Genomic DNA, 40866 nt, shown 5'->3' on the forward strand with positions numbered 1-40866 from the left:
CGGTCTCGGGCACCGGCCGGGCGTCGAGGATGTTGCGGTACGCAGCGCGTTCGGCGGTGAACACCCGCCCCGCCGGCAGGGCCGCGAGCCAGGCCTCGGCGACATCATCGGTCGTCAGCGCGGAGCCGTGCCGCTCGAGCAGGTCGAGGGCGAGGAGCGGGAAGTTCAGGTCATCGTCCTCGGGCATCCCGGCGATGTTCTCGACGAGCGAGGTCGGGGCGGAGCGGCGGTTCCAGGGCCAGCGCTCCGCGACATCGGCGGGCAGGCCGCGCGCGGTGAAGTAGCCGCTGATCGGCCAGTTCCCCGTGGCACGTGCGATCTGCTCGATGCCTTCGCGCGGGATCTTCTCGACCGGCTTGCCGAGCAGGCACCCCGCCGACCGGCCCAGCCACGCGCCGTGTACGCGATCGAACGCGGCGCCGCGGTCAGCGCTCGGCTCGGGTTGCGCGGGAAGCAGTGCTTCGATCGCTTCCCACTCATCGGGTTCGTCAGCACTCGGGCGCTGCAGTCCCTGCAACTCATCGAGCACGCGACGGGCCGTCGCGCGCAGTTCGGCGGATGCCGGTGTCGCGCTGGCTCCGGAGGGAGCGAGGACCGTCGCTCCGCCGGCATCCGCCCAGCGCCGTTCGATCGCCGACAGCTCGTCGTCGGGCACCCCCTGCTCGCGCAGCGCCGCGAGTTCCGCCGGCACCAGGTCTTCGGGCTGAGCCCACGTCAGTCTCACGCCTCTGCCCCCACCGACAGCAAAGACGTCAGCGACTCTGCACGCGCGGCAGCCCGCTCGGCATCGGCACGGGCGACGTCGCGCACGACCTCGACCATCGTGGTGACGACGCCATCGAGGTCGAGGCGGCTCGCGGTCACGACCTCGCGCACCCACTCCTCGGGAACGGCGGCGCTGCCGTGGAGCCCACCGCAGATCGCGCCCGCCATCGTGGCGATCGAGTCGGCGTCGCGGCCGTAGTTCACCGCGTCCAGCACGGCAGCACGCAGGTCGCCGTCGTGGGCGACGACGAAGCCGAGCGCGACGGGAAGCTCTTCGATCGCCTTCGTCCGCGAGGGAAGACGCGCGTCCATGGCCGGTGACCGGTAGGCCTCGCCCACGGTGTCGAAGGGCCGCACCGCGTCGCGGACGATGCGACCGAGCTCGCGCGGATCGTCGGATCCGCCGGCGGCGCGGAAGGCGTCGACGGCCTCGAACACGGCGCGGATGGCGGCGGCGGTGCCGTCGTGCGCGACATCCATCACCGCCCGTCGAACATCGTCGACCGTTGCTCCCGGAGTGGCGGATGCGGCGACGGCGGCCGCGAACACGCCAGCGGCCTCGCGACCGTACGACCATTGGTGCGCGCCGGTGATGTCGATGGCCTCGGCATACGCGCCGCGCGGGTCGCCGATGTGCACGAGGCCGACGGGGGCCATGTACATCGTCGCGCCGCAGTTGACGACGTTGCCGACGCCCGCCTCACGGGGGTCGGCGTGGCCGTAGTGCAGCTTCATGACGAGCCACTTCTCGGCGAGGAACACGCGTTGCAGGATGAGCGCTTCGTCTTCGAGCTCGGGGATCCAGCGCCGCTCGCCCATCATGAGGGGCACGAGATCGCTCGCCACGTCGTACGCGTCGAGGTGCCGGCGCTGCTTGGCGTACACCTCGATGAGCGCGTGGGTCATGAGGGTGTCGTCTGTGACGTGTCCGTCGCCCTTGTGGTACGGCGCGATGGGGCGAGCCGTGCGCCAGTCGGGCAGGAAGGGACCGACGATCCCCTCGACACGTCCGCCGTGCCGCTCCTCGATCTGCTCCGGGGTCCAGCCCTCCGTCGCACCGCCGAGCGCATCGCCCACGGCGGCTCCCGCCAGTACTGCTGCCACCCGATCGTGCAACACGTCCATTACGTCCCTCTCTTCGTTCGAGCGTGTGAGGCGGGGGCGGATCGGATCGACCCGCCCCCGCGGATCGTCATCCGGCGACGTCGGCCCAGCCGTCGCTGAGCTGCGCGGCGAGCTGGTCGCGGTCGATCTGGTCCGCCAGGTACTGCTGGAACGCCGGAGTCGCGATCGTGTCCTTCCACTCGGTGTACTTCGACACCTTCAGGAACGGCGGACCTTCCAGGCCCTCGCCCGACGCGAGCACCTGCTTCCAGGCAGCGTCGTCGCCGGCGAGCTCGGCGACCTGCGTGCGGGCGGCACCCGACGAGGGGATCAGCGCGTCGGCGTAGGCGATCTTCGCGAGGTTCTCGCCGTCCATGAAGAAGTTCAGGAACTCCGCCGACTCCTCCACGTGCTCCGAGTCGATGTTCACCGAGTACGTCTGCGGGTTCGCGGCCTGGATGGCACCGGCCGATCCTTCGAGCGGGGGAAGCGCGACCCAGTTGAGGCCCTCGGGAGCGTCCGCTGCGATGTTCGTCGCCTGGAACGAGCCCTGCACCGTCAACGCGACCTTGCCGCCGTAGAACGACGGGAGCACGTCCGAGCCCGACTGCGTGAGCGAGGTCGGGTCGATCGACCGGTCGGTGTAGGCCATCTCGTGGATGCGCTCGGGCACGGCGAGCTCGTCGTCGCCGACCTCGATCGTCACGTCGTCGCCCTCGCCGTCGAAGTAGCCGCCGTCAAAGCCCATCGACAGGCTCATCATCGTCGCGGTGGGCGAACCGAGACCCCAGCCGAGGCCGTAGTGGTCTGCCGTCGTCGTCGCCCTCGCGATCTCCCGGAGCTGATCCCAGGTCATCGTGGCGCCCGTGGGCACCTCGACCCCGGCCTCGGCCAGCAGGTCGGCGTTCGCGAACGCCATGTACGACTGGAGCGTCGAGGGGTACGCGACGATCTGACCGTCGTGGGTCACCGACTCCCAGATGCCGTCGGAGATGTCCGACTTCAGCTCGGGGTCGATGAGGTCGGTCAGGTCGGCGAGGTAGCCGTCGGCCGCGAACGACACGATCGAGCTCGCCTCGAAGTGGATGATGTCGGGCGCGGTGCCGCCCGAGAACTGGGTGATCAGCTTGTCGTAGGTGCCGTCCCAGCCGGCTTGGATGATCTTGACCTGGACGTCGTCGTGCTCGGCGTTCCAGGCGTCGACGATCTCGCTGATGGCCGCCTGGGTCGCGGGCTGGTCCGAGAGCGACTGGAACTGGAGGGTGACGACGTCGCCGTCTCCCCCGCTGTCGTTCGCGCTGCCCTGCTGGCATCCTGCGAGCGCGACGGCTGCGATGCCCACGAATGCGACGGCGCCGATGCCGCGGATTCTTCTCATGGTGTGGCCTTTCTGGTTTTCGGGTTTCGTCGTCACGGGGAGGTCAGCCCTTGACGGCACCGGCGAGCATGCCGCCGGTGAGCTTCTTCTGCAGGATCCCGAAGATGATGAGCGACGGGATCGTGGCGAGGATGGCGCCGGCGGCCAGCGGCCCCAGCTGGGTCTGCCCCTCGGCGCCGAGGAACGAGCGCAGCGCGATGGGCAGCGTGTACAGCTCCGGGCTCTGGATGAGCACGAGCGCGAGGAAGAACTCGTTCCAGGCCGAGACGAAGGTGAACATCGCCGTGGCGACCAGGCCCGGCATCAGCAGAGGCAGGATCACGGTGCGAAGGATCGTGAACCGGCCGGCGCCGTCCATCTCGGCCGCTTCCTCGAGCTCCGGTGGGATCGCCGCGACGTACCCCTGCAGCATCCAGAGCGTGAACGGCATCGTGAAGGTGACGTAGACGAGGATGAGGCCGAAGAGGGTGTCGTTCAGCTGCAGGCTCCGCAGCACGAGGAACAGCGGGATGATGATGAGGATCGTCGGGAACACCTGGCTCACGAGGATCCACACCGTGCCGGCCGCGCGCAGCCGGCCCTTCAGCCGGGCGAGGGCGTACGCCATCGGCATCGACAGGAGCACCGCGACGATCATCGTGACGATCGAGACGAGCACCGAGTTGCCGGCCGCGGTGATCAGGTTCTGCCGCTCGAGCGCGGCGATGTAGTTGCCGAAATCCCACTGCTGCGGGATGAGGTTCACCGCGAGCGAGTTCAGCTCGCGTGTCGACTTGAACGACGCCGACAGCAGCCACAGCAGCGGAAAGCCCAGGAAGATCAGGTAGCCCGCGAGCGCCAGGTACATCAGGACGGTCGCGTACAGGGGGCGCTTGGTGGTCACTTGCGGGCCCCCTTGTTCTGCCGGAACTGGTTGATCAGGTACAGCGAGAGGATCACCAGGATCGCGACGACGAGGACGTTGCCCATCGCCGACGCGTACCCGATCTCGCGGTTGCGGAACGCCTCGAGGTAGGTGAACAGCGGCGGGATCATCGTGCGGCCGCCCGGGCCGCCCTCGGTCAGCACGTAGATCAGCCCGAACGAGTTGAACTGCCAGATGAAGTCGAGCGCGGTGACCGCGATGATGACGGGCCGCAAGGCGGGCAGCGTGACGTGCCAGAACCGGCGGACGGCTCCCGCGCCGTCGACGGCCGCAGCCTCGTGCTGCTCGGGGGCGATCGACTGCATGCCCGCGAGGAGCAGCACGGTCGTCTGCGGGATGCCGGCCCAGACGCCGACGACGATCACGGCCGGGAGAGCGGTCGAGAAGTCGCCGAGCCAGTTCACTCCCGGGATGCCGAGCCAGCCGAGCACGCCGTTGAGCGGGCCAGAGTTGGGGTTGTAGATCATCCGCCAGACGATCGCGATGACCACCGGCGGCATCGCCCAGGGGATGAGTGCGAGAACGCGGGTCAGGCCCTTCAGCCGCAGGTTGCTGTTGAGCAGCAGAGCAAGGCCCATCGCGCTCACCAGGGTGAGGAGGGCGACCGACCCCGCCCACACGATGCCGATGCCGAACGACTGCCAGAACCGACGGTCGCCGGCGAGCTCGATGAAGTTGTCGAGCCCGATGAACGAGATCTCGGCGTTGCGCGCGAGCGTGGCATCCGTGAATCCGAGGAGCACTCCGCTGACGAGCGGGATGACCGAGAAGATGATGATCGGCAGGAGCGCGGGGGCGACGAGGGCGATCGCCTCTTTGCGCTGCGCGCGGGCGCGCGGTCCGATCTGCCGGACGCGGGGTGGGCGCGAGGACGTCTTCGTCTCTGCGAGCGTGGTCATCCGTGTGCCCTCTCCTCATCGATGGGCTCGGGGCGCTGGAGCGCCGCGGGGACGGACGCCGACGTCGACCCGCGCACGACCAGTGCGGGCGGAACCGTGACGGTGCGGGCCGGCCGGGTGTCGTCGGCGATCCGGGCGAGGAGCATCTCGGCAGCGGCGCGACCGCGCTCCTTGGCGCCGAGGTCGACGCTCGTGAGCCCGGGGCGGACGACCTCGGCGAGCTCGGTGTTGTCGAGGCCGGTGACGGCGAGATCGGCCGGGACCCGCAGGCCGAGGTCTTCGGCGGCACGAAGGACTCCGACGCCGATCAGGTCGTTCGCCGCGACCACCGCTGTCGGCCGGTCGGGCCGGTCGAGAAGCGGGAGCGCCGCGTCGTAGCCCGCGGCGATCGTGAAGTCGGCGGCGTCGACGTGCCGCGTCCGCAGGTCGTCGTACCGGTCCACCGCCGCGATGAAACCGTCGCGGCGCATGACGCCCGGGGTGGTGTCGGTCGGGCCGTTGATGAACGCGATGTCGCGACGCCCGTGGGCGACGAGGTGGTCGACGACGAGCCGCATCGCCGTCGGAGAGTCGGCGCGCACGGTGTCGAAGTCGGCCGAGGCGGGCAGCCGGCCGAGGACGACGAACGGGATCGGAGCGGCGGCGAGTGCGGTGAGCAGCTCATCGGTGACGCGCAGGGGCGACAGGATCAGCCCGTCGACATAGCCGCGACCGAGGTCGCGGACGACATCCACCGAAGACGACGACGTGCCGGTCGACGACAGCAGCAGGCGGTATCCGGATGCGGAGACCACCTGTTCAACCGCGGCCATCATCTCGACGTAGACCGGGTTGCCGATGTCGGCGACGGCGAAGCCCAGCTGCAACGTGCGGCCCCGCTTGAGCGATTGCGCCGTGGCATCGGCGACGTAGCCGAGTTCACGCGCAGCATCCCGGACCTTCGCCGCGGTCTCGGGACTCGCGACGAGTCCGTTCAGCGCTCGCGACGCACTCGCGACGGAGACGCCGGCGCGGGCGGCGACCTGCGTGATCGTGACGCGGACCATGGCTCTCCCTCGAGCGGTTGTAAACGTTTCCAACGCTGGACGTTGTAAACGTTCTCACCCCCGCCCGCCCGGTGTCAACCCCTGCTCTCCGCTTCACCCCCTCGTCTCGCGGCCGCGAGAGCGCGCATTTGCACGGTCGGAGGTGATCCGCACCGTGCGGATGCGCCTCCTCGCGACCGGCGGGGGGGTCACCCGGACCATCAGACCCCCGGGATCCGAGCCTGAGGTCGCGGCGGGCTCGGATCGCGGGGCAGAACGGGGGCACGGGAATGCGAACAGCCCGGAGACCTATACCCCTGGGGGGTATATGGTGACCTTGACGACACGTCCTCCGTAACTCGAGGGGCACGCGACGCCCGGTCGCACTGACCGCGGCCCGAGTGACGCGAACGCTGGGGCGCATCCGGCCAGGAGGTTCCGATGGGACAGCACGACGAACACAGCCCTCACGCCGCGCACGAGAACCACGGCGATGCGCCCACGACGACACATGACCACACGGCGATGAGCCACGATCACGGCGCCTCGCCGGAACACGGCGGACACGGCGATCATGTGGGCCAGTTCCGGCGGTTGTTCTGGATCATGCTGATCCTCGCGGTGCCTGTCGTGGGGTTCTCGATGATGTTCTCGATGCTGCTCGGGTACCCGTTGCCGGATGCCGCGTGGGTCGGGTGGGTATCCCCGGTTCTCGGAACCGTCATGTACGTGTGGGGAGGTGCGCCGTTCCTCACCGGTGCAGTGAGCGAGATCCGAGCTCGCAGGCCCGGGATGATGCTGCTGATCGCCCTGGCGATCACGGTCGCGTTCGTCGCGTCCTGGGGCGCCGGCCTGGGCCTGCTGCACCATGAGCTGGACTTCTGGTGGGAGCTGGCGCTGCTGATCGTGATCATGCTGCTGGGCCATTGGATCGAGATGCGCTCCCTCGCTCAGACGACCTCGGCGCTGGATTCCCTGGCCGCATTGCTGCCCGACGAGGCGGAGAAGGTGGAGGGCGACACGACCGTCACCGTCGCGCCTGCCGACCTGCAGGTGGGCGATGTCGTGGTGGTGCGCCCCGGCGGACGCGTTCCCGCGGATGGGCGCATCGTGCAGGGCTCGGCCAGCATGGACGAGTCGATGATCACCGGGGAGTCCCGACCGGTACGTCGCAGCGACGGCGACCCGGTGATCGCCGGCACCGTCGCGACCGATTCCGGGGTCCGGGTGGAGATCGCCGCGATCGGCGAGGACACTGCTCTCGCCGGCATCCGGAGACTCGTCACCGAGGCGCAGAGCTCTTCGTCTCGGGCGCAACGACTCGCCGACAAAGCTGCGGGGTGGTTGTTCTGGTTCGCACTTGGCGCGGCGGCGATCACCGCGATCGTGTGGACGGCTGTCGGTATGCCGGATGCCGCGGTCGTCCGCACCATCACCGTGCTGGTGATCGCCTGCCCGCATGCTCTCGGCCTGGCCATTCCGCTGGTCGTGTCGATCGCGACGGAACGGGCCGCCCGTGGCGGCGTACTGGTCAAGGATCGCCTCGCGCTGGAGAGGATGCGCTCTGTCGACACCGTTCTGTTCGACAAGACCGGCACGCTCACCAAGGGCATGCCCGCCGTGACCGCGATCGCTCCGGTCTCGGGAATGGATGCTGAGCAGCTGTTGGCGTTGGCGGCGGCAGCGGAGACGGACTCCGAACATCCGTTGGCGCGGGCGATCGTGAACGCGGCGGACGAGAAGACTCGCCCGGTTCCGTCTTCGACCGACTTCGAGTCCTCTCCGGCGGTCGGGGTACGCGCGCGTGTCGACGGCCACATCGTGCAGGTCGGCGGACCGTACATGCTCGAGCAGGAAGACGCCCACGAGCTACCGGTCGCCGACGACTGGCGCAACGAGGGTGCGATCATCCTGCACGTGCTCATCGACGGGCAGGTCGCGGGCGCGATTCGCCTGGCAGATGAGATCCGCGCGGAGTCGCGTCGTGCGGTCGCCGCTCTCCATGAGCGTGGCGTGCAGGTCGTCATGATCACCGGCGACGCCGACGCGGTCGCCGCCTCCGTCGCGCGCGAGCTCGACATCGACAGGTACTTCGCCGGGGTGCGCCCCGAGGACAAGGCCTCGAAGGTCAGGGAGCTGCAGAGCGAGGGCCGTAAGGTCGCGATGGTCGGAGACGGAGTGAACGATGCGCCTGCACTCGCGCAGGCCGACGTCGGCATCGCGATCGGCGCGGGCACCGATGTGGCGATCGCGTCGGCAGGTGTCATCCTCGCCAGCGATGACCCGCGGTCGGTGCTGGCGGTGATCGCACTGTCGCGGGCGAGCTACCGGAAGATGAAGCAGAACCTCTGGTGGGCCGCCGGTTACAACCTGCTCTCCGTCCCGCTCGCGGCCGGCGTGCTCGCCCCTCTCGGGTTCGTGCTGCCGATGTCCGTCGGGGCCGTGCTGATGTCTCTCTCCACGGTCGTCGTCGCGCTCAACGCGCAGCTGCTGCGCAGGCTGGACCTCCGACCGGACGCTGCGACAACGAGCTAGGCGGCGAAGACAGACCGGCGATGTCGCGCCCCATCATCATCCTGGGAGGACACTCATGACGATTCGACCCGCGGCCATCGCCGCACTCGCACTCACTGCACTGCTCGCCCTGTCGGGCTGCGCCGGCGACACCGGTACCGACAACGGGATGGTAGGCATGGACCACGACCGCTCGTCCGCACCTGCAATGACAGCGGATGCGAACGACGCCGACATCATGTTCGCACGCATGATGAAGGAGCATCACGCGCAGGCCGTCGAGATGTCCGACGTCCTCCTCAGCAAGGACGGTGTCGACGACCGCGTCGTGTCGCTCGCTGAGGACATCAAGGCTGCACAGGAGCCCGAGATGCGGACGATGGATCAATGGCTCCGACGATGGGGGACCGATCCGCACAGCATGGACGGCATGGATCACGGCAGCGGGATGATGTCCGACGAGGACATGCGGGCCCTCGACGAGGCCAGCGGTGCGGACGCCGGACGCCTGTTCCTCCAGCAGATGATCCGGCATCACGAGGGCGCCGTCGACATGGCCCAGGACGAGGTAGACAACGGCCAGAACCGCGACGCCGTCGCACTCGCTGAGACGATCATCGAGGCGCAGACGGAAGAGATCGCCACGATGAAGGAGATCCTCGCGACCCTGTGATCCGCCGACACCCCACGGTCCCGAGGGGCGCTCATGCGCGAGCGGGCCGCACCCCGTCAGATGAGTTCGCTGACGAGCTGCCGGATCCGTGCGTGGATGTCGTCGCGGATCGGCCGGACGGAGTCGATGCCCTGACCCGCGGGGTCGTCGAGCTTCCAGTCCTCGTAGCGCTTGCCGGGGAAGAACGGGCAAGCGTCACCGCATCCCATCGTGATGACGACGTCGGATGCCTGCACGGCCTCGGTCGTGAGCACCTTCGGCTGCTCGGCGGTGATGTCGATGCCGAGCTCGGCCATCGCCTCGACCGCGACCGGGTTGATCCGATCGGCGGGCATGGACCCGGCGGAGCGGACCTCGATGCGGTCGCCGGCGATGTCGCGGAGGAACCCCGCGGCCATCTGCGAGCGACCGGCGTTGTGCACGCAGACGAAGAGGACGGAAGGCTTGGTGTCGGTCATGGTGGCTCCGGTCAGCGGGTGGGGGTGAGTGTGGCGAGAAGAGCGTCGACGCGTCGGGCGATGTCGTCGCAGATCGCGGCGACGCCTTCTGCGGAGGCGAGGGCGGGGTCGCCCACGGTCCAGTCCTCGTAGCGGACGCCGGGGATGATGGGGCAGACGTCGCCGCAGCCCATGGTGACGACGACGTCAGCTGCGCGGACGGCGTCATCGGTCAGCGGTTTGGGGAACCGCGCTTCGTCGTCGGCCGGGGTCAGCTCGTCGATGAGGGGTTGCACGTGAGGGTGGATCTCGGCAGCCGGGGTCGATCCGGCCGAGCGTGCCACGACGGCGCCGGCCGAGCGTTGATTCACCAGTGCGGCGGCGAGCTGCGATCTCCCTGCGTTCGCGACGCAGACGAACAGCACCTGCGGCTTTCCTTGCGTACGGTCACGGGTGATGTCGGTGAGGCGTTGGCGCGCGAACCGGTCGGTGAGCGACAGCAGGTGGTTCTTCACCCGAGCGCTCTTGGCCAAGGCCGTGTACGACTCGCGGACGATCGTCGCCACCAGGCCGCCGTCGAGCTGGCGGTAGTCCTGATGGAGCGCTTCCGCCAGGCGGGTGAGGGCGTCGTCGACGTTCTCGAGCCCCGCATGCTCGGGGCGGACAGGGGCGATGGCGGCGGGCGCGAACGAGTCGAGCAGCGTCGTCACCGCCGGACGGAGCGCCGGGTCGATCCGATACCAGACCCAGGTGCCGCGCCGCTCGGAGGTGAGCACTCCGGTGTCGCGGAGCACCTTCAGGTGGTGCGACACCGTGGGCTGCGACACCTCGGCCAGTTCCGCGAGGTCGCACACGCACGATTCTCCCCGTGCGTCGGTCGCGATCGCCGACAGCATCCGCAACCGCAGCGGATCGGACAGCGCCTTCAGTGTGGTGGCGATCGCCGCGGCCGCCTCGTCTCCGATCGCGTGCGTGGGCGACGGGGCGCAGGTGTCGGCTTCGGTGGCTGTGGGGGCGCTCATCATCGAGTCCTTTCGAGGGCGGGTTCGGGCATCGCGTAAGGGTCGACGCGGAACCATGCTCGCGCAGCCCACAGCGAGACGTAGACCAGGCCGACCAGCACGGGAACCTCGATCAAGGGCCCGACGACACCGGCGAGCGCCTGCCCGGAAGTGGCGCCGAAGGTGCCGATCGCGACGGCGATGGCGAGTTCGAAGTTGTTGCCCGCCGCGGTGAATGCGAGCGTCGACGAGCGCGCATAGCCCAGCCCGAGGCTCTTCCCGGTGACGAAGCCGGCGAACCACATGACGGCGAAATAGACCAGCAGCGGCAGCGCGATCCGGACGACGTCCAACGGCCGGGAGGTGACCTGTTCCCCCTGGAGCGCGAACAGCAGCACGATCGTGAACAGCAGCCCGTAGAGCGCCCATGGTCCGATCTGGGGGAGGAACGAGTCCTCGTACCAGACGCGGCCCTTGCGACCTTCCCCGATGAGACGGGAGGCGAACCCGGCGACGAGGGGCACGCCGAGGAAGATGAGCACATTGAGCGCGATCTGCCAGACCGAGACGTCCAGGCCGTGACTGTCGAGGCCGAGCCAGCCGGGAAGAACGGTGAGGTAGAACCAGCCGAGGACCGAGAACGCGATGACCTGGAACACCGAGTTGATCGCGACGAGCACCGCCGCCGCTTCCCGGTCCCCGCAGGCGAGGTCGTTCCAGATCACGACCATGGCGATGCATCGCGCGAGGCCGACGATGATCAGCCCCGTACGGTACTCGGGCAGGTCCGGCAGGAACACCCACGCGAGGGCGAACATCAACGCCGGCCCAGCGATCCAGTTCAGGGCCAGCGACGAGACGAGGAGCTTCGTGTCGCCGGTGACGGCGGCGACCTTGTCGTAGCGGACCTTCGCGAGCACCGGGTACATCATGATCAGCAGCCCGAGCGCGATCGGAAGAGAGATCCCGCCGACCTCGAGGCGGGCGAGCATGTCGGACAGCCCCGGGACGAATCGGCCGAGAAGGATGCCGCCGGCCATCGCCACGCCGATCCACAACGGCAGCCACCGGTCGAGGGTCGAGAGGCGGCGCGTGACGGGAGCTGCGTCGGTCACGCGAGAGCCTCCGACAGTTCGGGGACCTCGAGCGCAGCGATGTAGTGCTGCGCGTCCTGTGCTGCCGCGCATCCCGTGCCGGCGGCCGTGATCGCCTGCCGGTAGGTGTGGTCGACGAGGTCGCCGGCCGCGAACACCCCGGTGAGTGAGGTGCGCGTGGAAGGGTGCTCGACCAGCACGTATCCATCGGCGTCCGTCGCGACCTGTCCGGTGACCAACTCGGAGCGGGGGTCGTGGCCGATCGCGACGAACACGCCCGTCACCGGAAGGTCACGCTCGGCCCCGGTGACGGTGTCGCGGAGGCGAACGCCCTGCACCTTTTCGTCGCCCTGCAGGGCTGCGACCTCGTTGTTCCACGCGACGTCGATCTTCGGGTGCTCGAGCACACGCTTCGCCATGATCTTGGATGCCCGGAACGAGCTGCGGCGGTGGACGACGGTCACCTTCCGCGCGAACCGCGTGAGGAACAGGGCTTCCTCCATGGCCGAGTCCCCGCCACCGACCACGACGATGTCCTGGTCCCGGAAGAAGAACCCATCGCACGTCGCACACCACGAGACGCCGTGACCCGACAGGCGCTCCTCTCCGGGAAGCCCCAGCTTCCGGTACGCGGAGCCCATGGCGAGGATGACCGCGCGGGCGTGGAAGGTCAGTCCGGCGCCCGTCTGGATGATCTTCGTGTCGGATTCGAGATCGACGCGCACAGCGTCGTCGAGGAGGACGCGCGCGCCGAAGCGTTCGGCCTGCCGACGCATCGTGTCCATCAGTTCCGGCCCCTGGATGCCATCGACGAAACCGGGGAAGTTCTCCACCTCCGTCGTTGTCATGAGGGCACCGCCCGCGGTGACCGAACCCGCGATGACGGCGGGGGCGAGCCCGGCCCGGGCCGCGTACACCGCCGCCGTGTAGCCCGAGGGGCCTGACCCGACGATGACCAGCTCAACCTCTTGAATCGACATGTGTCTATATTGACAGAAACCAATACAACCCGCAAAACCGACCTGGACAGCTCTCCTCCGCCGCTGAGCCGGCCGTGAGGGCGCCGGCTACCGCCCGATCTGCAGCACCGGAGGCGCGCAGCACGCCCCACCCAGCGACGCGCCGGATGCGTCGAACAGCCCTGCGCCGCCGCAGACACCGGTGTCCGGGAGGACGAGCTCGACGCGGCGGGCGGCTTCGCGATCGCCCGCGATCTCGGCTGCAACGCTGCGCACCTGCTCGTACCCGGTGAGCGCGAGGAATGTCGGCGCACGGCCGTAGGACTTCGCCCCGACGAGGTAGAAGTCCGGTTCGGGCTGCGCGAGGTCAGCGGCGCCGGTCGCGGCGACGGAACCGCAGGAGTGTACGTTCGGATCGACCTCCGCGGCGATCCGAACCGGCGCCTGGAGCGTCGGGTCCAGCTCCAACCGCAGCTCGGAGAGGAGAGACAGATCGGGACGGAAGCCGGTGAGGACCACCACCCGGTCAGCGGTGAGAGTGCGGCCGTCCTCCGCGACCAGAATGGGGCGCGTACGGTCACGGGTCACGCGTTCGACCCGGAATCCCGTGACGAGGGACACCAGACCGGCGTCGACATACTCCTTGGCTTTGATCCCCAACGCACCGCGCGCGGGAAGCTCGTCCGCCTCGCCCCCGCCGAAGGCGTTCCCGGCGGTCGCTCGGCGCAGCGCCCAAGTCACCGTCGTCGCGGGGTCACGGCGAGCCATTCGCGCGAGGGCCAGCACAGCCGTCACTGCGGAGTGCCCCGAACCGATGACGACGGTGTGCTTGCCGGCGAAACCAGCACGGTCACGAAAGTCGGGGATGCGGTACGAGAGCAGGTCCGCGGATGCCGCCTCACCGATGGCGGGGAGCCCGTCAGCTCCCGCAGGGTTGGGCGTCGACCAGGTGCCGGATGCGTCGATCACAGCTCGCGCTTGCAGCCGATACTCCTCCCCCTGAGCGGATGAGACGTGAACAGTGAAGGGCTGATCTCCCCGGCCCGCATCGACAAGGCGGTCTCGGCCGAGCCGAGAAACTCCCGTCACCCGAGCGTCGTAGCGGACGCGATCACCCAGGGCGACAGCCAGGGGCGCGAGATACTCCTCGATCCACTGCTCCCCCGTGGGGTATCCCGTCGTCGGGGCTTGCCACCCCGAGCCTGCGAGAAGACGAGAGCTCGCCGCGTCGATCAACTCGGGCCATTCGGAGAACAGTCGCACATGCCCCCACTCCGCGACCGCAGCCGCCGGAGAAGCGCCAGCCTAAAGCACCACGACAGGCACCCCTCGCTCCATCAGGTGCGCAGCCGCGGCGAGACCCTGGGGGCCCGCACCGATCACAGCCACCGGCAAGACGTTCTCCACAGCACCCTCATCCATTCATTGACGAACATCGATGGATAGAGCATCGTCTGTACATCGATGATTGTCAATCTGTCATGAGAGGATTGCACGATGACTGCACAGCTCCCGCTTCTCTCCTCCGCGGAGGGCGACACCTGCTGCGCTGCGGTGACCGGAGCCGTGATCTCGCTCGAAGATGCTGAGCGCACCGCCCGGACATTCAAAGCGCTCGGCGACCCCACGCGCGTACGCCTGCTGTCTCTGATCGCCGCATCCGCCGATGGGGAGGCGTGCATCTGCGACCTCACCGAGCCCGTCGGCCTCTCGCAGCCGACCGTCTCGCACCACATGAAGCAGCTCGTCGAAGTCGGTCTTGTCACCCGCGAGCAGCGCGGCCGATGGGCCTACTACCGCGTCGTCACCGATGCTCTCGACGCCGCATCGCGCGCTCTCCGCGGATGAGCGACACCGCCGTCCGGGCCATGGGCGAGAAGGACTGGCCCGAGGTCGAGATGATCTACCGCGAAGGAATCGCGGCAGGAAACGCGACGTTCGAGCGCGAACCCCCGTCCTGGGCTGACTTCGACCGGGCAAAGCTCCAGGTCGGCCGACTCGTCGCCGCGGATCCCGCCGGCTCCGTCCTCGGCTGGGTTGCCGCATCCCGCGTTTCCGCACGCGAGGTCTACCGAGGAGTCGTAGAGCACTCCGTCTATGTTGCCGACCACGCCCGCGGGCGCGGCATCGGCACGACACTCCTCACCTCCTTCCTGCGCGCAGCTGACGCCGCGGGCATCTGGACAGTGCAAGCCAGCATCTTCCCCGAGAACACCGCCAGCCTCGCCCTGCACGAACGCGTCGGCTTCCGCCGCATCGGCCAGCGCGAACGTATCGCCTACATGTCTCACGGCCCCTGGGCGGGCACCTGGCGCGACACCATACTCATCGAGCGGCGCCGGCGCTGAGCCGCCCTCCCCCCTGCCGAGGCCATGGCGCACCGAACCCGCTGTGCCGCGACGCACATGGGGAACATCCGACCCTACGACGACGGCAACGCCGGCGCCAGTCCGAGGGCCACCAGCTCGGCGTCGTCGAGCATGCGCGACCGGATGATGAACCGCATTCCCGTCGGTCCCTCGACGCTGAATCCGGCACCGCGACCAGGCACGGCGTCGATCGTGATGTGCGTGTACTTCCAGTACTCGAACTGGGCGAGCGAGATGAACACCTCGATCGGGTCGTCGAGGCCGACATCGAGCTCACCGAGCTTCACGTCGGCGGGGCCCGTGATGAACATCCCGACCGGATAGCACATGGGGGCGGAGCCGTCGCAGCATCCGCCCGACTGATGGAACATCAGCGGCCCGTGCTGGGCGGTGAGGTCGCGCAGCAGGGCCGCGGCGGCGTCGGTCACCGCGACCCTGCTGTACGTGTCGTTCGACATGTCGATGAGTGGATGCGGCTCAGAAGAAGCCCATCGCGCCTTCGGCGTACGACACGAGGAGGTTCTTCGTCTGCTGGTAGTGGTCGAGCATCTTGAGGTGGTTCTCGCGACCGATGCCCGACTGCTTGTACCCGCCGAAGGCGGCGTGGGCGGGGTACTGGTGATAGGTGTTCGTCCACACGCGCCCCGCCTCGATCGCACGGCCTGCCCGGTAGGCGGTGTCGCCCGAGCGGCTCCAGACGCCCGCGCCGAGCCCGTAGAGGGTGTCGTTCGCGATGCCGATCGCGTCGTCGAAGTCGTCGAAGCTCGTCACCGAGACGACCGGGCCGAAGATCTCCTCCTGGAAGATGCGCATGTCGTTCGTGCCCTCGAAGACCGTCGGGGCGACGTAGTACCCGCCGCTCAGCTCGCCGCCGAGGTCGACCCGATCGCCGCCGGCGAGCAGCTTCGCTCCTCCGGCCTTGCCGATGTCGATGTACGACAGGATCTTCTCGAGCTGATCATTGGATGCCTGCGCACCGATCATCGTCGCCGGGTCGAGCGGGTTGCCCTGCACGATCTTGCCGACTCGGTCGAGGCCGTCGCCGAGGAACGAGTCGTACACCGACCGCTGGATGAGCGCCCGCGACGGGCACGTGCACACCTCGCCCTGGTTGAGCGCGAAGAACGTGAACCCCTCGAGGGCCTTGTCGTAGTAGTCGTCGCGCTCGCGCGCGACATCCTCGAAGAACACGTTGGCGCTCTTGCCACCGAGTTCGAGCGTGACGGGGATGAGGTTCTGCGAGGCGTACTGCATGATCAATCGCCCCGTCGTCGTCTCGCCCGTGAACGCGACCTTGCGGATGCGGCGGTGCTGCGCGAGCGGCGCGCCCGCCTCGATGCCGAAGCCGTTGACGATGTTCACGACGCCGGCGGGCAGCAGGTCGCCGATCAGTTCGAAGAGGAACAGGATCGACGCGGGCGTCTGCTCGGCGGGCTTCAGCACGACGCAGTTGCCGGCGGCGAGCGCGGGCGCGAGCTTCCACGTCGCCATGAGGATCGGGAAGTTCCACGGGATGATCTGCCCCACCACGCCGAGCGGCTCGTGGAAGTGATAGGCGACGGTGTCTTCGTCGATCTGGCTGAGCGAGCCCTCCTGGGCGCGCAGAACCCCCGCGAAGTAGCGGAAGTGGTCGATCGCGAGGGGGATGTCGGCGGCGAGCGTCTCGCGGACGGGCTTGCCGTTCTCCCATGTCTCGGCCACCGCGATCTTCTCGAGGTGCTGCTCCATGCGGTCGGCGATCTTGTTCAGGATGACGGCGCGTTCGGCCGGCGTGGTCTTCTTCCACGACGCGAACGCCTGCCAGGCGACATCGACGGCACGGTCGATGTCTTCGACGGTGCCGCGACCCACCTCGCAGAACGGTTTCCCGGTGACGGGCGTGATGTTCTCGAAGTACTGCCCCTTGACGGGTTCGACGAACTCGCCGCCGATGTAGTGCCCGTAGCGGGCTCGATACTCTGCGACGGCTCCACGCTGACCGGGAGCGGCGTAGACGCTCGAGACGCCCTCTTCGACGATGGTCATGTCATCTCCTCGACTCCCCGCAGCGCCGGTGCTGCGGTGGTGTCGGGCACGCTACGCCGCGCCACGTTGCAACGCGTTGCACGGCTCGTCAGGCAACGGCGAGGAGGCGCATCCGCACGGTTCTGGGGGGTCAACACCCTGCAGATGCGCGTCCTCGGCGTCGGAAGGGCCGGATGCCGCGCACTGGCGCTGCGGCAATTGTGAGCGCTAACATTTCAGCGTCGTCAGAGCTGACGGCCATGCAACGTCGCATACGAGAGGTTCCCCCGTGCCCGCATCCACTCGCCCGGCGCCCTGGCGCCGACACCATCCCTGGACGCTCGCCGTCCCGCTCGTCGCTGCACTCGTAGCCGCGCCGCTCGTCGTTCCCGCCGTAGCTCAGGCTGCCGGACCACTTCAGCATTCCGGGCAGGTCGCGCTCGTCGATACCCCCGACGATCAGGTCGCGCAGGCCGCCCTCGACGCCCTCACCGTCACGAACATCGACGACGTGCGCGGCAACCTCACGCTGCCGACGACGTCGCGGGGACTCGACGTGACCTGGTCGTCGGCCGACACGAGTGTCATCACCGCTGACGGCATCGTCACGCGTCCCGGGGAAGACACCACCGTCGCGCTGACGGCATCCGTGACGAAGGGCGCGTCGACGCTCACCCGCTCCTTCCCGGCCGCGGTGCGCAAGGCCGCGAACATCGGAGCCTTCGAGGGCTACACCTTCGCCTACTTCACGGGAAACTCCGTGGCGGGCGAGAACATCTACTTCGCCGCCAGCAACGGCAACGACGCGCTGTCGTGGACCGAGCTCAACGGTGGCCAGCCGACGCTCACCTCCACGGAGGGCGAGCGGGGCCTGCGCGACCCGTTCCTCATCCGATCCCCCGAGGGCGACACGTTCTACCTCATCGCCACCGACCTCTCCATCGGGCGGAACGGCGACTGGGGCCGAGCGCAGACGCAGGGTTCGAAGTACCTCGAGGTGTGGGAGTCGCACGACCTCGTCACCTGGAGCGAGCAGCGCCACGTCCGCGTCGCCCCCGACAACGCGGGCAACACCTGGGCGCCCGAGGCGTACTACGACGAGACACTCGGCGAGTACGTCGTGTTCTGGGCATCGTCGCTCTTCGGCGAGGACGACCCGAACCACACGGGCAGCTTCTACCAGACCATGATGTACGCGACCACGCGCGACTTCACGACGTTCAGCGAGCCGAAGGTCTGGCAGGACTTCGGAGCATCGCGCATCGACTCCACGGTGCTCGAGGACAACGGCACGTACTACCGGTTCACGAAGGATGAAGCCAGCACGACCGGATGCCGCGACATCATCCAGGAGTCCTCGTCCAGCCTGACCGCCGTCGACGATCGCAACGCTCCCGGCTGGAACCCCGGCGACCCCGCCTGGAAGCTGATCGACAGCTGCATCGGTCGCGATGCGGGCCTCGGTGCCGTCGAAGGCCCGACCATCTTCGCGGCCAACCCCGGCGACACCTCCGGTTCGAACTACTACCTCTTCGTCGACGAGTACGGCGGACGCGGCTACATCCCCCTGGGAACGGACGACCTCGACGCGCCGGACTGGCAGGTGCCGGCGAGCTACCGCCTTCCGGCGAGCCCGCGCCACGGCACGGTCATGCCGGTGACCGCCGCCGAGCTCGAGGCGCTGCGCGCCGACCTGCCGCAACCCCTCGACGCGAACGAGAAGGGCGAGCTGCTGCACTACGACTTCACGGATGCCGCAGGCGCCGTGCTGCACGACCGTTCCGGCGCCGGGCGTGACGCTCAGGTGCGCGGCGGAGCGACGTTCGCCGACGGCGCGCTCGCCTTCGACGGCACCGACGACTACGTCGACCTGCCCGACAACGTCCTCGTCGGCGTCGACGACATCACGGTCGAGGCGGAACTGCGGATCGACCCGGCCCAGCGCACTCCGTACTTCCTCTACGGTTTCGGCAACACCGGCGGCGACGGTGCCGGCAACGGCTACCTGTTCTCGACGGGCGACCAGTACCGCGCGGCACTGACCACCGGTAACTGGAGCGGCGAGCAGAACGTCACGTCAGGCGCGGCCCTTCCCCGCGACCGCTGGGTGCACCTCACCTACACGCTGAGCGGAAACACGGCACGGCTGTACCTCGACGGTCAACAGGTCGCCGAGAACACCGACGTGACGGTGCGCCCCGGGGACATCGGCGGCGGCAGCACGCTCGCGAACTACCTGGGCAAGTCGGTCTACGACGCCGACAACCTCTTCCGCGGGCAGATGCGCGAGTTCGCGCTGTACAACCGCGCTCTGAGCGCCGAAGAGATCGTGCAGAACTCCGGCAACACCGCAGCGCTCGGGGCCGTCAGCCTGCAGGATGCCGGTGCCCTCAAGGTCGCACCGCTGGTCGACACCGACGCCCGCACGGTCGTGTTCCCGGTGAACCGCGGCACGGATCTCACGCAGCTGCGCCCCGTGTTCACCACAGCATCCGGCACCACCGCCACACCCGCGTCGGGCACCGTGCACGACCTGAGCACACCCGCCACGGTCACGCTCACCACACCGGGACAGCCCGACGTCGTCTGGACGCTCGAGGCTGTGGAGATGAAGAGCCCGGTGCTGCCGGGGCTGTACGCCGATCCGAACATCGCCGTGTTCGCTGACACCTATTACATCTACGCGACCACCGACGGCACCCCTGGGTGGGGCGGCAACACGTTCTACGTCTGGACGTCGAAGAACCTGATCGACTGGACACGGTCGGACGAGCCCATCCTGACGCTCGACGGCGCGAACGGGAACGTTCCGTGGGCCACTGGGAATGCGTGGGCTCCGACGATCATCGAGAAGGGCGGAAAGTACTACTTCTACTTCAGCGGGCATGAGCCGAACGCGAACCGCAAGATGATCGGCGTCGCCGTCGCCGACAGTCCCCAGGGTCCGTTCACCGCGCAGGCGGAGCCGATGATCACCAACGCCGAGGCCGTCAACAGCGGTCAGGCGATCGATCCGGCCGCGTTCACCGACCCCGAGACCGGCAAGTCGTACCTCTTCTGGGGCAACGGACGACCCGTCTACGGCGAGCTGTCAGACGACATGCTGAGCGTCGAGGAGGAGACGATCCGGCCCATCGACGGATTGCCCGACTTCCGCGAGGGACTCTTCCTGAACTACCGCGACGGGACGTACCACCTGACGTACTCGATCGACGACACCGGTTCGGAGAACTACCGCGTCGGCTACGCGACGTCGACGAGCATCGACGGGCCGTGGACCTACCGCGGCATCCTCTTGCAGAAGAACCCGTCGCGGGGCATCCTCGGCACCGGCCACAGCTCGATCATCAACGTCCCGGGAACGGACGAGTGGTACATCGCCTACCACCGGTTCGCGATCCCCGGCGGCAACGGCACCAACCGCGAGACGACGATCGACCGCCTCGAGATCGGCGAGGACGGACTGTTCCAGACGGTGACGCCGACGCTCGCGAGCGTCGATCCCCGCGAGGTGCCCGGCACGACCGAGCCCAACCCGACCGAGCCCAACCCGACCGAACCCGGCACCACGGCGCCGGTCGTCTCGGTCTCGGCGACGACGGTCGAGCGCGGGCGGTCCGTGCGGGTGACGGTGACCGGACTCGACTCCGGCGAACAGGTGGCCGCTGAACTGCGGAGCGACCCGATCCGGGTCACCGGCATCCCCACCGCCGATGCGAACGGGCGCGTCGCGTTCGACGTCCGCATCCCTGCCGATCTGGCTACGGGCAGTCACACGATCGTGGTCTTCGGCGCCGACGGTCAGGTGATCGGCAGCGTGCCGATCACCGTGACCGCCTCCGTGCAGCTGGCCGTCACCGGCGCCCAGGCGCCGCTCGGCGCCGCGTTGCTGGCTGCGCTCATGCTCGTCGCGGGAGGCGTCCTGTGGTCGATCCGACCCGCGCGCCGGTCCGGCACCGCCTGACACCGGCGCACGCCGCCGTGAAACGGGCGGCGGCCTTCTCTCCCGAAGGTCGCCGCCCGTTTCACCAGCGCTCAGCGCCGGCTGCGTCGCGTGACGAAGCCCTCCGCCTGCTTCGACTCGTGAGCCACGCGCACGCCGTAGCGGTAGGCGAGCTTGCCGCCGAGCCATCCCGACGCGCTGAGGATCAGCAGGCTCACGGCGCTGAAGATCACCCCGGCGATGGGGATGTCGTCGGTGGAGGTCCGCAGGAAGAGCTGGAACAGATACGCACCGCACACCACGAAGTTGAGCCCCATGTGGATCGTGGCGGTGCTCGACGAGCGCGTCCGATCGGGGATGCGGAGGTAGTCGAAGATGCCGAGCACGATGGCGACGAGGCTGCCGACGAGACCGATCCCGATGAGGACGCGCGAACCCACGGCGTACGGGGTGGGGTCGGCGACGATGAGGCCGATGATGTCGAAGACGAAGCTCGCGATCCACGCCCCGATCGGAATCGTGACGGCGATCGGGTGGAACGGGTGTCCGTAGGGACCTGCCAGGGGGTTCGCAGGCCGCTTGTCGGGACGGGTGTCCAGGTCGGTCATCATCTCTCCTCGGTCAGGGCAGCGGTTCCAGGCCCTCGGCCTGGGTCGTCTCGGTCGCGACGCGGACGCCGAAGGTGTGGGCGAGCTTGCCGCCGAGCCACCCCGACACCGACAGCAGGGCGAGTCCGGCGAAGCTCGCGATCATCGCGAGGGTCGGAACCGTCTCTTCGTCGACGCGCAGGGCGAGGCTGCCGGCGAACACCGCCATCGCGATGAGGTTCAGGATCATGTGGGTCAGCCCCGTGGCCCGCGCGGGGGTGTCTCTGGGGATGCTGCTCCAGTCGATCAGCCCCAGCACAGCGGCCACGACGGCACCCAGAAGACCGATCGCGATGAGGATGCGGGCGCCGAGGGCGAAGACGGCGGCATCCGGACTCGCGACGGCGATGACGTCGAAGACGGATGCCGACACCCAGGCGCCGATCGGCAGGATGATCGCGATCGCATGGAACGGGTGCCCGTAGGGCCCCGCGATGAGCGACCGCGGGTACTTCGCCCGCGTGAGGGGTGCGGTGTCGACCATGGCGTCTCCTCTCGTTCGACGCCCTGACCGTACGGGCGATGCCCGGTGTCGCACGTACCGGGTTGACAAGCCCGGCGCACGACCTCTACGAGACGGAGCGCAGCGCCCGCTCCACGGCGTCGACCAACGAGCGATATCGCGGAAGCGACGCGAGCTCGTCGAGCATCACCGCCCGCCCGGCAGCATCCGCCAATGGCACCTGCCAGTTGGGATACTCGTCGTCGGTTCCCGGCTGATTCTGCACGCGCTTCTCGCCGACGGCGTCGACGAGCGAGACGCCGAGCAGCCGCGAGGGCGATGCGGCGAGGAAGACGTGGAGCGCCTCGACGACCTCCTGCTCGCTCGCGCCATCGGAGATCAGTCCGCGCGAGCGCAGCTCCGCTAGCATCCGGTCGCGCTCGCGCTCGAAATCCGCGAGCTCGTCGTCGACCGACCGCGTGAGCAGACCGAGCCGTGCGCGCAGCGCGACATGTTCGCCGTCGAGATATCCGGCCGTGGGCGGCAGATCATGCGTGTTGACGGTGGCGAGCACGTCGGTGCGGTACCGCTCGGGAGCGAGTGGCCCGCCGTCGTCATCGGTCTCGAACCACAGGACCGACGTTCCGAGGATGCCGCGCTCCGCGAGATAGTCGCGCACCCACGGCTCCACGAGACCGAGGTCCTCGCCGATGACGAGTGCTCCGGCCCGGTGCGCTTCGAGAGCGAGAACGCCGATCATCGCCTCATGGTCGTATCGGACGTAGGTGCCCTCCCCCGGGCCGAGCCCCTCGGGGATCCACCACAGGCGGAAGAAGCCGAGGATGTGGTCGATGCGCAGGGCGCCCGCATGGCGCAGAAGCGACCGGAGCATGTCGCGCAGGGGCGCGTAGGCGTGCTCGGCGAGGGCTTGCGGCAGCCACGGCGGCTGATTCCAGTTCTGACCCTGCTGGTTGTACATGTCGGGGGGTGCGCCCACGACGACGCCCGGGGCGTAGAGGTCGCGCAGCGACCATGCGTCGGACCCGGCCGTCGAGACGCCTACCGCGAGGTCGTGCATGATCCCGATCCGCATTCCGGATGCCGATGCCGCCGCGGCGGCATCGGAGAGCTGCTCGTCGACGACCCATTGCAGCCACACGTGGAACGCGATGCGGTCCGACAGTCTGTCACGCAGCTCCAGCACCGCGGGATCGTCGATCGCGATGCCCTCCGGCAGCCGGTCGCCGGTCGCCGCCTCGTGCTCGCGGACCGCGCACCACAGCGCGAAGTCGGCGAGGGCGGCGCCCTGGGAGCGAGCGAAAGCATCGTGACGAGCGCGTCGCGCCGGCGAGAGGGGTACGTCGTGGATGAGCGCGAGCGCCTCGCGCTTGGCGGTCCAGACGAGGTCGCGGTCGATGCGCTCGGGATCTCCGTCGGTCGAGCTGGCGCTCCGGTTCAGCTGCATGAACCGTTCCCGTGCCCGATTCGAGAGGTATGCCGATTCGGGAATGAGCTCGGGGCGGATGTAGAGCGGAGCGAGGAACCGCCGCGACGACGGCAGGTACGGTGACGGCTCGATCGGTGTGGTCACCTCCGCGGCGTGCACCGGGTTGATCAGGAGGTAGTCGGCTCCGGACTCCCCTGCGACAGCGGCGAGGTCGGCCAGGTCGGCGAAGTCCCCCATCCCCCACGACCGATGCGATCGCACCGAGTAGAGCTGAGCCATCAGGCCCCACGAGCGGCGTCCCGACTCGCCCGGGGGCGGTGTCAATCGCGGCGGCGTGACGACGAGCGTGCCGCTCGCGAGGAGCTCATCTGCTCCGCCGTACTGCCGCGCCTGCACCGTGTGCCACCCCAGCGGGACGTCGGCGGGCACGGCGACCCGCACCCGCCAGCGCGTCCGGCCGTCGATGCTGCGGGCGACCGGTTGCTGCTCGGCTATCGGCAGGGGACGGATCGAACCGTCCTCCAGCACGAGCACGACCTCGACGTCGGAGCCGTCGGCGACGTGCAGCTCGATCGACCCGGTGCCCTGACGCACGACCGTCGACGCCGCCACGAGTCGTCGCCATGGTTCCGCCGCGCGCTCGGCGAGGGCGCGCTCGACGGCCTCGTCGTCGTCCGCCACGACGCCCATCGCGGCGAGCACCGCGCGCAGGGTCGTGCCGGGCACGTGGACCTGCTCGCCGGAGAACGACCAGTACTCCGTCGCGATCCCGTAGGCCTCGGCCAGTGAGACGAGCGCCTCGCCGGGGGCGTCGTCGGCAGTGGGCGCGTCGCTCATCGTCATGTCCTCGTCTCCTCGCTCTGTGCGGCTCTCACGAACCCGTCACCCGCTCGAACAGGCCGGGGTAGCTGAGCACGAATCCGTCCGCGTCGACAGTGAGCGTGCGTCGGAACTCGCGGTCGCGAGACTCGAAGCAGTATGCGCGCGGGCCGACGCGGGTGTAGCGCTGCCGCCCGAGCCGCACCTCGAGCGACGGAACCTGCACCCAGGCCACCTCGATGTCGGCGCGGCTCCCGACGGCGAGTCCGAGGCGCCGGATCGGGAGCGCATTGGTGGCGGGGGTCGCGGTGATGTCGACGTCGGTCGCGCCGGCGAGGTCGGGTCGCTCCTCACCGTCGACCGTCCAAGCGCCGTCGACATGCTCGATCTGCGTCGCGCGGTCGCCCGATGCGATCGTCGCGTGGCGGAGGGTGCCGTCGGGCGCGAGACTGACGGCATACCGACACGGCTCGTCGCCGCCGTCGACCTCTCCGACGATGCGGATGCCGTCATCGGAATATTCCGTGGTGCATCGCTCGATCGTCTCGACGGACCCGATGCCGGTCCATGAGATCCGTGTCGTCCTCACGCGTGCCTCCTCCCGATGTTTCACGTGCAACATTGCGTCGCCATCCTGTCAGCGGCTCGGCGGCGACGGAACGGTCACTCGTCGGGGTTGCCGAGCGCGGTCAGGCGTGCGACGATGCCCGCCCGCTTCGGCGACCGCGCCGGCAGCAGTCGCAGGCATAGCTGGAGAATCTCCGCGTCGTCGGTGGCCTCGTCCGTCTCGAGGTATGCCAGGAGGACGTCCACCGATGCTTCGGCCATCAGCGCTTCGCGGAGCGACGCCCGGAGGCGGTTGCGCACCTCCTCGGTTCCGGGAGCGCACGAGTCGGGCAGGACGGGGCCCGGATACGCCGCGAGCGCGACGCGGTGCGCACCACGGTCGAGCAGCGACGCCACCTGCTGCGCATCGGTCTCGAGGTCAGCGGGCAGACGGTAGGGCCGCGACAGCGGTACGAGATGCGGCGCGGCTCGTTCGAGCACCCGCCGCAGCCGCACCATCTCAGGGCGGAGGGTGTCGGTGGCGTCGGGACCGTAGACGAGCTCCGCGAGCCGCTCCGCCGACAGGCCCTGCCGGTGCGTCGCAAGCATCAGCAGGATGTCGGCGTGCCGGGCCGACACCTCGACGACCCGCTCACCGCCGACGCCGGCGATCTCGAGGAGCGCACGGTCCCTGCCGAGAACGCGGAGAGTCGACGCCGTCGGCACCGAGCCCACGCGACTCCGGGATCGCGTGAAGCCGCGCGGACGCTCTGTCCGAGAGCGCAGCCGGGCGACGAGAACCTCGCTCTCGATCGCACGTGCCGTCGCGTCGACGAGCAGCCGTGCCTGCGGACTCGCGGCCTCTGCACGGCCGGTCACGTCGATGACCCCGAGCAGTCGGCGGGTCTCCGGGTCGTGCACGGGAGCGGCCGTGCAGGACCAGGGCTGCACGAGACGGTTGAAGTGCTCGGCGCCCCGGATCTGCACCGATCGGTCGAGCTGCAGGGCCGTCCCCGGTGCCGAGGTGCCCACGGCGGACTCCGACCAGTTGGCCCCCGCGACGAAGCCCATGTCGCCCGTCAGGGTTCGGACGCTCGTGTCGCCCTCGACCCAGAGCAGCCGGCCGGCGGCATCCCCGACGGCGACGACGACCCCGGAGTCGGGGCTCGGGACGAGCAGCGCACGGACCATGTCCATGACACCGGCGAGTGGGTGGGCGCTGCGGTAGGCGGCGAGGGCGCGCTCGTCGAACTCGAGCGGAGGCAGCGCCTCGGCACCGACGAGGTTCGCCATCGACCGGCGCCACGAATCGCGGACGAGCGACCGCACGTCCTGCAGACGGCGCTCGGCATCGGTTCCGGCCAACAGCTCGTCGTGCGCGCGCTCGATCAGCAGACGGGACGACTCGGGTGCGACATCCCACTGCGCGGACCACGACGAGGACACGGGCGACTCCGATCGGCGGTGAAGGAGCGCCCTCAGCCTAAGCCGGACGGGCTCGTCGCGGTAGGGCTCGTCGACTCGTCACGCGTCGGAGCGCACGGTCCACCACTCCCGCAGGCGACGCTCCGCGGCATCCTCACCGATCATGCCCTCGTCGAGCCGGATGTCGAGCAGGAACCGGTACGCCTCGCCCACCTCGCGGCCGGGGCCGATGCCGAGGATCGCCTGGATGCGGTTGCCGTCGAGTTCCGGGCGCATGGCGCCGAGCTCTTCCGCGGCCGCCAGCTCGTCGATGCGTCGCTCGATGTCGTCGTACGCCGACTTCAGGCGAGCGGCCTTGCGCTTGTTCCGCGTCGTGACGTCGGCGCGCGTGAGGATGTGCAGTCGCTCGAGTTCGTCACCCGCGTCGCGGACGTAGCGCCTGACGGCCGAATCCGTCCAGGCGCCTTCCGAGTAACCGAAGAACCGCAGGTGCAGTTCGACGAGGCGACTCACCGACGAGATCGTGTCGGAGTCGAAGCGCAGGGCCTGCAGGCGCTTGCGCGCCATCCGGGACCCCTTGATGTCGTGGTGGTGGAAGCTCACTCCCCCGCCGGGCTCGAGCTTGCGCGTCGCGGGCTTGCCGATGTCGTGGAGGAGCGCCGCGAGGCGCAGCACCACGTCGGGCTCCGCGCCGGGGTTACGCTCGTGCTCGAGCTCGATCGCCTGGCGCAGCACCGTCAGCGAGTGCTCGTAGACGTCCTTGTGGTGATGGTGCTCGTCGATCTCGAGGCGCAGCGCCGGCACCTCGGGCAGCACGAGCTGCATGAGGCCGGTGTCGACGAGCAGCCGGATGCCGCGTGCGGGGTCGTCGGTGCGCAGCAGCTTCACCAGCTCGCCCTGCACCCGCTCGGGGCTCACGATCGAGAGCGTCTCACGCAGCTCGGTCATCGCCTGCTCTGTGGCGGGATCGAGCGAGAAGCCGAGCTGAGAAGCGAAGCGGGCGGCACGCAGCATCCGTAGCGGGTCGTCGCCGAAGCTCACGGCGGGATCGCTCGGCGTCCGCAGCGTCGTCGCGACGAGATCCTCGACCCCGCCCGTCGGGTCGACGAGCGAGGGTCCCGGAACACGCAGCGCCATGGCGTTGACGGTGAAATCCCGGCGCGCGAGATCCTGCTCGAGCGTGTCACCGAACTCGACGGTCGGCTTTCGGGTCACGCCGTCGTAGCTGTCCGCTCGGTAGGTCGTGATCTCGATCTGCTCGCCGCGCACCTTCGCACCGATCGTGCCGAAGGCGCGGCCGATGTCCCACGTCGCGGTCGCCAGGGGCTCGACGATGCGCAGGATGTCGTCGGGTCGGGCGTTCGTCGTGAAGTCGAGGTCGTTGGTCGCGCGCCCCAGCAACGCATCTCGTACGGGACCGCCGACGATCGCCAGCTCGAAGCCCGCACGCTCGAAAGCGCCGGCGAGTGTCGAGACGACCGGAGATGCTGCCAGGGCGCCCAGGCGCGCGACACCCTCGGCCATGTTCAGCATGCGTCCGAGCCTACCGGGCTCGTCCGCCCCTCCCCCAGCGCGGGATCAGCCGGCGAAGTGCAGGAAGCCCGTGAACAGCAGCTCGCGCACGCGCGGCAGCAGGTCGGCGCGGAGCGCTGCCGCATCCACCTCGAGCAGGTCGGCGATCGCGGCGACGAGCACGCCGACGGGCAGGTCGCCGTCACTGGCCCCGACGAGCGCGGCGAGGGCCGGATCGACATCGAGCACGCGCCCGAATCCCGCGCCCTGACGCAGCTCGATGACCTGGGGGTCCTCCACGCCCGGAGTGTGATGGCGTGCCTCGGTCACATCGGGGGCGACCCGCAGCACCGCAGCATCCAGGTCGGCGTCGGTCATGCTCGAGAGGCGCTGCCAGGCGTCGAGCGACTCGCCGATGTGGGGGCCGAGGCCGCCGGGAATGCTTCCGACGACGCGTTCGTAGCGGGCGAGCGTCGGGATGACGGCCGGGCGGTGCAGCGTGATGTAGCCGAATCCGACCGCGGTGACCCTGCGAGCGGCGAAGTCGTCGAGCCACGCCTGCACGAGCGGCGCGTAGGCGGGCGAGCCGGGCGCGGTGCCGCCGTCGCGGACCCACAGCTCGGCGTAGGCGAGCGGATCGAGCTGCTCGCGCTCCACGACCCACGCATCGAGGGCGACGGACGACTCCGATACCCACGAGCGCACCCGGTCCAGCCCGTCCTCGCCGGCGCGGTACTCCCAGTTGCCGAGCAGCTGGGCGACGCCGCCCGGAGCCAGCACCGAGCCGACCTCGCGCACGAAGGCGGCGACGAGGTCGTCGCCCGACATGCCACCGTCGCGGTATTCGTATGCCGGTACGCCCTGGACCCGGGGAGTGATCACGAACGGCGGGTTGGACACGACCCGCTCGAACTGCTCGCCGGCGACCGGCTCGAACAGGCTGCCGAACCGTGTCTCGATTCCATCGACGTCGTTGAGAAGGGCATTCAGGCGCGTGAAAGCGAGGGCGCGTTCCGAGACGTCCGTCGCCACGACGCGGTCCCCCGCGCGCCGCGCACGGAGAGCCTGGATGCCGCATCCCGTGCCGATGTCGAGAACGCGTCCCACCTGCGACGTCAACTGCAGCCCCGCGAGCGTCAGCGACGCGCCGCCGACGCCCAGGACATGCCCCGTGGGCAGTGGTCCGCCCACCGCGGCCTCGTCGAGGTCGCTCGCGATCCACCAGTGGCCCTCGCCTGCGGCATCCGAGATGTCCTGCGGTCGCACGAGGGCGTCGGGCACGACGAGGTCGCCGTCGAGGTGGGCCAGCCCCAGCTCCGTGAGGCCCGCAGCGCCGAGCGAGGGAAGCGCGGCGTCCACCGAGGCGCGGGGAGCCGGCCCTCCCAGGAACAGCAGGCCCGCCAGCACGGCCAGCGCGTCGGTGCGTCCGGCCAGCACGCGCCGCGCGGGTTCGATGAGGCCGTGACCCACCGCGGTGTCGACCATCCCGCCCCAGAGCGCACGCACGGCGTCGGCGCGGTAGCCCGCGGCATCCAGATCGGTACGGAGCGCCGCGCAGCGGCCGGCGTCGGGATGCAGGGTCACTCCCCCATTCAACCGTGCGGGCCACCGAATAGCCGCATGGCCCGGCCCGCCTCGGATGACGCACAGCGGGCCCGCCCTAGACTCTGTGCGACCCTGCGGTCGGGTATCGCAGCGGGTCGAGAACCGCCATGACCGACATTTCCCCTGCCACCGCCCGCGCCCGTCGCGGCCGTCGCGCTGCCCGCGTGCTGAGCTGGCTCGCGGCCGCAGCGATCGTCGTGGCACCGCTGGCGTCTCCCGCGTCCGCTCTCGCCGAGACGTCGCCGAGCTCCAGCTCGACGCCGGACGTCAGCCCGACGCCGGGGACCCCGGGGATCGCCTCGCTCATCGCCGCGCCGGCCAACGGCGGAACCGTCGCGACCGGCACCGACGCGCTCATCTCGGTGGATCAGCGGAACGGGTCGCCGCGCCCCCTTCCCGCCGGCACCGTCTCGGTCTCGCTGTCACGGTCAGCCCTGGCGTCGCAGCAGGCGGTCGTCGACTGGCTCCGCCCCGGCGACGACGCGGAAGAGGCGCTTCCGGTCTTCGAGGAGGTCGCGCGCGCCGATGTCGCCGAGCTCGCGGCAGGTGACGAACGCGCCACGAACGTGTCGATCTCCGCGACGGAGAAGGACCTCGTCGGCCTCGCCCCCGGGGTCTACCCGGTCGCCGTGTCCGGTCCGGGTGGTTCATCGCGGACGGTCATCACGGTGCCCCGTACCGACGCCCCGCCGCGCTCGACCACCGTCATCGTCCCGATCACCGCGGGAGCCCGCACCTCGGGACTGCTCACGGCGACGGAGCTCACGGAGCTTACGGCCGAGAACGGAGCCCTCAGCGCGGCGCTCAACGCTGTCACGGGCACCCCGGCGGTGCTCGCGGTCGACCCCGCGATCGTCGCCTCGATCCGCGTCCTGGGCTCGAGCGCACCGGCCACCGCCACGGGCTGGCTCGCGAGCCTCATGGCTCTGCCCAATGAGCGCTTCGCCCTGCAGTTCGGCGACGCCGACCTCGCGACGCAGGTGCACGCCGGTCTGACGGCGCCGCTCGAGCCCACGACCCTCGCCCCGTACGCCGATCCGGCGAACTTCAGCGCCGCCGGTTCCACCACTGCCGAGGGCGTACCCGATCTGCGGCAGCTGCTGGCCGTGGGCACGGCGGCGAACACCGTCCGCGACATCTTCTGGCCCGCCGGCGGCACCGCGGGACCCGACGTCGTCGCGGCCATCGACGCGCAGGCCGGGGCGGACGCCGATGCGCTCACCCTCGTCCCGTCCGACACCGTCTCCGGCGGTGACGGCGGCGTCCGCGCCGCCACGGGCGACGCGGATCTCCTCGTGTACGACGACCTGGTCTCCGCCGAGCTCGCACGCGTTGCGGCCGCCTCCGACGACGCGCCGGTCCGCAGCGCGGAACTCGCCGCCGCCACGGCGCAGGTCGCCCTGAGCGGCGAGGGCCCCCTCGTCGCGACGATCGATCGTCCCGCGACGACCTCGCGCGCCGGTGTGAGGACGGCCATCACCGCGATCACGGGCGCTGCGGGCGCCGCGCCGACGTCGCTGCAGGATCTGCGTGCCGCCACGCCCGGGCAGGTCGCCATCGCCGACATCCCCGCCGATGCCGACCGCGTCGCGGCCCTGCAGCGTTTCCTCGCCGACGAAGAGCGCCTGGCGACCTTCGCGACCGCCCTGGTCGAACCCACCCAGCTGACGGCACGCGAACGCACCGCCATCCTGCAGCTGATCGGCGACGCGTGGCTGACCGAGCCGACCGCGTGGGCAGCTGCCGTCGCGCAGCACGAGGAGAACACCGAGAGCACGCTGGATGCCATCGGCATCGCGAACCCCGGCACCATCAACTTCCTCGCCACGAGCGCCCCGATTCCCGTCACGGTCCGCAACGACCTGCCCTGGCCGGTCTCCCTCGTGCTGTTCGCCGAGACCGGGGACCCCCGCCTGATCGTGCAGAAGGCGACGGTCGTCGAAGCGGGCGCGCAGCAGAACACGCGTGTCGACGTGCCGGTCGAGGCACGCGTCGGAAGCGGCGAGACGACACTCAGCCTGCAGCTGCGGAGCACCTCGGCAGTGCCGATCGGCGCACCCGAGGCCATCGGGCTCACGGTGCGCGCGGAGTGGGAGTCGGTCGGGATCACAGCGATCATCGTGATCGTCGTCGTCCTCATCGCGGGCGGCGTGATCCGAACGATTCTGAAGCTGCGGCGTCGGCGGAGCGAGACCGCCTCCGAACAGAACGACATCCCCGAACAGCAGGAGAGCATCGAGTGAGCGGAATCGGCCGGGCAGGAGCGGTCGTCGCCGCGGGAACACTCGTCTCCCGGGTCACGGGCCTCGTGCGCAACATCGTGCTCGCCGCAGCGCTGCCGGTGATTGCCACCAGCGCCACCGGCGGGGCAGCCAATGCGTTCGCGATCGCCAATCAGCTGCCGAACAACATCTATGCGATCATCTCGTCCGGCCTTCTGGCCGGCGTCATCGTCCCGCAGATCATCCAGGCGGCGAAGCATCGCGACGGCGGCAGCGCCTTCGTCTCCAAGCTCCTGACACTCGGAACCACCGCCTTGTTCATCACGACGGTCATCGCCGTCGTCGCGGCGCCGCTGCTGGTCGTGGCGTTCGGCTCCCGGCTGAGTCCCGAGGCCTCGGCGCTGACGCTGGCATTCGCCTACTGGTGCCTGCCGCAGCTGCTCTTCTACGGCATCTACGCCCTTCTCGGCGAAATCCTCAACGCGCGCGGAGTGTTCGGCCCCTTCGCCTGGTCGCCGATCGTCAACAACATCGTGTCGATCATCGGCTTCCTCGTCTTCATCTGGCTCTTCGGCGTCCAAGAGGACGTGGTCGGCTGGACTCCGACGATGGTGGCCGTCATCGCCGGCACCGCGACGGCGGGCATCGTCGCACAGGCGGGCGTGCTCCTGCTGTTCTGGCGCCGCGCTGGCCTGCACATCCGTCCCGACTTCCGGTGGCGAGGTATCGGGCTGCGGCACATCGGCCGCCTCGCGGGCTGGACATTCTTGATGGTCCTGGTCGGCCAGCTCGCCGGCCTCGTCCAGTCGACTCTCGTGAGCGCGGCATCCAACGCCGGTGCCTCGGTGGCGGCGATGTCCTACGCGTGGCTGGTGTTCATGCTGCCGTTCTCGGTGATCGTACTGTCGATCGGAACGCCCTACTTCACCCGTCTGAGCGCGCATGTCGCCACGGGGCGACCCGATGCGCTCCGCTCCGATCTGGACGCCGCCACCCGAACCATCGGGATCTTCATGGTCGGTGCGCTGGCCGCGATTGTGGCAGCGATTCTGCCCATCTCGCGCGTCTTCACGACCGGTCCGCAGACGGCGGCGACGTTCGCCTGGGTCCTCGCCGCGTATCTTGTCGCTCTGCTGCCGCTGTCGTTCCAGTTCGTGCTGCAGCGCACCTTCTACGCCCACCAGGACACGCGGACACCATTCGTGTTCACGTTGGTGCAGGCGATCCTCGTCGCCGCGACCGCCGTCGCGGCCTACCTCCTGCTGCCCGTCGAGTATCTCGCCGTCGGCATCGCGCTGGGGCAGTCGCTCGCCAACATCGTGCAGCTGGTGCTCGCGGTCATCCTCCTGCGCCGGAAGATCGGCCCGCTCGGCCTGGGCGGTGCGGTACGCGGCGTTCTGCGCTTCGTCGCCGCCGGCATCCCCGCCTGCGCCGTCGGCTGGGCCGTCTCGCTGCTCCTGGCACGTGTGTGGGGGTGGACGATCGAGACGGTCGCCGCAGCGCTCGTCGGCGGCGCCGTCATCGGCGGGGCGACCCTCGTCGTCTACGTCATCCTCCTCGCCCTCCTGCGCGCGCCGGAGCTCGGCACCGCCGTTCGCACGGTGCGTCGCATCATCGGTCGCTGACGGCGCCTCCCCACCGCCGCCGGGGAATGCCCCGCGGCTACCATGGGTTGGACGTGTCGGGGTATCCGCGACGCGGATTCCAGACCCCAGAAAGGGATGTCGACGTGCGACAGGTCATCATCATCGGATCCGGCCCGGCCGGCTACACGGCTGCGATCTACGCGGCACGCGCGAACCTGAAGCCGCTGCTGATCGCGAGCTCGGTCGAAGCGGGCGGCGAGCTGATGAACACCACCGAGGTCGAGAACTTCCCCGGCTTCCCCGAGGGCATCATGGGGCCCGACCTCATGACCAAGATGCAGGAGCAGGCCGAGAAGTTCGGCACCGAAGTGCTCTACGACGACGTCGTTGAGCTCGACATCGACGGCCCCGTCAAGAAGGTCACCCTCGGCAGCGGCGCCACCCACGAGGCCGACAGTCTCGTCTTCGCGACCGGTTCGGCCCCGCGCAAGATCGGCATCGAGGGCGAGAGCCGTCTGTCGGGCCGTGGCGTGTCGTACTGCGCCACCTGCGACGGCTTCTTCTTCCGCGAGCGCACGATCGCCGTCGTCGGCGGCGGCGACTCGGCCATGGAGGAGGCGACCTTCCTGACGAAATTCGCCTCGAAGGTGTATGTCATCCACCGCCGGGACGAGCTGCGCGCCTCGAAGATCATGCAGAACCGCGCGATGAACAACGACAAGATCGAGTTCATCTGGAACAGCGAGGTCGCCGACATCCTGGGTGAGGATGCCGTCACGGGCGTCGTCCTCCGCGACACGGTCGACGGCTCGACCCGCGAGCTCGCGCTCGACGGCATCTTCGTCGCCATCGGGTACGACCCGCGCACGCACCTCGTGCACGGTTCGCTCGACCTGACCGAGCACGGCACCGTGTGGGTCGACGGTCGTTCGTCGCGCACGTCGGTCCCCGGTGTCTTCGCGGCCGGCGACGTCATCGACCCGACCTACCGTCAGGCGGTCACCGCTGCCGGAAGCGGCACGGTCGCAGCCCTCGACGTCGAGCACTACCTCGCCGCCCTGGGTGAGGCATCCGAGCCCGCAGCCGACAGCTCGCCGCTGCGCGGCCGCCCCGACGAAGGACTCGAGTCGCTCGTCGCCGAGACCGAGACGAACGACGAGAGCGACGCGGCCTGACCGCTGCACCGCGGAACAATTCCCACGCCCTCGTCGTTGACGTGGGCGACACCCTTTCGAAGGAGATCACCATGACCGCCAAGGCCACGACCGAGAGCACCTGGCAGCAGGACGTCCTCGACGCCGATGGACCCGTCCTCGTCGACTTCTGGGCCGCGTGGTGCGGTCCCTGCCGCATGGTCGGACCCATCCTCGACGAGATCGCTACCGAGCACCCCGAGAAGATCACCGTGCTCAAGCTGAACGTCGACGAGAACCCCAACCTCGCCATGCAGTACCAGATCACCTCCATCCCCGCGATGAAGGTCTTCAACAAGGGCGAGGTCGAGAAGACGATCATCGGCGCCAAGCCGAAGTTCGCTCTCGAGCAGGACCTCGCTTCGTACATCGGCTGACATCCAGACGAAAAAAGCCCCGGTCAGATCATCAATCTGACCGGGGCTTTTTCTATCAGCGCAAGTTCGCTGTGCGGCTCAGGATGCGTCGGCTGTCGTCGCAGCATCCCACCGGCGGTGCGGTTCGCTGCCGAGCAGACGCCACACGGCACGGGTCAGCTCGGGGTGATCCATCGCGATCTGTCGCAGCACGCGGTAGTTGCGAGCCGCGCTGGGACGCCCACCGCCGTAGGCGGCGATGTTCTCGGCCCGCAGCATGAGGACGACGAGCTCGTCGACCGACGGCAGCTCCTCCATGAACTCCCACGGGTCTTCACCCGCACGAAGACGCTCCTCGACGAGCACCGACAACTCGTCGGCGGCCTCAGCGCGCAGCAGCTCGACGCTGGCTCGCTTGGGGTTCTGCTCGTCGTTCACCGAACAAGCCTACGTCGCGCCACCGACACCGGCGTCAGCGTGCGCCGTACGCGTTCTCGCCCAGCTCCGCGAGGATCCGGTTCAGGTCCTGGATCGTCGCGAAGTCGACGACGATCTGGCCCTTCCGCGCACCGAGCGAGATCTTCACCTTGGTGTCGAGACGATCGCCGAGGCGTCCCGCCACTTCGTCGAGGTGCGCCCGAACTCCCCCCGCCTTGGGGGTGGGGCGTCGGGTGCCGGCTGCGTCGATGGTCTTGGCGGCGGCCTCGGCGGCCCGAACCGAGAGGTCTTCGTTGACGATCTTGTCCGCCAGGCGCTGCATCGCATCGGCGCCGTCGACAGAGAGGATCGCGCGGGCGTGACCCGCACTGAGAACACCCGCCGCGACACGTTGCTGAACCGGCACCGGCAGCCGCAGCAGGCGAATGGTGTTGCTGATCTGCGGGCGCGACCGTCCGATCCGGGTCGCGAGCTCCTCCTGCGTGATCCCGAAGTCCTCGAGCAGCTGCTGGTACGCGGATGCCTCTTCCAGCGGGTTCAGCTGGGAGCGGTGCAGGTTCTCGAGCAGCGCGTCGCGGAGGAGATTCTCGTCCGACGTGTCGCGCAGGACGGCCGGGATCGCCGTCAGACCGGCCTCGCGAGCGGCGCGGGTGCGGCGCTCACCCATGATCAGCTCGTACTTGCCGTCCTCGTTCGTGCGGACGACGACCGGCTGGAGGACGCCGAACTCTCGCACACTGTGGACCAGTTCGGCGAGGTCGTCACTGTCGAAGTGGGTGCGCGGCTGCCGCGGGTTGGGCACGATCTCGTTCGGATCGACCTGGATGAGGGCGGTTCCGGGGATCGAGACGAGCTCGGGAGCATCGTCTTTCGCCGCGTCAGGGGATGCCGGGGGCTCGACGGTGGTCGTCGCACCCTTGGCACCGGGGAAGAAGACGTCGACGGGGCGCGCCTCCGTCGCCTCCGACGTGGGGATGAGTGCGCCGATTCCTCGGCCCAATCCGGTGCGCTTGGCCATCAGGCTTCTCCCTTGTTTCCTCGTGCTGCGGCAGTCGCTCGCTGAGCGATCTCGACGGCTGCCTCGCGATACGCCACCGCGCCGGCCGACTGCCCATCGTAAGCGATCACGGTCTGACCGAAGCTCGGTGCTTCCGAGACACGCACCGATCGCGGGATCACCGTACGAAGCACCTCCTTCGGGAAGTGCGAGCGCACCTCCTCCGCCACCTGCTGCGCCAGACGCGTGCGCCCGTCGTACATCGTCAGGAGGATCGTCGAGAGGTGAAGCCGGCTGTTCAGATGCTTCTGAATCATCGAGACACTGCCGAGGAGCTGGCTCAGGCCTTCCAGCGCGTAGTACTCGCACTGGATCGGGATCAGCAGTTCGTGCGCGGCGGTGAAAGCGTTGATAGTCAGAAGCCCGAGAGAAGGCGGGCAGTCGATGATGACGAAGTCGATGCGCTCCTCGGTAGACGCGAGATAGTCCTCGACGGCCGTGCGGAGGCGATGCTCCCGCGCAACCTGCGAGACCAGTTCGATCTCGGCGCCGGCCAGATGGATCGTGCTCGGCGCGCAGAGGAGATTGGGTGACTCCGGACTCACCTGGACGATGTCCGACAGGGGGAACTGATCGATCAACACGTCATACACGCTGGGGATATCGGCACTGTGCGGGACCCCGAGTGCCGTCGAAGCATTCCCCTGGGGATCGAGATCGATAACGAGGACGCGAGCGCCGAGCGAAGCGAGAGAAGCCGAGAGATTGACTGCCGTCGTCGTCTTGCCCACGCCACCCTTCTGATTCGACACGGTGATGACACGCGGATCGCCGGAAAAATCGATCGATACGGCATCCAACGCGCGCCGGCGCGACGACAGATCGGCCAGTTCACGCGCCAGGGGAGAATCGAACGTCAGCGACGCGCGGCCCGATTCCGGTTCTGCCATTCGTTCAACTCCTCAGTTCCTGATCTCACTCTACGGATGCCCTGCGACGTTTCACGTGAAACGGGGGCGCCGACGTTTCAGATGAAACGCGGGTGGTGATGTTTCACGTGAAACGTGGGACGGTCTGGCCGACGTTTCACGTGAAACATCACCTCACGGTCGCGCGAATGACGCGCGTGGGTTCCGTGAGTACCGACTCCCCCACGGTCTCGACGCGAACATCCTGGAGCCGAAACCGACGAATCGCCTTCTCGGCGGCAGCGATCTCCGCCTCGGCATTGGCACCCTTCAACAGGATGAGCTCGCCACCGTCACGCACAAGCGGAGCGGTGATCGGAACGAGCGTGCGCAGCGCACTGACCGCGCGCGCGGTCACAGCGTCCAGGGCGCCGGCGTCGCTCCATTCCTCGGCTCGCGTGCGAACGATCTCAACGTTCTTCAGTCCGAGGGCGGAAACCTGCTCCGTAAGCCACGCGACGCGACGCTCCATGGTCTCGATGAGAACCCATTCGACGTCCGGTCTTGCGATGGCCAGGACGAGGCCCGGAAGACCGGCGCCCGAGCCGACATCTCCGACGCGTCCGCTGAAGAGGGGCGCTGCGGCCGCGCAGTTCAGAACGTGCCGCGTCCAAAGTCGCGGGAGCTCGAGTGGACCGATGAGCCCGCGTTCCTCACCGTGCTCCGCAAGAGATGCGGTGTAGCGCCGCGCGAGGTCGGCGTGCGACCCGAAGAGCACCTCGACCGCAGCGGTGGGCTCTTGCTCGATCACGGGTGTTTCACGTGAAACATCAGCCATGACGGATGACGGTGTGGCGATCCGCGCCCTCGCCGTACGACTCGGAGACGACCCCACGCTCGGAGGCGATGTCGTGCACCAGCTTGCGCTCGTAGCTCGACATCGCGGGCAGCGACGCCTGCGATGCGCCATCGTTGAGACGCTCGACCGCACGGTCGACCAGACGCTCGAGTTCGCGCCGGCGGGCGTCGCGCGACCCTCCGATATCGAGGATGAGGCGCGAGAAGCGTCCCGTCTTCGTCTGAACGGCGATCCGAGTCAGCTCCTGCACCGCTTGCACGACATCCGGATCCGACAGCACGCGGAGCGAGTTCGGGTCGTCGGCTTCCACCGACACGTAGGCACGGCCGGCTCGCACATCGAGATCGAGGTCACCATCGATGTCGGCGATGTCGAGCAGACCCTCGAGGTAGTCAGCAGCGATGTCGCCTTCGCGCTCGAGCTCTTCGACCGTGGCGTCGGGGCGTTCGGTCGTCGGGGACTCGGTGGGGTTCGTCATGATTCCTCGCGTGGTTGGATCTGTGCGATGCGGCTGCCGGCAGGGTCAGCCCTGCGAGCCGTCCTTGTTCGATTGCTTCTTCGCGCGCTGCTTGCTCAGCGGCTGCTGACGCTTCGGCTGAGCCGCGCGGGCACGCTCGGCCTCTTCGAGGAGGCGCTGCTGCTCGGCCTCGTACTTCTCCATCGACACGACGCGGCCCTTGGAATCGAGGGCCTTGCCCTTGCGCGCGAGCCGCTCCTCGCGGGCCTTCGCCGCCTCCGAACCGGGGGTCGGAAGGTTGCGGATGACGATGAACTGCTGGGCCATGGTCCAGATGTTCGAGGTGAACCAGTACATGACGACGCCGAGCGGGAAGAAGACGCCCGAGAAGATGAACGCCAGCGGAAGGACGTAGAGCATGATCTTCTGCATCTGGTACGCCTGACCGGTCTTGGCCTCGGGCGACAGGTTCTTCGAGATGATCTGCAGCTGGGTGATGAACTGCGACGCGATCATCAGCACGACCAGGATCACGAGGATCGTCACGGTGGCCGTCTGCCCGAGGTTGATCGCCTCGATCATGTTCGTGTGAAGCGGCGCCACATCGAACAGCTGCGCATCGTAGAACTGCTTGGTCAGGTCGACGTTGAGCAGACCCACGCCGCCCACGCCCCACTCCGCGTGCTTCTTGACGTCGCTGAGCGTGTAGAACATGCCCAGGAGGATGGGCATCTGCACGAGGAGCGGCAGACAGCTCGACACCGGCGTCGTTCCGTGCTTCTTGTACAGCGCCATCGTCTCGCGGCTCATGGCCTCTCGAGACAGCTGGTCGCGCTTGCCGCGGTACTTCTCCTGGATCTTGCGCATCTCGGGCGCGAGCTCCATCATCTTCCGCTGGCTCTTGATCTGCCGCACGAACAGCGGGATCAGCGCCGAGCGCACGACGATGACCAGGCCGATGATCGACATGACCCAGGTGGCGCCTGCTGCGGCCGGCATCCCGAGAGCCGTCAGGACCCAGTGCCAGAACACCAGGATCGCCTCGACCAGGAACTTGAACGGCCACATGATCGTGCTGAAGAAGTCAGCACCGCCGGGAGGAGGAGTCGTCGGGGTCGGCACGACGGGAGTCGGCGTGGCGAGGAAGAGATCCAGCACGGGATCAGTCCTTTCTCGGCGGCACGACGAAGCCGTGCCTGGTCAGGGTGTGGCGGAAGTCCCGGTGGGCGGGAACGTCGTCGACGCCCCCCGCTGCCCACGGGTGGCATCGGGCGAGCCGAGCGGCGGCGAGGGCGGAGCCCTTCGCGAGACCGTGCTGCTGCACGGCTCCCACCGCGTACGCGGAACAGCTCGGGTAGTACTTGCAGACGTCGCCGTACAGCGGCGACACGACGGACCGGTATGCGTGGAGCAGCGCGATCCCCGCGTTGCGAGGAGCGAGGGGGATGGCGCGGAGAACGGATGCCGCGGTCAGGTGTCCATCGCCGACGGAGGCCGTCGGGAGCGTCGACCAGCTCATACCGCCGCACGTCGTCGCAGACACCGCTCCACCTCGTCTCTCAGATCCGCGAAATCCGAGCGCGCCGCAGAGGGGAGCGCTCGGATGACGATGTCGGCGCCCTCGCGGACGTCGGGAAGGGCCTGCGCGCAAACGGCCTTCAGCCGTCGGCGCACTGTATTGCGCACGACGGCTGATCCGACTTGCTTGCTGACGATGAAACCGAAGCGGGGAGCTCGGCTCGCACCGGTGGACACCACGTAGGTCACGGTGTGCGCACCGGCACAGCGAGCACCCCCGCGGACGACGGCCTTGTAATCCGCCCCGCGCGTGATCCGGTTTCCGCGCGCCAGCACAGAAGAGGCTGTGTCAGGCCGACAGCTCGGTGCGGCCCTTGCCGCGGCGAGCCGACAGGATGGCGCGACCGGCGCGGGTGCGCATGCGGGCGCGGAAGCCGTGCTTCTTGGCGCGGCGGCGGTTGTTGGGCTGGAACGTGCGCTTGCTCATAGGGATCACTCCGGATCGGCGGTCACCGGAACGCTTCAGACCGGGGACACGGGGGTACAGGACTGCCCTCACGGGCATAAGTCAACCGACTAAGGGTACGTCGCGTTCTCCCGTAACTCAAACCGGAGCGATGGGAACCCGCAATTATCCACCGCTGTGCACAGGCCCTGGCGGCGACACGCGGGCCGGAACTACAGTGGATTTGGCGCTCCCGACACCGCATGACTAGCGTGTCACGGGCAGTTATCCACAGCTATCCCCAGTTTGGCGCGTAGCTGTGTGGACAAGCATCGATCATCCGCGGGGGAACTC

The 40866-nt window shown here is 69.0% G+C and carries 37 protein-coding genes and 1 pseudogene (1 of these 38 only partly in view); 9 read left to right on the plus strand and 29 right to left on the minus strand.

The window, feature by feature from the left end; genetic code table 11:
* The 6 genes from C1N74_RS15790 to C1N74_RS15815 form a co-directional block, all read right to left on the minus strand.
* Positions 1 to 724, minus strand: the 5' portion of a protein-coding gene (locus C1N74_RS15790) for an ADP-ribosylglycohydrolase family protein (RefSeq protein WP_137750897.1). The gene continues 647 nt to the left of window position 1, outside the view; only the first 724 of its 1371 coding nucleotides appear in the window; its start codon is at positions 722 to 724; its stop codon lies off the left edge, out of view.
* On the minus strand, positions 721 to 1890 hold the full coding sequence (locus C1N74_RS15795; RefSeq protein ID WP_137750898.1) for an ADP-ribosylglycohydrolase family protein: 1170 nt from the start codon (positions 1888 to 1890) through the stop codon (positions 721 to 723). Before C1N74_RS15795 ends, C1N74_RS15790 begins: the two co-directional genes overlap by 4 nt.
* A 67-nt stretch (positions 1891 to 1957) precedes the next feature.
* Positions 1958 to 3247 (minus strand): ABC transporter substrate-binding protein, encoded by a 1290-nt coding sequence (locus C1N74_RS15800; protein WP_137750899.1) that lies wholly within the window; start codon positions 3245 to 3247, stop codon positions 1958 to 1960.
* Positions 3248 to 3290: 43 nt separating this feature from the next.
* Positions 3291 to 4130, minus strand: a complete 840-nt coding sequence (locus tag C1N74_RS15805) for a carbohydrate ABC transporter permease (protein WP_023953487.1) — start codon at positions 4128 to 4130, stop codon at positions 3291 to 3293.
* A complete protein-coding gene (locus tag C1N74_RS15810) occupies positions 4127 to 5071 on the minus strand; it encodes a carbohydrate ABC transporter permease (protein ID WP_023953486.1) in 945 nt (314 codons plus the stop codon). The genes C1N74_RS15805 and C1N74_RS15810 overlap by 4 nt, the downstream gene beginning before the upstream one ends.
* Positions 5068 to 6117 carry a LacI family DNA-binding transcriptional regulator gene (locus C1N74_RS15815; protein ID WP_137750900.1) on the minus strand — a complete coding sequence of 350 codons (1050 nt, stop codon included), beginning with the start codon at positions 6115 to 6117 and terminating at the stop codon, positions 5068 to 5070. The genes C1N74_RS15810 and C1N74_RS15815 overlap by 4 nt, the downstream gene beginning before the upstream one ends.
* A 420-nt stretch (positions 6118 to 6537) precedes the next feature.
* Here C1N74_RS15815 and C1N74_RS15820 point away from each other — a divergent pair, with 420 nt between their 5' ends.
* Both C1N74_RS15820 and C1N74_RS15825 read left to right on the plus strand, forming a co-directional pair.
* Complete coding sequence (locus C1N74_RS15820; RefSeq protein ID WP_375538047.1) at positions 6538 to 8631, plus strand: heavy metal translocating P-type ATPase; 2094 nt, start codon at positions 6538 to 6540, stop codon at positions 8629 to 8631.
* A gap of 55 nt (positions 8632 to 8686) precedes the next feature.
* On the plus strand, positions 8687 to 9283 hold the full coding sequence (locus C1N74_RS15825; protein ID WP_023953481.1) for a DUF305 domain-containing protein: 597 nt from the start codon (positions 8687 to 8689) through the stop codon (positions 9281 to 9283).
* Positions 9284 to 9339: 56 nt separating this feature from the next.
* On the opposite strand, the gene C1N74_RS15830 is transcribed toward C1N74_RS15825, so the two are convergent.
* From C1N74_RS15830 to C1N74_RS15850, 5 genes and pseudogenes are all read right to left on the minus strand, one after another.
* Positions 9340 to 9741, minus strand: coding sequence for an arsenate reductase ArsC (locus C1N74_RS15830; RefSeq protein WP_137750901.1), 402 nt, complete (start codon positions 9739 to 9741; stop codon positions 9340 to 9342).
* An 11-nt stretch (positions 9742 to 9752) separates the two neighbouring features.
* A complete protein-coding gene (locus C1N74_RS15835; protein ID WP_071918852.1) occupies positions 9753 to 10745 on the minus strand; it encodes a metalloregulator ArsR/SmtB family transcription factor in 993 nt (330 codons plus the stop codon).
* Positions 10742 to 11836 (minus strand): ACR3 family arsenite efflux transporter, encoded by a 1095-nt coding sequence (gene arsB / locus C1N74_RS15840; protein WP_023953475.1) that lies wholly within the window; start codon positions 11834 to 11836, stop codon positions 10742 to 10744. Before arsB ends, C1N74_RS15835 begins: the two co-directional genes overlap by 4 nt.
* On the minus strand, positions 11833 to 12795 hold the full coding sequence (gene trxB / locus C1N74_RS15845; protein WP_071918851.1) for a thioredoxin-disulfide reductase: 963 nt from the start codon (positions 12793 to 12795) through the stop codon (positions 11833 to 11835). The genes arsB and trxB (C1N74_RS15845) overlap by 4 nt, the downstream gene beginning before the upstream one ends.
* An 87-nt stretch (positions 12796 to 12882) precedes the next feature.
* A pseudogene (locus C1N74_RS15850) lies at positions 12883 to 14181 on the minus strand (FAD-dependent oxidoreductase).
* A 90-nt stretch (positions 14182 to 14271) separates the two neighbouring features.
* Between C1N74_RS15850 and C1N74_RS15855 the strand changes: the two are divergent.
* Together C1N74_RS15855 and C1N74_RS15860 are read left to right on the plus strand one after the other, a co-directional pair.
* Positions 14272 to 14622 carry a helix-turn-helix transcriptional regulator gene (locus C1N74_RS15855; protein ID WP_181405560.1) on the plus strand — a complete coding sequence of 117 codons (351 nt, stop codon included), beginning with the start codon at positions 14272 to 14274 and terminating at the stop codon, positions 14620 to 14622.
* Positions 14619 to 15122: a GNAT family N-acetyltransferase gene (locus C1N74_RS15860; RefSeq protein ID WP_071918849.1), complete on the plus strand. Its 504-nt coding sequence runs from the start codon at positions 14619 to 14621 to the stop codon at positions 15120 to 15122. The genes C1N74_RS15855 and C1N74_RS15860 overlap by 4 nt, the downstream gene beginning before the upstream one ends.
* Before the next feature lie 74 nt (positions 15123 to 15196).
* Here C1N74_RS15860 and C1N74_RS15865 read toward each other — a convergent pair whose 3' ends face one another.
* Both C1N74_RS15865 and C1N74_RS15870 read right to left on the minus strand, forming a co-directional pair.
* On the minus strand, positions 15197 to 15601 hold the full coding sequence (locus C1N74_RS15865; protein ID WP_036304733.1) for a DUF779 domain-containing protein: 405 nt from the start codon (positions 15599 to 15601) through the stop codon (positions 15197 to 15199).
* Positions 15602 to 15620: 19 nt separating this feature from the next.
* A complete protein-coding gene (locus C1N74_RS15870) occupies positions 15621 to 17168 on the minus strand; it encodes an aldehyde dehydrogenase family protein (protein ID WP_023953468.1) in 1548 nt (515 codons plus the stop codon).
* A gap of 268 nt (positions 17169 to 17436) precedes the next feature.
* Between C1N74_RS15870 and C1N74_RS15875 the strand changes: the two genes are divergently transcribed.
* Positions 17437 to 21111 (plus strand): family 43 glycosylhydrolase, encoded by a 3675-nt coding sequence (locus C1N74_RS15875; RefSeq protein ID WP_137750903.1) that lies wholly within the window; start codon positions 17437 to 17439, stop codon positions 21109 to 21111.
* A 71-nt stretch (positions 21112 to 21182) separates the two neighbouring features.
* Here C1N74_RS15875 and C1N74_RS15880 read toward each other — a convergent pair whose 3' ends face one another.
* The 7 genes from C1N74_RS15880 to C1N74_RS15910 form a co-directional block, all read right to left on the minus strand.
* Positions 21183 to 21698 carry a DUF2231 domain-containing protein gene (locus C1N74_RS15880; RefSeq protein ID WP_023953464.1) on the minus strand — a complete coding sequence of 172 codons (516 nt, stop codon included), beginning with the start codon at positions 21696 to 21698 and terminating at the stop codon, positions 21183 to 21185.
* A gap of 13 nt (positions 21699 to 21711) precedes the next feature.
* Entirely contained in the window at positions 21712 to 22221 is a 510-nt protein-coding gene (locus C1N74_RS15885; RefSeq protein ID WP_023953462.1) for a DUF2231 domain-containing protein, read from the minus strand.
* A gap of 85 nt (positions 22222 to 22306) precedes the next feature.
* Positions 22307 to 24469, minus strand: a complete 2163-nt coding sequence (gene malQ / locus C1N74_RS15890; RefSeq protein ID WP_258317948.1) for a 4-alpha-glucanotransferase — start codon at positions 24467 to 24469, stop codon at positions 22307 to 22309.
* A 28-nt stretch (positions 24470 to 24497) separates the two neighbouring features.
* Positions 24498 to 25034 carry a putative glycolipid-binding domain-containing protein gene (locus C1N74_RS15895; protein WP_258317949.1) on the minus strand — a complete coding sequence of 179 codons (537 nt, stop codon included), beginning with the start codon at positions 25032 to 25034 and terminating at the stop codon, positions 24498 to 24500.
* A gap of 74 nt (positions 25035 to 25108) precedes the next feature.
* Positions 25109 to 26437 carry a GAF domain-containing protein gene (locus C1N74_RS15900; RefSeq protein WP_137750906.1) on the minus strand — a complete coding sequence of 443 codons (1329 nt, stop codon included), beginning with the start codon at positions 26435 to 26437 and terminating at the stop codon, positions 25109 to 25111.
* A gap of 78 nt (positions 26438 to 26515) precedes the next feature.
* Entirely contained in the window at positions 26516 to 27949 is a 1434-nt protein-coding gene (locus tag C1N74_RS15905) for a CCA tRNA nucleotidyltransferase (protein ID WP_088379743.1), read from the minus strand.
* Positions 27950 to 27994: 45 nt separating this feature from the next.
* A complete protein-coding gene (locus C1N74_RS15910; RefSeq protein ID WP_258317950.1) occupies positions 27995 to 29512 on the minus strand; it encodes a methyltransferase in 1518 nt (505 codons plus the stop codon).
* A gap of 128 nt (positions 29513 to 29640) precedes the next feature.
* On the opposite strand from C1N74_RS15910, the gene C1N74_RS15915 reads away from it, so the two are divergent.
* From C1N74_RS15915 to trxA, 4 genes are all read left to right on the plus strand, one after another.
* Complete coding sequence (locus tag C1N74_RS15915; RefSeq protein ID WP_137750907.1) at positions 29641 to 31776, plus strand: DUF6049 family protein; 2136 nt, start codon at positions 29641 to 29643, stop codon at positions 31774 to 31776.
* Positions 31773 to 33380: a murein biosynthesis integral membrane protein MurJ gene (gene murJ / locus C1N74_RS15920; protein ID WP_064955293.1), complete on the plus strand. Its 1608-nt coding sequence runs from the start codon at positions 31773 to 31775 to the stop codon at positions 33378 to 33380. The genes C1N74_RS15915 and murJ overlap by 4 nt, the downstream gene beginning before the upstream one ends.
* A gap of 104 nt (positions 33381 to 33484) precedes the next feature.
* Positions 33485 to 34516 carry a thioredoxin-disulfide reductase gene (trxB, locus tag C1N74_RS15925; RefSeq protein ID WP_181405561.1) on the plus strand — a complete coding sequence of 344 codons (1032 nt, stop codon included), beginning with the start codon at positions 33485 to 33487 and terminating at the stop codon, positions 34514 to 34516.
* A 71-nt stretch (positions 34517 to 34587) separates the two neighbouring features.
* Positions 34588 to 34911 carry a thioredoxin gene (gene trxA / locus C1N74_RS15930; protein WP_023953450.1) on the plus strand — a complete coding sequence of 108 codons (324 nt, stop codon included), beginning with the start codon at positions 34588 to 34590 and terminating at the stop codon, positions 34909 to 34911.
* A gap of 78 nt (positions 34912 to 34989) precedes the next feature.
* Here the strand turns inward: trxA and C1N74_RS15935 are convergent, their stop codons facing one another.
* The 9 genes from C1N74_RS15935 to rpmH form a co-directional block, all read right to left on the minus strand.
* Positions 34990 to 35328: a hypothetical protein gene (locus C1N74_RS15935; protein WP_023953449.1), complete on the minus strand. Its 339-nt coding sequence runs from the start codon at positions 35326 to 35328 to the stop codon at positions 34990 to 34992.
* Between the two features lie 34 nt (positions 35329 to 35362).
* Complete coding sequence (locus C1N74_RS15940) at positions 35363 to 36346, minus strand: ParB/RepB/Spo0J family partition protein (protein WP_137750909.1); 984 nt, start codon at positions 36344 to 36346, stop codon at positions 35363 to 35365.
* Complete coding sequence (locus tag C1N74_RS15945; RefSeq protein WP_137750910.1) at positions 36346 to 37275, minus strand: ParA family protein; 930 nt, start codon at positions 37273 to 37275, stop codon at positions 36346 to 36348. The genes C1N74_RS15940 and C1N74_RS15945 overlap by 1 nt, the downstream gene beginning before the upstream one ends.
* A gap of 148 nt (positions 37276 to 37423) precedes the next feature.
* Entirely contained in the window at positions 37424 to 38071 is a 648-nt protein-coding gene (gene rsmG / locus C1N74_RS15950) for a 16S rRNA (guanine(527)-N(7))-methyltransferase RsmG (protein WP_088379740.1), read from the minus strand.
* Complete coding sequence (locus C1N74_RS15955; RefSeq protein WP_023953444.1) at positions 38064 to 38570, minus strand: R3H domain-containing nucleic acid-binding protein; 507 nt, start codon at positions 38568 to 38570, stop codon at positions 38064 to 38066. Before C1N74_RS15955 ends, rsmG begins: the two co-directional genes overlap by 8 nt.
* Before the next feature lie 45 nt (positions 38571 to 38615).
* Positions 38616 to 39704 (minus strand): membrane protein insertase YidC, encoded by a 1089-nt coding sequence (gene yidC / locus C1N74_RS15960; RefSeq protein ID WP_036305434.1) that lies wholly within the window; start codon positions 39702 to 39704, stop codon positions 38616 to 38618.
* A gap of 7 nt (positions 39705 to 39711) precedes the next feature.
* Complete coding sequence (yidD, locus tag C1N74_RS15965) at positions 39712 to 40068, minus strand: membrane protein insertion efficiency factor YidD (protein WP_064955288.1); 357 nt, start codon at positions 40066 to 40068, stop codon at positions 39712 to 39714.
* On the minus strand, positions 40065 to 40403 hold the full coding sequence (gene rnpA / locus C1N74_RS15970; protein WP_023953438.1) for a ribonuclease P protein component: 339 nt from the start codon (positions 40401 to 40403) through the stop codon (positions 40065 to 40067). Before rnpA ends, yidD begins: the two co-directional genes overlap by 4 nt.
* A 13-nt stretch (positions 40404 to 40416) precedes the next feature.
* Positions 40417 to 40554: a 50S ribosomal protein L34 gene (gene rpmH / locus C1N74_RS15975; protein WP_036304730.1), complete on the minus strand. Its 138-nt coding sequence runs from the start codon at positions 40552 to 40554 to the stop codon at positions 40417 to 40419.
* Positions 40555 to 40866 lie beyond the last annotated feature (312 nt).

This window comes from Microbacterium sp. SGAir0570 (genome assembly GCF_005491085.2).
GTDB lineage: Bacteria > Actinomycetota > Actinomycetes > Actinomycetales > Microbacteriaceae > Microbacterium > Microbacterium arborescens.

Coding starts and splice junctions, on each gene's coding strand:
- C1N74_RS15795 (WP_137750898.1), bottom strand. CDS start 1,890: ATGGACGTGTTGCACGATCGGGTGGCAGCAGTACTGGCGGGAGCCGCC.
- C1N74_RS15800 (WP_137750899.1), bottom strand. CDS start 3,247: ATGAGAAGAATCCGCGGCATCGGCGCCGTCGCATTCGTGGGCATCGCA.
- C1N74_RS15810 (WP_023953486.1), bottom strand. CDS start 5,071: ATGACCACGCTCGCAGAGACGAAGACGTCCTCGCGCCCACCCCGCGTC.
- C1N74_RS15815 (WP_137750900.1), bottom strand. CDS start 6,117: ATGGTCCGCGTCACGATCACGCAGGTCGCCGCCCGCGCCGGCGTCTCC.
- C1N74_RS15820 (WP_375538047.1), top strand. CDS start 6,538: ATGGGACAGCACGACGAACACAGCCCTCACGCCGCGCACGAGAACCAC.
- C1N74_RS15825 (WP_023953481.1), top strand. CDS start 8,687: ATGACGATTCGACCCGCGGCCATCGCCGCACTCGCACTCACTGCACTG.
- C1N74_RS15830 (WP_137750901.1), bottom strand. CDS start 9,741: ATGACCGACACCAAGCCTTCCGTCCTCTTCGTCTGCGTGCACAACGCC.
- C1N74_RS15835 (WP_071918852.1), bottom strand. CDS start 10,745: ATGATGAGCGCCCCCACAGCCACCGAAGCCGACACCTGCGCCCCGTCG.
- trxB (WP_071918851.1), bottom strand. CDS start 12,795: ATGTCGATTCAAGAGGTTGAGCTGGTCATCGTCGGGTCAGGCCCCTCG.
- C1N74_RS15855 (WP_181405560.1), top strand. CDS start 14,272: ATGACTGCACAGCTCCCGCTTCTCTCCTCCGCGGAGGGCGACACCTGC.
- C1N74_RS15860 (WP_071918849.1), top strand. CDS start 14,619: ATGAGCGACACCGCCGTCCGGGCCATGGGCGAGAAGGACTGGCCCGAG.
- C1N74_RS15865 (WP_036304733.1), bottom strand. CDS start 15,601: ATGTCGAACGACACGTACAGCAGGGTCGCGGTGACCGACGCCGCCGCG.
- C1N74_RS15870 (WP_023953468.1), bottom strand. CDS start 17,168: ATGACCATCGTCGAAGAGGGCGTCTCGAGCGTCTACGCCGCTCCCGGT.
- C1N74_RS15880 (WP_023953464.1), bottom strand. CDS start 21,698: ATGACCGACCTGGACACCCGTCCCGACAAGCGGCCTGCGAACCCCCTG.
- C1N74_RS15885 (WP_023953462.1), bottom strand. CDS start 22,221: ATGGTCGACACCGCACCCCTCACGCGGGCGAAGTACCCGCGGTCGCTC.
- malQ (WP_258317948.1), bottom strand. CDS start 24,469: ATGACGATGAGCGACGCGCCCACTGCCGACGACGCCCCCGGCGAGGCG.
- C1N74_RS15905 (WP_088379743.1), bottom strand. CDS start 27,949: ATGCTGAACATGGCCGAGGGTGTCGCGCGCCTGGGCGCCCTGGCAGCA.
- C1N74_RS15915 (WP_137750907.1), top strand. CDS start 29,641: ATGACCGACATTTCCCCTGCCACCGCCCGCGCCCGTCGCGGCCGTCGC.
- trxA (WP_023953450.1), top strand. CDS start 34,588: ATGACCGCCAAGGCCACGACCGAGAGCACCTGGCAGCAGGACGTCCTC.
- C1N74_RS15940 (WP_137750909.1), bottom strand. CDS start 36,346: ATGGCCAAGCGCACCGGATTGGGCCGAGGAATCGGCGCACTCATCCCC.
- C1N74_RS15945 (WP_137750910.1), bottom strand. CDS start 37,275: ATGGCAGAACCGGAATCGGGCCGCGCGTCGCTGACGTTCGATTCTCCC.
- rsmG (WP_088379740.1), bottom strand. CDS start 38,071: ATGGCTGATGTTTCACGTGAAACACCCGTGATCGAGCAAGAGCCCACC.
- C1N74_RS15955 (WP_023953444.1), bottom strand. CDS start 38,570: ATGACGAACCCCACCGAGTCCCCGACGACCGAACGCCCCGACGCCACG.
- yidD (WP_064955288.1), bottom strand. CDS start 40,068: ATGAGCTGGTCGACGCTCCCGACGGCCTCCGTCGGCGATGGACACCTG.
- rpmH (WP_036304730.1), bottom strand. CDS start 40,554: ATGAGCAAGCGCACGTTCCAGCCCAACAACCGCCGCCGCGCCAAGAAG.